This window comes from Bacteroidota bacterium, from assembly GCA_013696965.1.
Taxonomy (GTDB): domain Bacteria; phylum Bacteroidota; class Bacteroidia; order JACCXN01; family JACCXN01; genus JACCXN01.
Genome location: JACCXN010000057.1, coordinates 1 through 57,671 on the forward strand (window position 1 = coordinate 1; position 57,671 = coordinate 57,671).

A 57,671-nucleotide genomic window follows, 5' to 3' on the forward strand; every position below is an offset into this window, starting at 1 on the left:
GAACAGGCCAAGGCAAAAGCGGCAGCTGAAGCAGCCGCAAAAGCAAAGGCGGAAGCAGATGCCAAAGCCTTGGCTGAGGAAGCAGCAAGAAAAAAAGCCGAGGAGGAAGCCCGTTCAAAACAATCTACTGAAGAACAGGCCAAGGCAAAAGCGGCAGCCGAAGCAGCCGCAAAAGCAAAGGCTGAAGCAGATGCCAAAGCCCTAGCTGAGGAGGCAGCAAGAAAAAAAGCCGAGGAGGATGCTTTGTTAAGAAAAACAGCTGAGGAATTAGCAAAAGCAAAAGCAGCTGCAGAAGCTGCATCAAAGGCAAAATTGGAATCTGAAGCTAAAGCTGCTGCTGATGCAGCTGCAAAAAAGAAGTTGGAGGATGAATTAAAAGCAAAGGCTGTAGCTGATGCTGCTGCTAAAGCAAAAGCAGATGCTGAAGCTAAAGCTATAGCAGATGCGGCAGCAAGGAAAAAAGCAGAAGACGATGCTAGAGCCAAAGCAGCCGCTGAAGCCATTGCTAAAGCAAAAACGGAAGCAGATGCTAAAGCCGCCCAAGAGGAAGCTAAACGTAAAGTACTTGAAGAAAAGGAGAAAAAATATAAGGATGTGATACAAAAAGCAGATCAATTGTTTAATTCAAAAGAATACAATGCTGCTAAAGCTCTATATAATGAGGCAATTACATTAAAATCGTTAGAGAAATATCCTAAAGATAAAATTATTGAAATTGAAAAATTAATTGCTGCCTCCAAGCTTGCAAATGTTAAAGACTCACAGCTAGAAAAACCAATCTCAGATTTGGCATCAAAATACCCACAAGGTGTAACCGAAGAGAGTTATTCAGAAGGAGGTAAAAAGGTTATTAGAAGAATTGTAGTCAGAGATTCGGATGCAAATGAATATACAAAAGTTATATACAGTTGGGCTGTTTATTATTTTAAAAATGGAAACCAAGCCATTACAGAACAGGTTTGGAATATTGAAACTAAATAAGAGAGACCACTTGGTAGCCTCTCTTATAAAATTGTTTTTTGTTTTTTTTTAATTAATGATAAACTTTTTCATCCCAAAGTTCTTTCAATTCTTTAGGCATAATAGCTCTTATGTCTTCGATCTCGCCCGGAGAAACAGTTTCTTTAATAACAGAAAACACAGCATGAACAGCATCCAGACAATCTTCATTTGTTGGAAAATCTTCTTCTGCTGTAAGTCCGGCAATATGTTTTAAATCATCACAAAAATGATCTATTGATCTTATCCGTCTTGGTGAACCTGAAACTTTCCAGGCGTCAACATAAATACCCTTAATTACTAAAGGCAATTGGGCTATGAGATGAAGTGATTCTTCAACAGTTAAAATATCGCGTAAAGCATGTAAAACAGCCTTTAATTGTCGACCAGCTTTATCTCTGTTGACATCTCCTAAATATTCGGCTACGTCTTTTACGAATTTATTCCCTTTTGCTGCATGTTTTTCAAAATTTAATGCCATTTTTATCCTCCTTTTAGTTTATAATTAAAGTATATTTTTACTTTAAATTAATAAAAAAAAAGATTTAATCCAAAGCATTTTTTGTAACCCAATACCTGTAGGCAACTAATAATTTATCAGATTTTGATAATTTCCTCAAATCTGTATTAATATAGGATGGCAATAACAGTTTATTTATTTTTGTAAGGATCTGAAAAATATGTTTTTTAATTTTGGACATTTAATGAGCTGTATGAATGACTTTTTTTAGGCTAAATTAAGCTTAAATCTCATTTGGCTAAAGTTTTTATTTTTCTCATACTTTTAATTCTTTCCCTTACTAATTCTGTATGGATTACAACAGCCGCTTTGGCTCCTTCAGCAGCTGCCACAATTACTAATTTCATATCCTGGGATGCATCACCTGCTACAAATAGCCCGGGAATATTGGTATGTTGCATCTTGTCATTTATAATAATGCCACTTTTTGTATAACTACATCCCAACTGTTCTGCTAAAATACTTCTTTGGTTAAAACCTGTACTGAAAAAAACAGAATCCCTATTTATTTTCCTTCCATCTATTAATTCAATATACTTTATACTTCCATTTTCATTGCCAAATCGTTCTATTTTTTGAGTAAATACTTTTATTTTGTGGGCATAAAGCATGTTTTTCATTTTTTCATCAAGATAGTCAGCACTGTCTGTAAAGAGTATAATGTCTTTACTCCAGTTATATAAGTTTAATGCCTGATCATAACCCGCTTTGGTTCGGCTGTAAATGCCTATAGCTTTATCCTTTGCTTCCCACCCATCACAATATGGGCAATGAAATATACTTATTCCATAACATTCATCAAAACCAATAATTTTAGGAATGCTGTCCTGTAAACCAGTTGCTAGAAGGAGTTTTTTGGATAAATAAACATTTCCATGTCTGTCTGTTACTTCAAAACCTTTATCCATTTTTCTGCCATTTTCAATTTCTTCCTCTATAATTTCAATCTGGTACTTTGCAATTTCTAGCCTGCTTAATTTAATAAATTCTTTAGGAGCTATTCCATCGCGTGTTAAATAACCATTTATTTGCGTTGCATACTGATTTCTGTATTTTCCCGAATCAAATAAAACTACTTTTCTTCTGCATCTTCCCAGTATTAATGCTGCACTCAGACCAGCAGGTCCTCCTCCGACAATAATTACATCATATTCAATATTTTGTTTTTTATTTGCTTTCATTTTAGTGTGATTATATTTTTTCAAAACATTGTTCAAGAGATTGGACTTAAAATTATGCCAATAGAATTTTTAGTTAGTTACAGTCTGGTTTTAAACTACAAATACCTGTTTTTGCTTTTTTAGAAATATTCTTGATATTCCTTATCTTTAATAAAAGAAGAAAGATAAATGGGAAATGCATTTTTATTATCAATAGGAACAGCCGTTCCAGTAAATAAAGTTTCACAAAGCCTTCATTTTAAACAACTTATTGAATCTGCTCAGGAAGCCAGGCAAAAACGTTTGTTAAAAATAATTTATGAACGTAGTGGAATTTCTTCCAGGTATTCTGTATTAGATGACTTTTCTATAGCGAATAAGGACAGTGGCATATTTTCCCCAGGAAATAAGGAGAGAAGAGTTCCGGGAATTGGAGAAAGAATGGAGATTTTTGAAGCCCATGCACTCGATTTAGCGGTAAAAGCAGTAGAAGATTCTTTTAATTCTTTGCCTGGTTTTGAAAAATCAACTATAACACACCTTTTGACCTTTAGTTGCACATGTGAGAAGGCCTTGAATTTATCATCTCATGATAATGCTTATTCTTATAAAATACTCAACAATTATGGAAATATGTCATCAGTAACAGTTCTTTTTGTTTTAATGGAAATCCTCCAAAATAGGGATAGTAGGGAAAGTGATAAAAATGTTTTAAGTTTTGCTTTTGGTCCGGGTTTAACAATAGAATCAATGATTTTAAAGATAGTGTAGTCTATGATGGGCTTTTCAAATCGTTCTCGTTTACCTGAATTAATGGACAACCCCTATGTTCCTGATGCCGATGTTAGGATTGCATTAGTAGAAATTGAATTTATTAACCGTTACTTAGGTGGCAATAATTTATTGGTGAATGCATTATCAAAGGTGGGTTTTACTAATGGAACAACCCTTATGGATTTGGGTTGCGGCAGTGGGGATATGTTAAGAATAATTTCAAATTTCGCCTTGAAAAACAAATTATCTTCCTATAAATTATTTGGTGTTGATATAAATCCATCCATGACATCATTTGCTGAATCTCGTTCAAAAGCTTTTCCTGAAATTGAATTCATTAACATTGACATTTGGGATGAAAAATTATTTGGTTTTAAACCAGATATCATAATCAACAGTCTTTTTTGTCACCATTTTGATGATGATCAATTGGTGTTGTTAATAAAAAGAATGTATAACCTGTGTGGGAAAGTCATAATAATTAATGATTTACATCGTCATTGGTTTGCTTATTATGCTATAAAATGCCTTACTTTTTTGTTTTCAAAATCCTATTTAGTTAAGTATGATGGTCCCTTATCTGTGGCCAGGGCTCTTACAAAAGCAGAATGGATGAAACTGTTATTTAGAGCAGAAGTTTATAATTATCAAATTAATTGGAAATGGGCCTGGCGATGGCAAATAATTATCCATAAAAAATGAGTTCCAATAATTTTTTTGATGTAATTATTGGTGGTGGTGGCCTTGCAGGTTTAGTTTCTGCTATCGAATTGAGCAGAGCGGGATTGAAGGTTGCTCTTATTGAAAAAAAACAATATCCTTTTCATCGTGTTTGTGGCGAATATGTAAGCAATGAAGTTAAACCCTACCTGCAAAGATTAGGTGTAAATTTTAACCAGCTGGCCCCATCAACCATTAATAGCTTAAGGGTTTCATCTTTAAATGGTGAATTTAATCTTTTTTCAAAATTACAAATGGGCGGCTTGGTATAAGCAGGTACCAACTTGATTATCATCTTTATGAATTATTGAAACAGGAAAATGTTGAGATTTTTACCAATACAAGGATAAAATCTGTTCTTTATCTTCGAAACTACTTCAATGTGAAACTTGATAATAACAGCATAATTTCTTCTAAAATTGTAATAGGAAGTTATGGAAAACGAGATTTGTTGGACAGGCAGTTAAATCGTGATTTTTTTAAAGCTAAAACCGGATATATGGCAGTAAAATATCATATAAAAACAAGTTATGCTGCAAATGAAATTGGTCTTGATAATTTCAAGGATGGATATTGCGGTATTTCTAAAATTGAAGAGGATAAATATTGCTTGTGCTATCTTACAAAACGGTCAAATATTGCTGGGTTAAATTCTATTAAGCAAATGGAGGAGGAGGTTTTATATAAAAACAGCCGATTAAAGCATATTTTTGAGCATTCTGAATTTTTATTTAGTAAACCAGAAGTGATAAATGAAATTTCTATTTCCCCAAAATCATTGATTGAAAATCATATTCTAATGTGTGGTGATAGTGCTGGAATGATACTACTTTATGTGGAAATGGAATGGCTATGGCAATCCACTCAGCAAAAATAGTTTCGGAATTAATTATAGCAGCAAACATTAATAAAGAAAATGAAATCAGCACTGAAATAAGGAGTTCAATTGAAAAATGCTATGCCAGGCAATGGAAGAGATTATTTGGCCGTAGAATTTATTGGGGAAGAAAGTTGCACTATTTTTCAGGAAAATCAAGGTATACCGATGTGTTTTTAAGGACTGTTCAACATTTGCCAATTCTTAAAGATAACCTGATTAATCTTACTCATGGAAAAACCATATTTTAATTAAACATAATAATCACATTAAAAGAGAGCTTTCCATGTGATTATTATGTCCTTGGTTTTTATAATAGAGTCTGGAATTATTTTACAGCTTCTAAATATCTTTTTTCAACCTCATTCCAATTAACTATATTCCAGAATGCAGAAACATATTCCGGTCTGCGGTTTTGATATTTAAGGTAGTAGGCATGTTCCCAAACATCAATTCCTAAAATTGGAGTTCCTCTTAATTCAGAAACATCCATAAGCGGGTTATCCTGGTTTGGAGTTGAACCTGTTTTTAGATTATTGTTTGAAACAACAAGCCACGCCCACCCAGAGCCGAATCGGTTTATTGTTTCATTTTCAAATTGCTTTTTGAAATCATTAAAAGAACCGAATGATTTATTTATTGCATTAACCAATTCTCCTTTTGGTTCTCCACCACCATCTGGTGAAATGATTTTCCAGAAAAATGAATGGTTAAAGTGACCACCACCATTGTTTCTAACTTTTTTTGTATACCTGGAAATATTTTTACAAATTTCCTCTATAGAAGTAGCTTCAATATTTTCCTCTTCAATGGCTTCATTTAGTTTTGTAACATAGGCATTGTGATGCTTTGTATGATGGATTTCCATTGTTCTTCCGTCAATATGCGGTTCAAGGGCCTCATGAGCATAAGGAAGTTCAGGTAAACTGAAGGTTGTAACTGTTTCTTTTGTTGACATTTTTTTGAGTTTTTTAGATTAATATATCTTTTAATTTACTTTATCTAATATACTCAAAGGAAAAATAAAATACAAGTTGGATTTGATTTGTATTATACAAAATAAATATGGAAATTTAAGTGAAAACATTTATCCATTTGTACTATGAAATTATTTTTTCTTAAAATTCAATATATACTTTTAGCACTTGTCTGTATTGGCTTTTCTTGCAGGCAAGACCCTCCAATTTCAATTGGAAATAAGCCCAGCGGTATTGCTGAAACCTATGTTACCGAAAATGTAATAATAATAGTAATGGATGGTCCCAGATATTCTGAAACTTGGGGTGATCCAAATCATACGCATATACCTGTTATGGCTGAAAAGCTAGCAAAGGAAGGGGCTGTATTTACTAATTTTTATAACAATGGCCCTACTTATACAAATGCGGGACATGCAGCCATTACAACTGGAATTTATCAGGAAATAAACAACAATGGTGAAGAGGTTCCTGATAACCCCTCGTTTTTTCAGTATTGGCATTCACAGAATGCCTATTCAATCTCCCCATGGATTATTGCAAGTAAAGGTAAACTGGAGATTCTGTCCAACTGTAAAAATGATACCTATAAAGATAAATCAAGACCCATGACTAATTGTGGAATAGGAGGAAAAGGCCGCGAGGGTGGATACAGGGATGATTTTCAAACTTTTGAAACTGCAATTTCAATATTAGATAACTATCATCCAAAATTGGTTTTAATAAATTTTATGGAACCAGATTTATCCGGACATAATGCCAATTGGGAAGGATATTTAGCAGGTATCAGACAAACGGATTATTACATTGGGGAAATTTGGAATTTTATCCAAAGGGATTCAATTTATTCGGATAAAACAACGATTTTTGTTACCAATGATCACGGCAGACATTTGGATGGTTGGAAAGATGGTTTTGTTTCCCATGGTGATAACTGTGATGGATGCCGGCATATTAATCTTTATGCCTTTGGTCCTGATTTCAAAAAGAATATGGTAGTTACCTCCTCCCATGAATTAATTGATTTAACAAGGACAACAAATGAGTTGCTGGGCATTAAAAACTTAAGTTCAACAGGAAAAGTTTTATGGGATATTTTTAAAAAGCAAGAGGATTATTAATATTCAGAATTCTAATAAAACCAATTTACCATTTACCTTTTATTATTAAATCGATAGTATTCATCATAAAAAAAACCGGTAATATAAATACCAGCTTTTTTTATGAAATAGTCTTGAACAAATCATTCACAACCAGGAATGAATAAAATGTGACTCCCGTTAAATGGGGATGATAATTAAAAATCAAATGCTTTAGCATTCATGAGTTCTTAAGTGAAATTAAAAAACCAATAAATTATACATAAAAACAAAAAAACAATTAAGCTTTTGCTTTAGCTAATTTCGGGAATTTTAAGGAAGCAAGATAAAAGCCTGTGAACAATACCCCACTATATACCAAATCTCCAAGGATTGTATAATTAAAGAAAGGAATTGCGGAAATGTAACAGGTTATCAAGCCTGATATATCTTGTGAATAGTAAGGACTTCCCAACCAAACAGCAAAATTTGTAACAATAAAGAAAAGTACAGAGGAAACAAGGGAACATCCAATTACCGTTACTATTTTCACCCTTGATGCAAGGCCTAGTCCAATTAATGTAATTAAGATTAAACTTAAATAAACAGCCCACATGGTATCGTGAAATCCAAGAAATAAATCAGCAATAAGCATTGCTACAATCGGAATTAAAAGCGCAAATTTTCTAGAAAGGTATGCTCCTCCAAACAATGCAATTGCAGCAACCGGTGTGAAATTAGGAGGGTGAGGAAGCAAACGGGAAAGCGCAGCAACTAGAATAAGAACTGCAACAAATAGAAATCGTGGGGAAGTAATGGTTTTTATCATTTGTTTATTTTTTAAATTTATTTCTGAGGCAAAAATAACAGATTATTCTTTAATATACTCTTTCTTTAAGATATCAATTTCAGAAATTAGCCGGTTAACATCATTTTTGTCCGTTCCATCATAAAATCCACGTATTCTTTTTTCCTTATCCACCAAAATTAAATTTTCAGTATGGATGAAATCATGTTCGTCTCCATCCCCTTGAGTGGTTACTGCAAAATAGGATTGGCGGGCAAGTGCATAAATATCTTTTTTATCTCCGGTTAAAAAGAGCCATTTTCCAGGTAAAGCACCGTACCTTTGTGCATATTCCTGCAGAACTTCCGGAGTGTCAATTTCAGGCATTACTGAATGTGAAACAAGCATAATATCCTGGTGGTCTTTGAAATTATCGTTTACCCTTTTCATCTGAGCTGACATGGCAGGGCAAATAGAGGGACAGGTGGTGAAAAAAAAGTCGGCTACATAAATTTTATTTTCCAGTACCTTTTCTGTAACTTTTATTCCTTGCTGACTAATAAGTTCAAAGGCTGCAATACGGTGAGTTCCTGTTTTTTTTTCTTTGTTTTCATCAACCATTTTTGGATTGATATCCGAGAGCTTGAAAATCTTAAGCTTTTCTTTGGGTTTTATTATGTTAAAAGCTATTATAGAGCCTGTAAATACAATTATTACAACAGCAATAACAGTTAAAACAGATGATCTCATAATTTTGGATTCAGTTTTTTCTCAAGCATTTCTTCGAGTTGTTCAACACTTATTTTTTTCGCAATGATTTCTTTATTCTCATCTAATAAATAAAGAACAGGAGTACTGTAAATATCATAAACTTTTCTGAAATTAGTTTGGTTGTATGGGTCATATACATTAAGCCATTTAAGTTCTTTTTCCTCAACAAAACTTTTCATTTTTTCTAAATCCACTTCAGTACAAACGGCAAAGGCTCCAACACCCTGGCTTTTGTATTTTTTATATACTTCATAAACTTGGGGGGTTATTTTTTTACAATGCCCACACTCAGGATCCCAAAAATACAATATAGTATACCTGGCTTTAACATTGTGCAGGCTAGAAACTGTATTGTTCATTTCCTTCATCACCAAATTTGGAGTTACTTTGCCAAGCAACAAAGGCTTTAAAGTAATAGCCCGGTTTGATATTTTTTCAAGTTGTTGCTCATCTACCCAAAAGGCTTGATTGGTCATGTAATACTTCTCAGCAAGATAAACAAATACCGCATCCATTCCCATTACATTCGATCTTTCATAGGTATTGGTTATAAACCAAAGTGTATATTTAAACAATTCAGGACTTGCTTTAGCCTTTCCCAATACTGAATCAGCTGATTTGTATATGGAATCTGGTATTTGTACTGTCATGTTTTCAATAAACTTTTTGAGTTTATTGTGATAAATAGGAGTGCGAAGTATTCTATCATCAGAAAAATCAATATTATCAAAATAATGCTGTTTGTAGTACCTAAAAGCAAAGGTGGAGTCTTTAGCCCCGTTTTCAAGAATTGGTGCTTCAGGAATATCGATTTCTCCCATGGCATTAAACATCTTTGCAACAAAGGTCCCTGGATGTTTTTCCTGGAGATTCTTTTTGTAACTTAAAACCTCCTTATCAATAGCAATTAGTTTTTCTTTAATTTCGGCTGCCCCTTTGTCACCTGATTCCTCTAAAGCAGTCATTATAGTTTTAAGAGAATCAACCATCTTACCCCGGGGAGTAATGTAATTCAAGTATTCATAAAAAAGGATGTTTTCGGCTGAACCCTTTATTTTCATGTTTTTCACATAATCAACAGCATCGGTCTCAAGGCTGAAATTTTGTGTTGAATCAATAATTATTTCAAAATAACGGCTACCAGGTAAAATTATCAGGTAAATTCCACCTTCCAGTTTTTCTTTCCCTTCAAATGTAAACCTTCCCTGGGAATCCACTCTTGCCGAATCCTTAAGGTATTGTTTATCCCCATAATAATTCCCAAGCTGAACCACAGTATCTTTTATGCCCGTAACTTTTAGTTTAATTGAATATCCTTCCTTGGAAGCAAATGTTGAGGAGGATATTAGTACAGTAAGTATAAATGAAAACAATATCCGTAATGTCATAATTTTATGATTTTATTTTTTTAATAAAACGAACTGCACAAAAATAAAAAAATTAAAGCAAAGAAGACTTTAAACAATTTTTCAAACGCAGATTAAATTTATTTATTTTTTTTCCTTAACCTGATTTTAAATCTTAATTAGTGAGAAATGTAGGAGGGATATGGCAAAAATTCATTAAACCATTGGTTGTAGTTCGGTTTTTGTTATCGTTTTTTTATGCTTCCATCTTTTATGAGACCAAAGCCAGAATTCAGGGGTTTTTATAATTTCAGCTTCAAGCGCATTCATAAACAAGGATGTTATTTCTCCTGGTTTTTTGGTTGAGGGGTTTTCACAGATCGAATTTACATCTATTTCATAAAAACCTCTTTTAAGTTTTCTAACACTTGCAAACACAACAGGATAGTTAAGCTTAGTGGCAATTTTCTCAACTCCTGTATATACAGGTGTATCCTGGTTTAGAAACGAAATCCAAAGTGCATTGTCAGGTGAAGGGGTTTGATCAGCTATAAAAGCGGTTACAGCAAGCCCTTCTTTTTTATTAAATAATTCTTTAAGGATTAAATTCATTGGCACAAGTACAGCACCAAACCTGGACCGTAAATTAAAAACCATTTGGTCAAAATATTTGTTTTTAAGCGGCTTGTACACGGTTTGAACTCTATACTTAAAGAAGCAATTCATGCTAACACCAGCCATTTCCCAATTACCAAAATGCCCCATTACAATAATTACATCTCTATTAGAATCATAAAGAGTATTAAATAATTCAGTGGCTTGTTGGCTAAAAGCGCAACGTTTTTTTATGTTGCTTTCACTGATGTTAATCAATTTAATTGTTTCCACTACCACATCACATAAATGATGGTAGAATTTCCTTTCTACTTCTATATATTTTTGTTCTGTTAACCCTGGAAATGAATTTAATAAATTGTTCCTAACTACTTGTTTACGGTAGCCCATAACATGGTACACCAAAAAGAAAAGGAAATCTGAAATTAAATAAAGTAAAGGGTATGGCAGAATGGAAAGAAGCCATATAAAGGGGAAAAGCAAAAAATAAATAAATGCATTCATTGAAATTAAGGCTTTGATTGAAATTTACGCAACCTTTTTTCATTTTTCCTGGCCAGTTTTTTCTGGTATTTCAAATCACTTTTTCTCATTTCCCTGCTGGGCTTGTTTTTAGAATAAAAGGTTTTATTGGTGGCACCCTGATTGGATTTACAGGAAACCTGGAAAAATAAAAAAACCGAAAACAGAAGTACTAAGGCCTTGTGCATATCTTACAAATGTAACTATTGGAGACTATTTCCCTTAACTAAATTTTTATTATTTATACTTAACTGCATATTTGTTGAAAAAAGTACAATTAAAAAACAAACACTCATACATAGTGCAGAAATAGTATTAAGTTTCATACTGCGTTCAAAACTTGCATTATCAGCATTATGAATAGAATCCCGCATCCACTTCATAAAATACAAGGTTACGGGAAAAAGAAAAATAAAAAACAAAAAGTAAAAATAATAATTGAAGAATAGAATGTAAAATATCAAAAGCATAACATTCACAGTTGCGAATAAAAACATGCTTAATAAAAAAGTGCCTTTTATTCCCAACATACTGCTAATGGTTTTATCGCCTCTTTTCTTATCCTCAATATGCTGGTAAATTTGTGATAAGGGGTAATAGGCCCCTACAAACATGGATGCAATTGCCATTGCAAATACATTATAGAAATTTAACCATTCAAAAAGAGTTGTTGAGGTGGAAAAATAACTAACCAGGAAATAGGTATACCCTCCTTGAAAAAGCATTACTAGTACCCAGGAGAATATACCGTATTTTTTTAATCGTATTAATGGTAACTTGTGGAGGGTTTTTCAGTCCTCCAATACTTCCTTCATCTTTATCCATATAGCTGTTGTAGGAATTGCTAGCTGGGTATATAAACAAATGTAAAGAGATGAAAATAATGAAGGAATTTAAAAATAGTATTTCTTTAGCAAAAGTTAAGCTGAAAAGAAAGATTGGAAATAGGTAAATTGAAAAAGGGATGCGTAAATGGCTGATAGTGTCCTTATCAAAAATCTTAAATAAATAGATTAAATTCAATTTTTCCTGCATTGTTTAATTCCTTTTTGGTATTTATTCTATCTGAATTAAATATTTTTTTTCATTTCACTCTATGAAAGACTTTTGTTTCTTCTAATTTTGCACTTTGATTTACTTTATGTATAATCTACATCTCTAAAATAAGTAAAAATATTTTATAATAGTTAGAACCCAGGATTAATGCTATATAAAAATTTAATTAAACCACTGTTGTTCTTGCTTGAACCGGAAACAGCTCATTATTTAGTTTCCAGAAGCTTAAAAATAATATTTACTATTCCGGGTGTAAAATCACTGGTGAAAAACAGGTTTGCAATAGAGGATAAAAAACTTGAAATGAAACTCTTTGGAATAACTTTCCCAAATCCAGTTGGTCTTGCTGCAGGTTTTGACAAGGATGGCAAGATGTTTAATGAACTTTCATGTTTGGGTTTTGGTTTTATTGAAATAGGAACAGTAACTCCAAGGCCTCAACCGGGAAATCCCAAACCTAGATTATTCAGGCTGCCAAAGGATGAAGCCCTGCTAAATAGAATGGGATTTAACAATGACGGAGCTGAAAAAGCAGCAGAAAGACTTAGGAAAAAAATGCCAGGAATAATTATTGGCGGAAATATTGGTAAAAATAAAGATACTCCGAACGAACAGGCAGTAAATGATTACTTACAATGTTTTGAAACTCTTTATGATTATGTAGATTATTTTGTAGTGAATGTGAGTTCTCCCAATACCCCAGGTTTAAGAGCTCTTCAGGATAAAGGGCCCTTGACAGAAATATTACTAAAGGTAAAGAAAGCGAGTGATCAAAAAAGACAACCAAAACCTATTCTGCTAAAAATAGCTCCAGATTTAACCAATGAGCAATTGGATGATATAATCGAGATTATAAAAGAAACTAAAACCGATGGTGTAATTGCCACTAATACTACAATAGACAGAAGAAACCTTAAAACTAATGCTGTTTTTGTTGAACAATTGGGTGCCGGTGGCTTAAGCGGTAAGCCGGTAAAAGTTAGGTCAACTGAAGTAATAAGGTATCTTTCTGAAAAATCGGGTAGTGCTTTTCCTATAATTGGAGTTGGAGGAATTCATGATGCACAGGATGCCCTTGAAAAAATAAAAGCAGGAGCAAGCCTTATCCAGTTGTATACTGGATTTATCTATGAAGGGCCGATATTAATTAAAAAGATCAATCAGGCAATTTTAAAATCCTTAGAATCCTAACATTTTTGATTTACAATGCTACTCTATTAAAAAAAAGGATAAGTTTAGCTTTTCACTTTTAAAGCTAAAAAAACAAATTGTTATCACATGAAACTAATAGAATGTCCAAGAGATGCAATGCAAGGCATCAAAGAATTTATTCAAACCGAAAAAAAAGCAGCATATATTAATCAATTGCTTAAAGTAGGTTTTCATACAATTGATTTTGGAAGCTTCGTGTCCTCAAAAGCAATCCCACAGATGCAAGACACGGAAAAAGTTCTTAAAATGTTGGATTTATCCTCCACCAGTTCAAAACTACTTGCTATTGTAGCCAATTTAAGAGGTGCAGAGCAGGCAGCAGATTTTGACGAAATAACTTATCTTGGTTTTCCCTTTTCAATTTCTGAAACCTTTCAGCAAAGGAATACAAATTCTTCTGTTAATGAATCTTTAAAGAGGGTAGAAGAAATACAAAAACTTTGTTTAATGCAAAACAAGAAGCTTGTTATTTATATTTCCATGGCTTTTGGAAACCCTTATGGAGATGAATGGAACAATGAAATAGTAATTCAATGGACCAGAAAAATAGCAAGTATGGGTATTCAAATAATTGCTTTGTCTGATACCATTGGCATAGCTGAACCTTCCAGTATTTCTCATCTTTTTTCTGCAATTATCCCTGAATTTAAAGATATAGAAATAGGCGCTCATCTTCACACCACTCCTTTTACCTGGGAAGAGAAAGTTCAGGCAGCATACAACAATGGATGCAAAAGATTTGATTCAGCCATAAAAGGATACGGAGGCTGTCCTATGGCTAAGGATGATTTAACAGGAAATATGCCAACTGAAAAATTGCTGGGTTTTTTTAAATCACAAAATATAGAAACAGGAATCAATTCAATTGCTTTTGATAAGGCAATGGAAATTGCTGAAATTACTTTTCCTCAATAAAGGAAAAACCCTGCGTTTTTGTTCATGAGGGCTTAAATCCTTTGCATTACTGCAAATAGTTAAAGTCGTAATTATTATTTAACTTTATTATTCAGGTGAATCTTTTTACCTGCAATTTTAAATTAACCTTTAATTATAAAAATTTATGCCTACACGTAAAGCAAGTGCTCAATGGTCAGGTGACCTAAAACAGGGTTCAGGGAAAATAACAACAGGTGGAGTTATTAAAAATGCAGAATATACATTTACATCGCGTTTTGAGGATGGGGTTGGAACAAATCCTGAGGAATTACTAGGATCTGCTCATGCAGCTTGTTTTTCAATGGAACTTGCAAGCAAATTGTCAGCTGATGGTTATTCTGTGGACACCATTAACACATCTGACAGCATACATTTAGAGAAAAATGGAAATGGTTTTTCCATTTCGAAAATTGTTATTAACTGCGAGGCAAAAGTGCAGGGAATTAACAAGGAAGAATTTTTAAAATATGCCGAAAATGCAAAGAATAATTGCATTATCTCAAAAGCATTAACTGGAGTAAACATGGAATTGGAGACTGTATTAAAATAGATTTTAATGTAATGCGTTAAAACTATTTCTTATTCTTGCAGCAAATTTCATCTTACTTGTGAAAAAAGCAGGTCTTGTATCCTTGTTTCTCTTATTGATTTTTTCTGGTTTCAATTATATTGAAAGCCGGAATGATAAAGTAGACAGAAGTCTTCGTTTGTACGATGCTTATTTCCGTACATTAATGGAGAATTACGTAGATGAACTTGATCCCCAAATTGTTATTCGAAAATCAATTGATGCAACAAATGCCTCAATTGATACCTATACACGATTTTTTGATTCCACCGAAACCCTTGACAGGACAAGACAATGGCAGGGGATCCTTTATGGAGGGATAGGAATTGATTTAATTGACAGAAACGGTTCGGTACTTATAACGGGGGTTAAAGAAAATTATCCGGCACAAAAAGCGGCCATATTTCCTGGCAACATTATTTTATCTATTGATAGTAATTCAATTAAAGGGAAACAATTTGCGGAAGTTGTAAATCTAATTCGTGGTGAAGTTGGAACTGAAGTTTCTTTTACCCTGGCAAATTCAACAGATACTGTAATTAAAAAATTAGTTAGGGTGCAGGTCAAAAGTGAACCCGTTCCTTATTCTTTTTTAATTGATGAAAATACTGGCTATATTAAATTCAATCATTTTCTTAAAGGTTCCTCAAATGCTTTTAATGAATCCCTGATCGAGTTAAAAAACAAGATAAAACTAAAAAACCTCATTGTGGATTTAAGGGGAAACTCTGGCGGATTAGTGGATGAGGCAGTTAAATTACTTTCTTTTTTTATCCCTGATGGAAAGGAAGTTTGTTCGCTTAAAGGATTTAATTCAGGCAGCAACTATTCTTATTATACTTCTGGGAATCTTGCAGATACAACTTTATTCCTAATTTTATTGACAGATGAAAATACTATTTCCGCTGCTGAGATTTTTGCCGGAGCAATTCAGGACTATGACAGGGCAGTAATTGTAGGAAGAACAACCTTTGGTAAAGGCCTTGTACAAGGAACGCGTTTTCCCGGAGCAGGAACAAGTCTTTACATTACAGCTGCCAGATATTATACACCTTCCGGAAGAGGTATTCACAGATTTAATAAACCTAATAATTTTGATAGATTGTTTTATTCAAACAATGGAAGGGAGCTTAAAGCAGAAGGAGGAGTTTCCCCTGATGTATTTATGGATGCAAAAAAAGTTCCTCCGATCATTAAATCTTTAGAATTGAGTTTTTTGCTTTTTGATTATGCAAACTATTATAAAAAGTTAAATCCTAAGATAATAAATGGAACAGGGTTTTCTTTTGAGGATAAGGTTTTGAATGATTTTATAAAATTTGTATGGGAAAGACAAGATGAGCTAAAATTACCATCAGATAAAAAACTGGGAGAATTAATTGAAGTTTTAATCACTGAAAACCAAGAAAATCCCACATCAAAGGAGATTGAAAAATTAATGCAAAACATGCGGAATCAAAAAGCACTAATGCTAAAAAAATATAAAAAAGAAATAAAGGTGCTTCTGGAAAGGGAAATTTTAAAAAGATATTATTATTCATCGCTTATAGCTTCACGGGAAGCCCAACAGGATGAATTGATTCAAAAATCGCTTAGTTTATTTAAGGATACTGTTGAATATAAAAAGATATTAAATCTGAATAAGTAAGATTTATATCCCAAGAGAATTGAATAAAAAAAGCCTGAATACAGGGGTTTTTAGGTATGAATCATTTGCAACAATAAAGGATAATTATTGTTTTTTTGCAAGCGATTCGCTAATAATGCTGATCCCCTTTTCTTCCAGTTTAATTATTTTTCCTTTATACAGTTTCCCGATTGCTTTTTTAAAGGCTTTCTTACTCATTCCTGCTGTTTCCTTTATTTCTTCAGGACTGCTGTTATCGGTAAGTGGAAGATAACCATTATGTGATTTTAATATTTTCAGTAATTTCTCACTGTCTGTATCAATTTTTTCTAGGCCTGATTTTTCAAGTGATAGATCTATTTTACTATCCTCCCGCACCTTTTTAACCCATGCCTTTAGCTTATCACCTATAAAAAGTTTTTCAAAAACTTCATTCTTGTATAACAATCCCTGGTAACGATTGTTTACAATTGCTTTAAAGCCTAAATCTGTAACTTCGTATATTATGATATCAGCAGGATCACCATCTTCTAAATAAATGTTCTTTTGCTGCAAATGCTTGTCTATTTTTGCAGATCCAACAATTCGGTTGGTAAGTTCATCCACATAAATTGCAACAACATATTTTCTCCCAAGTTCCATTTTTTTACGCTGCTCATTAAAGGGAACCAAAAGATCTTTTTCAATTCCCCAATCAAGGAAAGCCCCTGAACCGGAAGTATCAACAACTTTAAGGTATGCGAATCCACCAACAGTTGCAGCAGGTTTAAGGGTAGTTGCAATAATCCTGTCTTCAGAATCCCTATAAACAAACACATTAATTAAATCTCCGGGTTTTAATCCCTCTGGAGCATATTTTCCAGGAAGCAAAATCCCTTCTTCTCCATTATCCAAATAAAATCCGAAATCAACTTGTCGGAGCACCTCCAACTCGTTAAATTTACCTAGTTCAACCATTTGGCAAAGATATAGTTTAATCAGCAGATATAAAAATATACACTTTCTTCCAAATTCTATTTTTACTTTTAACTTTATCAACTATTATGAGCAAGGAAACAATAGAGTCTTTATTGAAACTGCAAAACTTGCTATTGGTTGAAAAGGAAGAGGATTTTCGCCAATACCAGGATAAATTTTTAAGAAGCAGCTTAAGCCAGAGAAGGGAAAATGGATTTACCTGGTATCCAATTCGAATTACTTCTTCTGATATTGGTTTGGGGGAATATTTAATTGTTGAGGTAGAAAGAACCTCAGGCATGGATGAGGCTCATCAAATGCAGGTAGGAAAAAATGCCGAGCTCTTTACCTCAAACGATGCCTATTCAAAGGAATCAGTTAGTGGAATTATAAAAAATGTTAGCAAAAACAGGCTCAAAATTGCCCTTACAATTGATGATTTGCCCGACTGGGCAACTGAAGGAAAATTGGGAATCAATCTTTTGTTTGATGAAAACAGTTACCGGGAAATGAATATTGCTCTTAAAAAGGTTATTCTTGCTGAGGATAGCAGACTGGCTGAATTAAGAGAAATTCTTTATGGTACTAAAAATGCAACTTTCAATAAGGAAGATGATGCTATAAAAATTAATGCCTTAAATGATTCACAAAACAAGGCCGTAAGAAAAATAGTTGCAGCAAAGGATTTAGCAATCGTACATGGTCCTCCGGGAACAGGTAAAACTACTACAATGGTAGAAGCAATAATTCAGGTTTTGAAAACAGAAAAGCAAGTATTGGTATGCAGTCCCAGCAATCTTGCCGTTGACCTTATGACTGAAAAATTAGCAGAAAAAGGCATTAATGTTTTACGGTTGGGAAACCCCGTTAGAGTGTCGGAAAATTTGTTGAAAAACACACTTGATGCAAAGGTTGCAGCCGATCCTTCCTTTAAGGAAATTAAACAATACCGCAAGCAGGCCGATGAATACCGAAATATGGCATCAAAGTATAAACGAAGTTTTGGTAAGGCTGAAAGAGACCAGCGCAGAATGCTGCGCCAAGAGGCAAAGGAAATTCTAAAACAAGCAAGGACCATTGAAGAATACATAGTAACACTGCAGTTTGATAAAGCACAAGTTATAGCCTGCACACCAGTAGTTTCTTCAGGAAGATATTTAAGGGACAAGATTTTTGACACTGTTTTTATTGATGAGGCCGCACAAGCACTGGAACCGGCATGTTGGATTCCAATTTCAAGATCAAACCGAGTGATTTTTGCAGGTGATCATTTTCAATTGCCACCAACAGTAAAATCAAAAGCTGCTGAAGCTGGTGGATTAAGTAAAACCTTGTTTGAAAAATCAATTTCTTCTCCTGGTGTTTCTGTTATGTTAGAAATTCAGTACAGGATGCATGAACACATTATGGGATTTTCCAATGAGAAATTCTATGGTGGAAAACTTCTGGCTGATGATTCAGTAAAAAATAATCTTTTGAATTATGACACTTCAGAGCCATTACTTTCTATGGCACTTGAATTTATTGATACTGCTGGATGTGGGTATTCAGAAGAATTAAATCCGGAATCCTTAAGTTTTTCTAATCCTGAAGAAGCCCGTTTACTCATCAAACATCTTTCTATGGTACTGGAAAAGTATTATTCCAAAAATAGTGAGCCTGTTTCAATTGGTATTGTTTCCCCTTACAAGGAGCAGGTTCAATTTATCAATGATGAACTTGCAAATCATGAGTATTTAAATCAGCACCTTGCTAGTATTGCAGTTAAAACAGTAGATGGATTTCAGGGGAGAGAGCGTGATATCATATACATTAGCATGGTAAGAAGCAACGATACTGGTGAAATAGGCTTTTTAAATGATATTCGAAGAATGAATGTTGCTCTTACACGTGCAAGAAAAAAACTTGTAGTTATTGGCGATAGCGCAACACTTGCTTACAACAATTTTTACAAGGATTTTTTAACCTATGTAGAATCAATAAACAGTTATAAAAGTGGCTGGGAGTATATGGATTGATAAATTAGTTTTATAAAACCCAACCTTAGTCTGAAAACATAAAAAACAATGAATGGATAAAGGGTAAAACCTAGACATTTCTATTATAAATGAAAGATCAAGTTGCTTAAATAATGCAATTCAGATTATATTTATGCCACTTTCATTTAACCATAAAAAATTTTATTAATTAATTAAGACAGACCTCATAAAAAAAACACAGAGAAAATAGCAAATGCTTTTTTTTATTCTTTGTGTTTTTAAGAAAGCATTTCTTATTTTTGAAAAAAATACACAATGCATCTTTTTTATACTCCTGATATTAATTCAGATCTTTACATTTTATCAGAAGAAGAATCAAAGCATGGGGTGAAAGTTCTACGGCTTAAAAACGGGGACCAAGTAGAATTGATTGATGGTAAAGGAGGTTGGTACAGGGCTGAAATAACAGATGCACATCCAAAAAGGACCCTTGTAAAAGTGCTTAATAAAAAAGAAGAATTTAAAAAACGAAGTTATAAACTGCATATAGCACTTGCCCCAACAAAGAATTCGGTGAGAACCGAATGGTTTTTGGAAAAAGCAACAGAAATAGGAATTGATAGTGTAAGCTTTATTCATTGCAGAAATTCAGAAAGAGTGGTTGTGAAGACTGATCGTTTAAATAAAATAGTAACTTCAGCGGTCAAGCAATCCCTAAAAGCATATCATCCTTTGCTTAATGAACTTGTTTCCTTTAATGAAATGCTTAATGAGGCAGAAAACTTTAAGGGTCAAAAATTTATTGCTCATTGTAGGGAGGAACAAAAGGATCATCTATGCAAATTGTATAAAGCAGGAAAAGATGCATTGATACTTATTGGTCCGGAAGGAGACTTTACAAGAGAGGAAGTAAACATGGCGATGACAAGTGGTTTTGAACAAATAAGTTTAGGGAATAGCCGTTTAAGAACTGAAACGGCAGCCCTGGTTGCTTGCCATACAGTGAGCCTTATAAATGAAAAATGCAGTTAAGATTTATCATTTAAATCATAATTAAAATAGGTGTTAGATATTTAGAATAGACTGAATGAGGAAAATACTTTTTATACTTTGCATAATTGCTTGTGAGCCTGTTTTGGCTCAAAATAAATATGCTTTTCAAATTGCCGTTCTAAAATACGGTGGAGGTGGAGATTGGTATTCCAACCTTGCTACCTCCTTACCAAACCTGATTAAATTTTGCAATAAAAACCTCAACACAAACATCAACCCCGAACAGGCCATAGTAGAGGTAGGCAGCGTAGAAATTTTCAATTATCCTTTTGTTCACATGACCGGACATGGCAATGTGGTTTTTTCAAACAGCGATGCTGAAAACCTGCGCAGGTATCTTTTGGCAGGAGGCTTCCTGCATATTGATGACAATTATGGAATGGATAAATTTATCCGCCCGCAAATGAAAAAAGTTTTTCCTGAACTTGATTTCGTTGAACTTCCTTTTGCTCATCCAGTTTATCATCAAAAATATATTTTTAAAAATGGTTTGCCCAAAATACATGAACATGACCAAAAACCTTCCCAGGGTTTTGGATTGATTTATAAGGGAAGGTTAATATGCTATTATTCTTTTGAAACTGATCTTGGTGATGGATGGGAAGATGCTGAAGTACATAACAATACTGAAGAAACCCGCAGCAAAGCACTGCAGATGGGGGCCAATCTTTTGCAATATGTTCTTTTGAATAATCCATAATTCCATTGAACTTACAGAGCTTACTTGATCCGGAAATTCAAAAATTTATTATTGAACACCAATATGATGATTTAAGGTTATTGGCTCTTAAACTATCATCGGATAAAAATCCTTTTGGAAAGGAAATTTTAAACCAGGTTCAAGGAAGACAAAAAGCAAAAAATAAAATTCCGGATTGGCTTCAAATTCCAAATGTTTTATTTCCAACAGGAATTTCAATTGAACAATCCTCTTCTGAGGCTACTGCAAAATATAAAGCCTCCTTGTTTTCAGGTAAAAAATTAATAGATCTTTCATCCGGTTTAGGAGTTGATTCTTTTTATTTATCCAAAGTATTTGATCAGGTGGTTTTGGTAGAGCCAAATGAACAACTGCTGGAGATTGTAAAACACAATTTCCAAAGTGCAGGCATTAAAAATGCATCATTTTATAACAATACTGCCGAATATTTTATTCACCACAATTCTCCCAAAGCAGACTTAATTTACATAGATCCTTCCAGACGATCGAATACAAATAAGAAACTATTTAGGTTAGAGGATTGCCAACCTAATGTTGCTGAATTAGTGCCAGAACTGTTTTTAATTGCCCCTAAAATAGTAATAAAAACAGCTCCGCTACTTGATATTCAAGCTGCCATTGCTACACTAAGTGCAGTGAAAAAAGTATTTGTTTTAGCACAGAATAATGAATGCAAGGAAGTGTTATACCTGCTTGAAAAAGGTTTTGCCAATGAACCTGAAATAGAAACGATAAATTTAATAAAAGGCAAGAAACAGGTTTTTAATTTTCTGTTTTCTCAGGAAAAACAAGCTATATCAGACTTCTCTATCCCACTAAAATTTTTATATGAACCAAATGCCTCAGTTATGAAGTCTGGGGCATTTAAACTTATTGCTACACGATTTAATATACAAAAGCTTAGTCCAAACAGCCATTTATATACTTCTCAAACATTAATTAATGATTTCCCGGGCCGTTCTTTTCATATACAGGCAGTTTGCAAATACAATAAAAAAGAGGTGCATCACCATTTAAAAGACAAAAAAGCAAATGTTACTTCGCGGAATTTTAAGGATAATGTAAGTGAAATCGTAAAAAAAACTGGAATTATCCAGGGAGGCGATAAGTATCTGTTTGCAACCACAAATACCGATAAAAAAGCTGTAATTATTATTTGTAATCGAATTTAACTTAATTAATGCTGTTTTTTCCAGTAATTATTTTTTCTTTGTACTTATATTAATTGCTTTCCAATGATTATAAAAAATTTATCTGCTGCATTGCTGGCAATAATTGGCACAGTTTGTTTTGCCCAGGACTTCAATAATTATAGGCCGCTTGTATCTTCAGGGAATATTCCGAAGGATTTTACAACCTTATCCATTGATAAATTTAAGCAGGATATAACAGAGGTTAAAAGCGATAAAAGATCAGAACGTAAAACAAAGGAAAAATTTCTTCTTGAAAGCAATTACCTAATTGATGAGTTATTACTAAGCGGTAGAGTATTGTTTAATGACCCTATTAGCAATTATGTTGAAAGGGTTGCCTCTAATCTTCTAAAGGATCAGCCAGAATTAAAAAGCCAACTTAGGTTTTATGTAATCAAATCAACTGCTGTAAATGCTTTGGCCACAAACAATGGTATTATACTCGTTACAATGGGTTTAATTGCACAGCTCGAAAATGAGGCCCAGTTGGCTTATATTCTCTCTCATGAAATTATACATTATACACATAAGCACAACATCAACAGTTATGTTGAAACCTCCAGGATATTAAAAGGAAAGGATTCATACAGAGGATCAAGTGTGGATGATAAAATATTGGCGCGAAGTAATTATTCCAAAGAACTTGAAACGGAGGCCGATAAAAAAGGGCTTACAGAATTCTTTGAAAAATCTCCTTATGCATCAAGTGCTATTAATGGTGTTTTTGATGTCCTTCAGTATGCATACCTGCCTATTGATGATGTTGAATTTAATAAATCATACTTTGAAAAAGGTGATTTTATTTTCCCCGATACTTATTTTATGGAGGAAATAAGCAAAATAAAAACAAATGAAGATTATGATGATTCCAAAAGCACGCATCCCAGCACAGCAAAAAGAAGAGAAGCTATAGCACGAATGACAAAGGATCTTAAAAATGAAAATAAAAGTATGTTTATTCTCCCTAAAACAGATTTTGATCAGGTCAAAAATATTTCAAGGTTTGAATTAACAAGGCTTTACCTTATAAGAAGGGACTATGGAAATGCCTTGTACAACAGTTTTTTGTTGCTAAGAGATTTTCCCAATAATGCATACCTTGAAAAATCTATTGCTACCTCCTTATATGCCGTAAGTAAATACAAAAATGAAGGCCTTGCCTCACAGGTGCTTCACCCATTTAAGAATATTGAAGGACATTCTCAACAGGTTTTTCACCTGCTTTTTAAAATGTCAAAAAAAGAATCCACTATTCTTGCATTGAAGTATTCATGGGAAATAAATAAAAAGCATCCGGGTGATAATACACTTGAAAAAATAGTTGATGAATTGTTTTACGATCTTGTTTATGTACAAAAAAATCAACCCAAAGACTTTTTTGATAAATCTAAAAATGACCTTATTCATGCACATTTAAGAGATAGCCTGGCTGAGCAAAAGCCTGCTGAAGAATTAAGTAAATACGAAAAAATTAAAAGAAAGAAAACAGAAACATTAGGCGGTGATGAAGATTTTTGGAGATTTGCTTTCGTGGATATATCAAAGGAAAAAGAATTTAGCACTAAATTTAATGAACTCGTTGAACAAAGAATATCAGAGGAAGATGAAAGGGACAGAATTAAAACCCGGGAGGAGAGAAAAACACTCGCAAATAAAATTAAGAAAGATAAAAAATTCACAAAAAAATACGGTTATGCACTGGGTATAAATAAAATTGTTCTGGTAAATCCTGTTTATGTAAAAGTAGATCAAAGAAAAAAAGATAATGTAAAATACATTGATTCGGAAATCAGCCAATTGGATTTTGTAAAAAAAATCAATGAAAACGCAAATATTTCAGGTGTAGAGGTGAACATACTTGATGCTAAAACCTTCAAAGAAAACGATGTGGAGGCTTTCAATGATTATTCCCTTATGAGGGATTGGATGAATGAACGTTTTAATCACGACAGCCAGATGAAAATTGTTAGTTCCGAAACAAATAATATACATGAAATATCAAAAAAACACAATACCAAGTATTTTAATTGGATGGGAGCAGTAGCCTACCGACAAAAAAAGAATGATATTGGATATTACCTTTGTTTATCTGCAGTTGGAATCTATACTCTGCCTTTAGGAATTATATATGCACTTACTCCTGGCTATTATACATATTATTACAATATTCTTTTTGATGTTGAAACAGGAAAAATGGAAATGTTAATCTCAGTGGGTACAAATAGAAAAGACAGAGATTCTCTTTTAAATTCCAAAATTTACGATACTTTTATTCAAATGAAAAACAAACCCAGAAATAAATAAATTCAAACTCAATGAAAAGCACAGGTATTGTTTTTTTATTCCAATTCATGATTCTGCTCTGCTTTGGACAGGAAGTTCCCGGATATCAAGGAAAAAGGTTTTCTGCCAATTACGATGGTTTTATTTTTCCCGCTTTATTTCATCCAACAGGAGAGTTTTACGAAACAAGTAGTTTAGCCTTTAACAAAAGGCATAGTTTAGGAATAGATTATGTTATTTCAAGGTCTAGTTCCATGGGAATGGATTTGCAAACCTTTAAAACAGGTTTTTCTTTTAAAAATTATGGAAATACCAGGGGTTCTATTGCAGCAAAAAATATAGGCATATATTTTAAAAATTTTCATAAAAACGATATTGCTCCCCTGGGTCTTTATTCTAAATATGAACTGTTATTCCTAAGTTATAACGTATCTTATTCCGCTGAAAGGGTATTTAAGAATTTACATGAAAGTGAACAATATCCTAGTTATACAAATTTAGGGCCTTATACAGCCCTAATGTTTGCATACTCAATTGGAAAACAAGCTGTGTATTTTGACAGATTAATTTTAAATGGAAGTTTTCAATCTGCATTTAGTCCTAAAATGTTTGGAAAATTTTTCGCTCAGGGTATAGGGGATAACCCTTCTGAAAAGAAATATATTGAACAAATAACCCAATCCAGGTTGTTTGGTGCTTATTTTATCAATTTTAATTTAGGAATTGGTTACCTGATTTTTTAGGGAATAATTTTAACTGCTTTCCCAGGTCTTTTGAGGTAAAGTCATAGTTTGTGGATCATTTAATTTTTTACCCTTAGTTTTCTTTTAATTTCAAATATTCCTTGTTCATGGTTTAAAGATAAATTCCACTATTATTCCATAGTTAACAAATAAACTAGGGTATAAAAGGAAAATTTATTCAGAGTTAAAACGTTAATTTATAAGGATCAATATTAGTTTTAATCACCATTTAATGAATTACAGTATTATTTATTTTAAAAAGAATGACACAAGATAGGATAAACAAAAGTGAAGAGGAATGGAAAAAAGAACTTACAGAGGAGCAATTTAACGTATTAAGAAAAAAGGGTACGGATGCTCCATTTAAAGGGAAATTCACCTATCATAAAGAAAAAGGAATTTATGTTTGTGCCGCTTGTGGAAATGAATTATTCGGTTCCGAAACAAAATTTGATTCAGGGTGTGGATGGCCAAGTTTTTATGATTCCCTGGATAAATCTAAAATTAAAGAGATAAGAGACCTTAGTCATGGTATGGTAAGAACTGAAATTCTCTGTGCCAAATGCGGAGGTCATTTAGGACATGTGTTTGATGATGGCCCTGCCCCTACAAAGCTCCGTTTTTGTGTTAATAGTGCATCTCTCGATTTTAAGAAATCAGAATAATTTTAAATGATAAAATTAATACGAACATTTTGTTTTTTTATTTAAAATCATTTCCTGATTGTTTTAAATAAAAAAGGAACAGAAAAATAAAAGTTATATCAAAAAATAAACCATTGGCAGCAATACAACCCCTTGCGGAAAGATTAAGACCTTCATCACTGGATAATTATATTGGGCAAAAACATCTGGTAGGGGATAATGCTATTTTAAGAAGCGTAATTCAGTCAGGAAATATTCCATCTATGATTCTTTGGGGTCCTCCTGGAGTTGGTAAAACTACATTGGCCAATATCATTTCCAGGGAACTCAAAAGACCTTTCTACTCCTTGAGTGCAATTAATTCCGGGGTTAAAGACATTCGGGAAGTGATTGAAAAGGCTCAAAAACAATCCCTTTTTGCAAGTGGAAATCCTGTTCTTTTTATTGATGAAATTCACCGTTTCAGTAAATCTCAGCAGGATTCATTGTTGGGTGCCGTTGAAAAAGGGGTTATTACATTGATTGGGGCAACTACTGAAAATCCATCTTTTGAGGTTATTTCAGCACTTTTATCCAGATGTCAGGTATATGTACTTAAATCCCTTGATAAAGAAGATCTTTTAGAATTGCTGGATATTGCTATAAAAACCGACACTGAACTTAAAAGAAAAAAAATTGAAATTCAAGAATACGAAGCCTTACTTAGGTTATCAGGAGGTGATGCACGCAAACTGCTTAATATTTTCGAGTTGGTTGTAAGTTCATTTGAATCATCGGATGTGCTAATAACAAATGAACTTGTAATGGACAGGGTTCAGCAGAATATTGCTATTTATGACAAAGCTGGAGAGCAGCATTACGATATTATTTCAGCTTATATTAAATCAATCAGGGGGAGTGATCCCAATGCGGCAGTATACTGGCTTGCCAGAATGATTCAAGGAGGGGAGGATCCATCTTTTATTGCAAGAAGGTTATTGATTTTAGCATCGGAGGATATTGGAATTGCTAATCCAACTGCACTTGTTATTGCAAATAATTGTTTTCAGGCAGTAAATGTAATTGGATGGCCGGAATCAAGAATTATTCTTTCCCAGGCAACTATTTATCTTGCTTCTTCCCCAAAAAGCAATTCAGCTTATATGGCAATTAATGAAGCCCAGCAACTGGTTAATGAAACTGGAGATCTTCCCGTTCCTTTGCATATTCGAAATGCCCCTACAAAGCTTATGAAAGAACTTGGGTATGGAAAAGCGTACGAATATTCCCATAGTTATGAAAATAATTTTTCCGCTCAGGAATATTTACCTGAAAAAATAAAGGAAACTATTTTTTACAATCCAGGGAATAACGACAAGGAAAAGCAAATCAGGGAAAATTTAAAAACACTTTGGAAAAAATACAAATATTAATTTTGCAATAAAGCACTTTGTATTTTCATAAGAGTTAGGAATGGCTCTCAATTTTCATCTCCTGGATAGGTGATTTTTGAATAAAAAAAGTGTTCACTTAATTGAAAAGAATTTCCCTTTGCTCAATATAATGGTAAACATAAGCAATTGCCATTCCTGCTGCGCCTTGTTCAATAAGCTGCCATATTAGATCCAGAGTTGCATGAAGAGAATTGATTTGGCCAACCTTAAAGGAAGAGCCTAGCACAAAAATAATCAGGAAAATTATAAATCCAGCAGCTACTCCCAGGAGAATACCTCGAAGAAAAACATGTTTTTTATCAGCCACAAGAGAATAACAAAAGGCAAGTAAGCCTCCAATAATAATATATAAAAGAGATAGAAAAGAAAGAAAAATTTTTGGAGAATAGGATATTTTATCAAAATCGTTCAACACTACTCCATGCCAAAGATAAGACAAGCCGAACATTAAAATAGAACCTGCAATCCAGGAATATATAATTTTTTTACTAAGCATTTACTTGATTTCTCATGTTAGGCAAATTTAATCATCAATTTTTTAGTAAACAACTATAAATGTTAATGATCATGGGAAAAGAGTAATTTCTTTTTAACTCTCTAAAGCAATTTTATGAGTATATTTGGCAGGTAAAATTATTGGTAATGCTCTTCCCTAGCAATAATACACCCAGATGGGTGATTTTTTTTATTGATACATTTATTTGTATCTTTTCCATTGTACTTGCTTATTTGCTGAGGTTTAATTTTTCAATTCCTGAAAATCTAACTTACCTTCTTACTATAAACCTTCTTTATTTAAACCTGGCTTTAATTATTTCTGTAAGAATAATTAGTTTTCTGTTTGCCCGAACTTATGCCGGAATTATTAGATATACCAGTAGTAAAGATGCAACCAGGATTTTTATTGTAGTGAGTCTTGGAAGTTTGTTTTTTGTGATTTCAAATTTGATAAGTTATTTTTTTGTTTCCGAGTTCATAATTCCTTTTTCCATAGTAATTATTGATTACATGACCACTGTTTTCCTTATGATAACCTTTAGGGTGCTGGTTAAAATGGTTTATTTCGAAATTAAAAATCCATCCAGAGATAAAAGGAATATTATTATTTATGGGGCAGGCGATGCAGGAATAATAGCAAAAAGAACGCTTGATAGAGATGCTGGTGCAAAATATAAAGTTTTGGCATTTATTGACGACAATAAAACCAAAGCAAATAAAAAACTTGAAGGTGTTGCAATATATGAATCATCTAAACTGGTTGACCTGGTTAGCAAGTATGATGTTGCTCACCTCATAATTTCCATACAGAACCTGCCATCTGTCAGAAAAAAAGAAATTGTAGATACTTGTCTTGCGTATAAAACAAAAGTGCTTAACGTTCCTCCAGTGAGTACCTGGATTAATGGTTCATTGAGTTTTAAACAGATTAAAAAAGTAAGGATCGAGGATTTGCTTGGTCGTGAGCCTATTAAATTGGATGAAGAAAAAATAAATAAACAAATCTCTGGCAAAGTTATTCTTGTTACAGGTGCTGCCGGTTCAATAGGAAGTGAAATTGTTAGGCAAATTGCCCCCTATAAACCAAAAAAGATTATTATGCTCGACCAGGCTGAATCTGCCTTGTATGACCTGGAAATAGAATTGGGTGAAAAATATCCAAAATCCCTTTTTGAACCCGTAATTGGAAACATCAGAGTAAATGAGAGAATGGAAAATGTTTTTCGTTCCTTCAGGCCCGAATTGGTTTACCATGCTGCTGCATACAAACACGTACCAATGATGGAAAATAATCCATCAGAGGCCATATTTACAAATGTGCTGGGAACTAAAACAATTGCTGATCTTTCAGTTAAATACCTTGTAAAGAATTTTGTAATGGTATCTACGGATAAAGCAGTAAATCCGAGTAATGTAATGGGTGCCTCAAAAAGAATTGCCGAAATGTATATACAGGCCCTTAACAATAAAGCAGATGTTACCAGTTTTGTGACTACGCGTTTTGGGAATGTTTTAGGCTCAAATGGTTCGGTGATTCCATTATTTAAGAAACAAATAGAAAAGGGGGGGCCAATAACAATTACTCATCCTGATATTACCCGTTATTTTATGACAATACCCGAGGCTTGTCAACTTGTTCTGGAAGCAGGAGCTATTGGTAATGGTGGTGAAATTTTGATATTTGACATGGGCAAATCCATTAAAATTGTAGAACTTGCCAAAAAGATGATTAAATTATCTGGCCTTGAATTAGGAAAAGATATTCAAATAACCTACACAGGACTAAGACCCGGTGAAAAATTATATGAAGAGTTACTAAATAACAAAGAAAATACAATAGCAACACACCATCCACAAATAATGAAAGCACATGTTGCTGAGTATGATTTTGAAACCATTTCAATACGCATTAATGAACTTATCGGGCTTTTTGAAAATCAAAACAATGTTGCTATTGTTTCCAAAATGAAAGAAATTGTTCCTGAATTCATTAGTAACAATTCTGTTTTTTCTGAATTAGATAAACCCAAAGCAACTGCTTAAAACATGCCCCTTACGTCAACAATTGAAATACGATTTGCTGATATTGACAAGTTAGGACACGTAAACAATGCCATTTACCTGAGTTATTTTGAACAAGCGCGTTTGAAATATTTTAACCAGGTGCTAGGTATGGGGATAGACTGGTCAGAAACAGGAATTATTCTGGCACGGGCTGAAGTTGATTTTATTTTACCCATACATTTGGAAGATAATCCCTTTATTGAAATATCCTGCACTAGAATAGGAACAAAGAGTTTTGATTTGAATTATCAAATTTTTATTGCAGGAAATTCCAATAAGACACTTGCAACAAAAGGAAAATCAGTAATGGTATGTTATAATTATAAAACCGCCAAAACCATACAAATGCCTGAAATCTGGATTGAGAAGATTATGGCTTTTGAAAATAAATTAGTATAATATTTTTTAAGCTTGTAATCAAATGCTGATTCCAATATGAATTAAGGCATCACCTCTATTAATTACAGGAAGGTTATTTATCCCTATTATATAGCCTGAGGCTGAGGCAATAATTTCTGTTTCAAATTCTCCATAAGGATCAGTTACAGTTCCCAATAGCTCATTTTTCTTGACAAAAGCCCCGTTTTTTTTCACAGGATGAAAAAGACCTGAGTTTTTCGCCCTTACCCAAGTAGTTTTTTGAATCAATTTGGTTATTCCTGGTTTTGTTTTTGCCTCAATCATTTTTAAATGGACAAAAAGTCTTTTGCAACCATCAATTCCTTCTTTTATGGCCAATTGGTCAAATCGTGATGATTCTCCACCTTCATATACAAGTATGGTTTTGCCAATGTTTGCTGCTTCCTTTCTTAATGTTTTATCCCTGAGTCCTGAATTAATAATAAAAGGAGAGCCGAATTGCTCTGCCAGTTCAAGGTTTTGCAATGCACCAAAAGAACAGCGGATTTGTGGAAAATTGCTTTTACTTGCCCCCCCGGTATGAAAATCTACACCAAAACTAATTTGAGGAATAATCTCGCTCATAAGATCATGGGCTATTCTACTTCCAAGGGAACCACCAATGCTACCTGGAAAACACCTGTTAAGATCCCTTCCATCAGGCAGGCTCCTTGTTCCATAAACAAAAGACACAATATTAATTACCGGAATTGCTATAACTGTGCCTTTGTGAAGCTTTGAAAAAGTATTGTTTACAATAAGACTTCTTATTATTTCTACCCCATTTATTTCATCCCCGTGCATGCCTGCCAACAGCAAGACTACTGGCCCATCTTCTAAGGACCTGTAAACGAAAACCGGAATATCAATTACTGTTCTTGTAGGTAAACGATAAGTATTAAGACTAACTTGGGCAGATTCACCTGGTCTTACTGTTACGCCATTTATCGTGATGTCTTTTGTCATTTAATATCCTAAATATACTATTGGAGTTGTGAAAATAAATTACCTAAAAGCTTAAAAAAAATAAATTTCAACACTAAAACATCTGGAAAAAAATAAAAAGAGGCTTTGAGAATTTACACACCTATTTTATCTTTTGAACCTTTTCCTTTTGCATTTCGTTCCACAAATTCAATGATTTTGCCGGCAATATTAATTCCTGTAGCATGCTCAATACCTTCAAGTCCGGGAGATGAATTTACCTCAAGTATAAGAGGCCCTCTTGAAGATTGAAGCATATCAACACCTGCAATTGCAAGTCCGAGTGTTTTTGCTGCTTTAAGTGCAACTGCTTTTTCTTCTCTTGTTAATTTTATTAAACTGGCACTTCCTCCCCTGTGAAGGTTTGAACGGAATTCTCCGTCTTTACCCTGTCTTTTCATTGCACCCACCACAATACCATCAACAACAAATGCTCTAATATCCGCTGCCTTTGCTTCTTTTATGAATTCCTGTACAATAATTCTGGTTTTAAGCCCATAAAAAGCCTCAATTACTGATTCTGCGGCTTTTTTAGTTTCTGCCAGCACCACACCAAGGCCTTGTGTTCCTTCAAGCAATTTAATTACAAGGGGTGCTCCACCAACCTTATCAATAACCTGCATAACTTCTTTGGAGTGATTTGTGAAAACAGTTTTAGGCATTCCCAATCCAGCACGTGATAAAATCTGAAGGCTTCTTAATTTATCCCGTGACCTAACAATGGCTTGAGATTCAACGGCAGTAAACACCTTCATCATCTCAAACTGCCTTACAACTGCAGTTCCGTAAAAAGTAATCGAAGCCCCGATACGAGGAATTACTGCATCTACATTAGTTAATTTTTCACCCTTGTAATGTATTGCTGGATCTCCCTTTTCTATGACCAAATCGCATTGCGAATGATCAATTACTCTTACCTCATGCCCCCGCTCTTTCGCTGCTTCCACCAATCTTTTCGTTGAATAAAGTCTATTGTTTCTGGATAAAATAATGATGTTCATATAATATAAATCAATGGTTAATTAGTATAGTTGGTTTTGAGCTTCGGCTTATTTTTTTTCAATTTTTGATGTCAAATTTACCTTTGTAACATCAATAATAAATCCTTTGGATAGCACTTTTCTTCCTATCAAAACAGGATACTTCAGATTTGCCCGATCCGAAAGAGAAACTTCTGTCATTATTTCCTTACCTGCAATAATTAATTTTGTTTTTATCACAAATCGTTTTTCAAATTGCCCAAAAGAACTTTTGATTTTTTTTCGGGTATAAGTTTTAAATTGCATCTCCTTATTACTAAATAAAGGATGTGAGGGATCAAGTATTTTAAAACATAATATCTTTTCCTTACCTTCTCTTAATTCATAAACATCATTACAATGAAAGGCAGTACTATATGCACCTGTATCAATTTTGGCCTGAATGGAGAAAACACCCAAATCAGGAAGATCAATAAGTTCCTTTCTACCAATTATGATTTTCTCTACCTTTTTTCCTTTCTTCTTATCATTTGGCTTTATCATGAAGCAAAAATATATTTTTTTAAATGCTTTCAAACATAATTAACATTCTTTTTTTAATAAACTTATTTTATCATGGACCCTTTACATTGTATAAGCAAGTATATTTGGCCCATGCTGATAAATAAATATTTTTCTTTCCCAGTGATAGTAGGCCTTCTTTTGTCTTTCACATTCACAGCTTGTCATACAAAGAAAACAACCATGGAAAGAGGGGGGGCAAAAAAACACTCTTTGGAAAAGGCTACTGCAAAAAAAAACAATCCAACCAATTCGAAAACAGCAACAAAAGAAGGTACAAAGGCTGAAAAAACTGTTGAAGCCGACAAAACCTCTAAAGAAATTAATAGGGAAATAAAAATCAAATACTCAGAAATACTTGAGGTAAAACCCAATGATATTAGTGATGTAAAATTATATGAATTTATTGATAAATGGCTTGGGGTGCCCTACAAGTATGGTGGGCGATGCACCACGGGGGTTGATTGTTCAAACCTTGCAACCTTAATTTATGCAGAGGTTTACGATAAATCCTTTTCAGGATCCTCAGCAAGTTTGTTTAATCTTTGCAAAGAAGTTAGTAAAGAGGAGCTACAAGAGGGCGATCTTGTGTTTTTTAAAATAGAACAAACAAAGATATCCCATATTGGAGTTTATTTGCACAACAATAAATTCGTGCATTCCACCACAAAAAGAGGAGTAATGATTAGTGACCTTAATGAGGCCTATTATAAAAAGTATTTTTTTAAAGCAGGCAGGATTCGATGAATTAATGTTGGAATAAGCTGCATTGTTTTTAAGGCATTGAATAATTTTTTGCAAACATTATTTTCCTAGCCTCGTTTTTTTCAGCTTCTGTAATATTATGCAAACTAAAGAATAATTAGTAAATTCAATGAATAAAAAACTATACGCTTTGAAATTAAAACTAGCAGATTTTGATCAGGAAAAGCGTGTAGGAGCAATAAAATTCATATTGCTTGCAGCTCTTTTTATTGGAATAATGCTTTCTTATAATTTATGGCTTACAGAGTCAATATATTTTCCATTAACCCCATTGTTTGATTTTTTTCCCGGTTTAATCCAGCCATTCGATCATATACTGCTGTATATTATCATTCTGCTTATTGCTGTTGGTTTTGTTTACCCATTTAATTTCCTACTGAACATTTCCCTTTTTATCCTGTTGCTGATTCTTGCATTCTTGGATATTAACAGGTTTCAACCCTGGGTTTACCAATACCTGCTTATGCTTTTGGCATTTTCTTCTATGACAAAGAAACAAGGCCCGGCTTTTCTAATACCTGCTTTGCAGTTGTTACTGTGTGGCATATTTTTCTGGAGTGGAATTTTTAAATTCAACCACCTGTACTTTTCCCAGGTAGTGAATCGGTTTTCGGAGTCCATGGGAAATAATGTTATTGTTTATGGTATTGGTTTGTTAATTCCTGTATTAGAACTGTTTACAGCTATTGGATTATTAGTTAGGAAAAGCAGGAAAATTGCAATTTTCACAGCATTTTTCATACATTTTTTTTATTTATTAGTTACAGGGCCTCTTGGGAGTAATACTAACACGGTTCTTTGGCCCTGGAATACCGCAATGCCATTGTTTGTGTTTTTTCTTTTTACCGGGGAACATTTATATTTTTCACAAAACCTGAAAGGTTTTTTTCAGTTGAATATAACAAGGGCCATTCTTCTGCTGGCTTGGATAATTCCCATATTTAATCTGTTTAACCTGTGGCCTGCCTATACTTCTTTTAACCTATACTCTGGAAATACAAACAATGGAAGCATTTATATAAGTGATCAAACAAAATCAATGTTACCAGAAAAAATTGGAAAACTGGTTAAAAATAATGCACTTGAAATTAAAGAATGGTCAATGGAAGAAATGAACGTTCCAGCATTTCCTGAGAAAAAAGTTTTTCTCTCAGCCAGAAATTTTATTTATAATTATGCTGCCGATAGCACAGAGGTAGTTTTATATTACCGGCCAAAAACTCATCTGATTGGAAATCCACAAGCTGAATTTTATTGATTTCTTCCAGCTTTTTTTAAAATAAAACCTTCCTCTTAAAGGTTGCCTTTCTTTGCTTCAAAAATTTTATTTGCAATTGAAAACCGATTTGGTTTAATAGGAGGAAATGATTGTTTGTTATTGCCTTACTGAAATTTACTGGAGCCTATTTTCCCAAAACTTCAATTATTACAGTCTATAAATGCTTTAATAGTATAAAATTCAAGCCTGGCACAGCAATTTTATATTCTATTGAAAAGGAAATAAAGATTTTCACTGAGATAAGTGAAAGTAATTTTGGATGGATAAAAAGATTGCTGGTTTTATTTGTTCATGTACCTGAAAAAGTTCAATTTAATTTTTATATACCTTTTCTCTTTTCAAAAAAGAACAATTGTGCTCTTGCTACATTATAATTTGCAGGATTGGCATTTATAATCACAAGGTAACAAGCCAAAGAAGTAAAATGCCATTCAGCATTTAAGGTTTGATGATGATGGCCACTATAAATTCTTTTAAAATGTTGATTAAGTGAAATAGACAATGATTGGCAAGTTTTTAATGCCCTGTTTACTGCTTCATTGAATTCAAATACATCCGCACATTTTAGTTTTTCCATTAATTCATTTGAAGTGCATATAAATACGGGATTTGCTTCCGCATAATTCATACTATCTTCCTGAATAATATCCAAATTACTAAACTGTTCCTGCATGTTTTTTAGCATTTTTAATTGCATTAAGTTGTCTGATTAATTCCAATTCTTGTTCAGAAAAATCTTTTGGTATTTGAACATTAATTTTGCCATATAAATCTCCGAAAGTACCCGGGTTTTTATATAGGGGCATACCTAAGCCCTTTAACCGTAACACTTTTCCATTTTCAGTACCGGCAGGAATGTTTATTTTTACACTCCCGCTTAGGGTTCTTATTAACGTGGAACCTCCTAAAATCAGCTTATACAAATGCATTGGCACATTCACATAAAGATCATTTTCTTTTCTTTCAAAATGGGGATGACTAGCAACATGGATAGTAAGGTACAAATCTCCTGCAGGGCCAGTGCCTATACTTTGTGCACCTTTTCCTTTAACCCTTAATTTTTGATTGTCTGCAACACCTGGACTTATTTTGATTTTGATTTTCTGATCATTTAGATTCAATATTTTTTCTGTACCATGAAAAGCCTCCTCTAATGAGATTTCAATTTCAGCCTGGTAATCCTGACCTTTAAATGCATTCGAACCTTGCCTTTCCCCGCTATTGGATCTCCTTTTGGAAAAACCACCACCAAATAGAGTTTCGAAAAAATCAGAAAAACCTCCATCTCCAAAAGCATCCCCAAAATCACCAGTAAAGGTTTCATATCCTCTTCCTGAGCTTTGCTTTGCTCCAGACCATTGGGACCAATCGTAGGGCTTAGATGTTCCAGCTTGCTGGTAATGCCTCCAATCCTTGCCGAATTTTTCGTATTTGCTTCTTTTCTCAGGATCACTTAATACTTGGTATGCTTCGTTTACCTCTTTGAATTTTTCTTCTGCAGCTTTATTTCCTTGATTTTTATCAGGGTGATATTTTAAGGCAAGCTTCCTGTAAGCCTTTTTAATATCTGCTTCAGATGCATCTTTTGATAGTCCTAAAATCTTATAATAATCTTTATAGTTCACAAGTTCATGTTTAATGGTTCTATTACAATAATAAACCCTTGAGATAAAATCATTTCCATTAATTAACAGGGACTGGTTCAAGTGTATCTGTGGTTTTTCTTTTGCCAATTAATCTTTCAAAATCAGCTACGTATATAATTTCTTTGTCAAGAAGCTCTTGTGCTATTAATTCCATTTCCTTTCTTTTTCCTCTTAGTAATTTTAATGTTCGTTCATAACTGTTAGCAACAAGTTTTCGTGCTTCATTATCTATCATACGGGCTGTTTCATCTGAATACAATTGTTTATAGGTATATTCTCCTGTTGTATCTATATAAGAGAAATGACCTATGTTAGGATTCATCCCGTATTGGGTAATCATGGAATAAACAAGTTTTGTTACCCTTTCCAGGTCATTTTGTGCGCCTGTAGATATTTGTCCAAAAACAATTTCTTCTGCAGCCCTTCCACCTAGGGTCATACAAATACTATCAATGAGTTGATCGGAAGTATACAGGTACTGTTCCTTTGGCAGGTATTGTGCATAACCCAGAGCTGCTAGTCCTCTGGGAACAATTGAGACCTTGACAAGGGGATGGGCATATTTTAAAAACCAACCGCAAATGGCATGTCCTGCTTCATGGTAAGCAACTATCTTTTTTTCTTCATTTGATATAATTTTATTTTTCTTTTCAAGTCCACCTATTACCCTGTCAATTGCATCATTAAAATCAATGAGTTCAACCTCTGATTTGTTTTTTCTGGCAGCAATCAGTGCGGCTTCATTGCAGATATTGGCTATTTCTGCTCCAGCAAAACCAGGAGTCATTGCTGCCAGCTTTTTTTCTTCTACATCCTTTGATAATTTTATTTTTCTTAAATGAACCTTGAAAATTTGTTCTCGTCCTATCAAATCAGGTTTGTCAATGAGTATTTGCCGGTCAAAACGACCTGGCCTTAATAAGGCTGAATCCAGCAAATCGGGCCGGTTTGTTGCTGCCAGTATAATTACAGCCTTTTCACTGTTAAAACCATCCATTTCAACAAGCAATTGATTGAGGGTGTTTTCTCGCTCATCATTGCTTTGCATCATGTTTTTCCCTCTGGCACGACCAATAGCTTCAATTTCGTCTATGAAAATTATACAGGGTGCTTTTTCCCTTGCTTGTTTAAACAAATCCCTTACTCTTGCGGCTCCAACACCTACGAACATTTCAACAAAATCAGAACCTGAAATACTATAAAATGGTACATTAGCCTCTCCTGCCATTGCTTTTGCCATTAATGTCTTACCTGTTCCGGGAGGCCCTGTAAGTAATACTCCTTTTGGAATTTTAGCTCCCAATGCTGTATATTTTCCTGGGTTTTTTAAAAGATCTACAATTTCCATTACTTCTACTTTTGCCTCATCAAGACCAGCTACATCATTAAATGTTACGTTGGTTTTCGAACCTTTTTCAAACAATAAAGCTTTTGATTTACCTACACTGAAAATTCCTCCACCTCCACCTGCTCCACCACCCATTCCTCCTTTACTTATCCGGTTAATCAGGAAAATCCAAATGGCAACAAAAATTGCAATAGGAATAAGCCAGGCTAGAGCATCTAAACCCCAGTTTTTACGTTTCTCAAATCTTGGACTAATACGGTCCTCTATAGGTATTTGGCTTTGAGCCTGGTCCAATTGTTCTTGAAAATATTCAACTGAACCAATGGTGAAAAAATAATGAGGCCCTTCATTTGGCTTTCCGAAACTTGTTTGTGCAACTTCCTTATACTCATCCTTAGTTAGGCTTTCTGGTTTTAAGTAAACTTCCACAAGTTCATTATTTACAACAACAATACGAGATACATCATTTGTAAGAAGCATCCCCTGTTCAAATTTTTTCCATTCAATTTCTTTTGAAGTGCTGCGGGAAGTGAAAAAATAAAGACCGATAAAAATTAATGCAATAATAAAATAGAATTTATAAAGATTAAGAGGTGAATTCTTTAGAAATTTTCCTGTATCATTATCTTTTTCATTTTCTTTTTCTTCGCTCATATTTATTGCTTTTAACTGTCTATTAAATTTAAGAAAAAAAAATGAATTCTCATTTACCTGATTTTAGAGGAAAAAGAACAAAAGAGGAAAGTTTTTAATTAAATTTGACTTATATTAATAGCTGTGTTTAATATAATAAATAAAAAAAAGCAGGTAATGAAAACTGAAATTAAATATGGATTAATTACTGGGGTTTTAGGGGCAGCTTGGCTTTATATTGAATATGTTATTGGATTGCATGATACATACATTGATTATCATCCTAAGGTAACTATGTTTGCCCTTTTTATCCCTGTTGTTACAATTGTTTTGGCAATCAGAGAAAAAAGGAACAAAAGCCAGGAGGGGATGATTACTTTTTGGCAAGGTGTGTTAACCGGGTTTGGAGTATCCTTGATTGCTGCAATTATTAATGTAGGCGCACAGTGGCTATATTTAACAGTAATAAACCCTGAATGGACAAGTTTTATGGTGGAAATGACAAGGATTAAAGCTTCTGAAAAATTAGCTGATCCCATACAAATAGAAAATCAGGTAAAGGAGGCAGAACAATATTTTACAAAAGGAAATTACCTACAACAGTCTTTTTATGCCCCATTTATTTTGGGAATTGTTATTTCTTTGATTGCCTCAGGGATTCTTAGGAAGAAAATCACCAATTAATAAAAGAGGGATCTGTAAAAAACATTCCTCAATGCTTTTGCTATAGTTTTCCTTATTACTTAAAAAGTTAATTAGATCAGGGTTTAAAATTAACTTTTATCAAATCTTCCAGAAATATCCGTTTTCCATTGTAGATTGCAGTAACAAAAGAATCAGTGGTTAAGCCACCTTTGGCTATTATTTTCATTTTAAGCATATCCGCCTCTTTTAGTGTGCTAAAATTACCAAGAGTGAATCTTTCTATTTTATCTTCAAGCATTAGGGTTTCAACTTTTCCAAATTCAACAAGATGTTTATACACGAAATTCTCAGGCATTCTGTAAGCTCCTATCTGAACCTTATATATTAACCCATCTGTAACAATGTTGCCGTATTTTTCAAGGATTTGATCAAATGTCATTACTTCACTATTCACAATGGCTATGGTTTCCGTTTCAACAATTTGTTTTGTTTCTGTTTCCACTTCTGTTATTGTTTCTATTATTGTTTCTGTGTCACTTACAGGTAATTTAGCAACAAAATCTTCTGTGTAAAATTTAACATCTATTACTTTTTCAATAAAAGAATCCAGATATGTTGTATTGATTGTTTCAGACTTTGGTTCAAATCCTTCAACTTTATAGGTAATAGTATATATAAGTCCTGCCGGAAGGTTTACCAAATATTTTCCGCTTATTTCATTTGAATGGTATGTTCCTTTCTCCTTCATTCCTGATGCAACCATTATTTCTGCATACATTGGTTCATCATCAATTGTTACATTACCCTTAACTAACATTAGCACTGTCTTTTTTAAAAGCAGGCCTGGCTCCACAACATAAATATCTTTTTTGCCCATTCCTCCGGGTTTTCCCGATGCATAATAGCCCCTTTTTCCATCTGCTGTTAAAACGTAAAAAATATCGTCATCTGCAGTATTTATTGGATAACCAAGATTTTGTGGTTTTGACCATCTTTGTTCCTTATTAATTTCTGAAACGAAAATATCAAAACCTCCCATACTGTTATGTCCCTTTGAACTAAAATGTAGAATTGTTCCATCAGGATGGATAAAGGGAGCATCTTCATCAAAAGATGTGTTAATTGTAGGTCCCATGTTTTTGATATTATCCCATGTTCCTTTTTTGGAGATTTCGGCAGTATATAAATCCTTTCCTCCATATCCACCCGGCCTTTCACTGGAGAAATAAATTAATTTTTCATCAGAGGATAAAGAAGCACTTCCTTCCCAATCTTTAGAATTAATGTTTCCTTTTAACCTTTCTGGCTCAGACCAAACTTCTCCCACTAAGTTACTTACAAAAAGATCGCCCTTGTCTTTTTTAGTATGTCTGTAAATAAATAATTTTTGACCATCATTTGAAATAGCTATACTGGCATCATGGTTGGTACCATTGATATTTGTTCCGATAGAAACAGGTTCGCTCCAAATCTCCTCCACTTTATGAGAAATAAAAACGTCTTCAAAATATTGCCCGAATTGAAAATCACTATTCAATGATTCATCCATTAAACCACCTGTTGATTTATTTCCTCTATAGGTGAAAATCAAAACTGATTCATCCGAAGAAATTACAGGTACATATTCATCCTCATTAGTGTTTACAGGAAGCCCAAGGTTGTATATTTTTGCTTCAATAGGATTTTCCATTAATTCTTTTCCATTGTTGCAGTTTTCAATAAGTCTCACAACTTGTTTTTTTCTTTCATTGCTTGGACTTTCCTTAAGGTGTTGGTTCAAAAATAAGATAGCTTCATCAAATTTTAAATTATAATGTAGGGCTGATCCAAGATAAAAAGAAAGGTCTGTAGTGTTTGGCCGGGTTTCATAAACCTGTTTTAAATAATTTTCTGCATTAGCATATTCATCACTTTGTTTTAAATAACAAATGCCAATTTTGTATTTAAGCAATAACTCATCAGGGTATTTTTCCAGTAATTTTTGATATGCATACAAGGCACTGGTATGAGACCCGAATTTAAAAGAATTATCTGCTTCCAATAAAAGACTTTTGTCTTCCTTGCCCTTTATGTTTTTATTTTTTATCGGTGTATTTCCTCCGGCAAAACAAATAACCGAAATTAAAATTAGAGAGCACGAAAGCAATATTCTTAATCTGTTCATTGACTAATATTTAGCTATCAAAGATAATTATATTTTATAAAGTACAAAAAAAATAAATAGTCATTTACCCTGACTTTGCTACAATTGAAAGAATTCCTAAGAATTTTCTCCTAAAATTTATTTGTTTCCAAGCAGTATATTATTGTTTTTAATCGTTTCCAATAAAGCCGGTGCTGGAATAATAAATGCAACTATTTTTCCATGGTGCAATTTAGTTGTTATTTTTGTAAACCTTAATGGATCGAAAAAATGAAAGAAGAAAAAGTAAGGTTTGTTCGTAGTTTGTTTTTTCCAGCTTTTTTTGTGACTTTAATGTGGATGGTAAAAACAATCGAGCATTTAACAGAATTTAGTTTTATGCACCTGGGTATATTTCCAAGAACTGCAAAGGGTTTAGTAGGTGTTTTATTTTCACCCTTCATTCATGGGGATTGGATGCATCTTTTTAATAATTCACTTCCCATTATTATTTTGGGCACTGTTCTTTTTTACTTTTACAGGCCAATTGCCTACAAAGTTTTTTTTCTTATTTTTTTTATTGCCAATATCTGGCTATGGGCTTTAGGCCGTCCGGCTTATCATATTGGAGCTAGTGGAATTGTTTATGGTTTAGCTGCCTTTGTTTTCTTTAGCGGTATTATTAGATGGCATATTCCATTAATGGTATTGTCACTTTTAGTGACTTTTTTATACGGGAGTTTAGTATGGGGAATTTTTCCAATTAGCCATAGAGTTTCTTTTGAAGGACATCTAACTGGCAGTATTGCTGGAATGATTCTGGCTTATATTTACCGAAAAGAAGGCCCTCAAAGAAAAAAATACGAGTGGCAACAAGAAAATGATGAAGAAGATGATATCCCTGATGATGAAAATGCATATTGGCGCAAAATACAGCCTGAAGAGCATAAAAATGAAAACAATACTTCTCCTGGTCAGTCACAGGGTGATGTACATTATCACTATAAACCTTTGGAATAAAAGATTCATTAAATCAAGTTTGAACAATACTTGAACTAAGGAGTGAATTCGAAAGCTCCGAGATCTGGATTTCCACTTCGGATATTGCCATTAATATCAGTAATTAAAACACCAGTTACAAAGGTGGGGGAACCTTTTTCAATTGCAAAAGAATTGGGTTTAAGGCTGAAATCACCTTTGGTAATATCTGTGAATTGTGGATCTTCATTTTTATAAACAAGTGATCCTGAAAGCTCTTTTGCAGTTCTAACCAGTGTGTAATTAAAGCCATAGTTAAAATCAACTCCCTGGCCTATGTCATCAACCAATACTTCATCCTCTAAACTTCCATAAATAATACTGTTGTTAAAATCAGCCTTATATAAAGGTGAGGCATAAACCTGTTGGTTCTGGTCTTTATAATAATTCAATACCATTACGGAAGGTGTTTTTCTTGTTCCTTGATTCCAGTAATTTGCAAAAGTACAATGGTTAAATTCATAATATCCGCCCATTGTAAGCTCTGCTGCATACAATCCACAATTAGATATTACAGTGTTTCCAGCTTGTATTTTATAAAAACGACTAAATATTCCGCTCCTTGACATGTTCTTGATTATTGAATTATTCAGAGTCAATTGATTGCCCATAAAACCTTCGAGAGTCTCGGCCTGAATGCCGATTAATCCGTTTTTAATAATGGCATAATTGAATTCATTGTCAATGCTTCCTTCATTCAACCAAATCCTGTCCCATTGACCTGGAATTTCCTTATAATAAGGTTCAAGCCTGTCTCCTTGAAATACAACGGGTAAATCCTGAGTTCCATTTACCTTTATAGAACCTCCTTTATAAACCCACAATCCTGAATTATTGTGAAAGTGGATTTGGGTACCCTGCTCAATTGTTAGTTTGCATAAAGAGTCTATTACAGCATATCCATAAATTACATGTGGAATATTATTGGTCCAGGTAGTATCGCATACAATTGAAAATGGGGGTAAACCTTGCAAATATGTATCAGGTCTTATATAATGTGCATTTTGTCCCCAAGCTACAAGGTTTACATCCTGTTGGTTTCCATTTGTTTCAAAAAGTATGGAATCAGTAACAATTAATGGACTGTTACTATTTAAAGGATCAACAGTAACTTCAACAAAAAGAAAAATGCTATCCTTGGCTAATATTTCCAGATCTTTAACTGAGGGGCCAGGTATTCCGTCCACGTTAAATCTGTAAGGGGATGCATTTCCATGCCCAAGTCGAATGTTTGAAACAATAACTTTGCTATTGTTGTTGTTATATATTTTCAATTGTTTTGTTGAAGATCCAATGCTGGTGAAAACTGTATCAAAAAGTACAGTATCCATTGAAAAACTTAACTTTGCTGACGGGTCAGTCAATGTTTTATCCCTGCGGCAGGAGCATGTAAACATCACAAGGAGAAACAAAAATAATAAGTATGGGATGATTGATCTCATGAGAATTTAATGGGGCAAAGATAATGTTCGATGTAATACGTTTTTATTGAATTATTATTATAGATGGAATAAATGATAAAAAACTCTTTGTAATAGTAAAAAAATAATTATATATTTGCAGCCCTTTAAAAAAATAATAGGCACAATCCTTTAAAGACAAAATATTAAAATGAAAAAAGGTATACACCCGGAATCATACCGCTTAGTGGTATTCAAAGATTTATCAAACGAATATACGTTTATTACTAAATCAACAGCAATTACAAATGACACCATTACCATGGAAGATGGTAATGAATATCCTTTAATTAAACTGGAAATTTCTCACACTTCCCACCCTTATTATACCGGTAAAATGAAATTGGTTGATACTGCAGGACGTGTTGATAAATTCCGTAGCAGGTATAAAAAATATAAAGAAGAAGAAGGCGAGAAATAATTTCTTGTTTCATTTTAAATCTTTAAATAGCTGCTTCTTTAGGCAGCTATTTTTGTTTACTTTCGGAAAATTATATGCTCTCTTTTAACATGTAATCAATCTATTTTATAAAATAAATTCAGGTTAATGAATATAATTTTATTTGATGACAAATCAGCAGATGATTTGCTCCCATTAACATATACAAGACCTGTTGCAGATATTCGCATAGGAATTCTTACTATCCGCGAAAAATGGGAATTTCTTTTTAATTCCAAAACATCAACAATTACAAGAGATTACCTGCAAAAAAAATTTCCAATGATTATTGGAAAGCAAAATCTGTTAATCAACGCTTCAATAGGTCCTTTACCTGAACATTTTGAAGAAATATTAAAATTGGAAGCATCACAACAACTTATTTATGATGATTGTGTAATTGCTATTCGATTAACAGATGAAGAATTAAGAACCCTTCTTGAGAATGTGAATAAGCCATTTAAAGAATTAATTGAATTGACAGGTTTTCTTAAAATTCGATCTAATTATAAACCCATTAGAATTCAAAATCCCTGGGATATTTTCACTCAAAATGGCCACGCCTTGTATTTGGATTTCCAGGCACTGACAAAAGGGCGTGTATCACAAGTTATTTCTAAAGACAACCAAATTATTGGAGAAGAAAATGTTTTTGTTGAGGAGGGAGCTAAAATTTCTTGTTCAGTTATTAATGCATTATCAGGTCCCGTGTATATTGGGAAAAATGCCGAAATAATGGAAGGAAGTTTGATTCGTGGGCCATTTGCCCTTTGTGAGGAATCAACTTTAAAAATGGGGGCTAAAATTTATGGTCCAACAACCATAGGGCCTCATTCAAAGATAGGAGGAGAGGTTAATAATTCTGTTGTTTTAGGATATTCTAATAAAGCTCACGATGGTTTTCTTGGAAATTCGGTAGTTGGGGAATGGTGCAATCTAGGTGCAGATACCAATACATCCAATCTGAAAAACAATTACAGCCAGGTTCAGGTTTGGAGTCACTCTAAGGAATCAAATATTCACACGGGGCTTCAGTTTTGTGGCTTGTTAATGGGCGATCATTCTAAAACAGGTATTAATACAATGCTTAATACAGGGACTGTGGTAGGAGTGAATGCAAATGTTTTCGGAGCTGATTTCCCCCCTAAATTCATTCCTTCATTTTCATGGGGAGGTGCAAACGGATTAACTGAATTTTCCATTGAAAAGGCCCAGGAAGTGGCCGCAAGGGTTTATGAGAGAAGAAAAATCACTTTTGATATTAATGAACAGGAGATTTTGACCGAAATCTTCAACATTACAAGAGAGCAAAGGAAACTGCACACTTGACATTTTAACATAGTTTTATTCTTGGTACAAGAATTGAAACCCATAGGCTTGTATTTTAATAGCAAGATTTACCATAATTTTTACTCCGGTTTTTACTATAAATGCTGGAAATAAATCATTGATACTGACAAATTGACTGATATGAACGAGTTCGATAATATATTTCATTTTACAAATATGATAGAAGAAGATGCAGAATATATCCCTTTATTAAGTTCGGAGGATGAAGAGCAGATGAATTCGGAAGAAACTCCAGAAACACTTCCTATACTTCCCCTGAGAAACACCGTTTTGTTTCCTGGAGTGGTAATACCTATAACTGTTGCAAGAGATAAATCAATTAAATTGATTAAGGATGCATATAAAGGCGATAGAACCATAGGAGTTGTATCGCAAAAAGACGACACAGTTGAGAATCCATTATTTGAAGATTTAAATTCTGTTGGAACCATTGCAAAAATCATTAAAACTTTACGGATGCCCGATGGTAGTACTACTGCTATTATCCAGGGCAAAAAAAGATTTTTTTTGCAAGAATCCATACAAACTGATCCTTATTTAAAAGCTAAGGTTTCACCTTTTGAAAAAAAGCTTCCCATTCCTAAAGATAAAGAGTTTACTGCCCTTTTCGCCACATTAAAAGATACTGCTTTACAAATAATAAAGCAATCACCTCATATTCCTTCTGATGCAGGTTTTGCACTCAAAAATATTGACAGTCCTTCTTTTTTGATCAATTTCATTTCCTCTAATATGAATGCAATTGTTGCCAATAAGCAAAAAATGCTTGAGGTAGTTGATTTGAGAGAAAGGGCAACAATGGTGCTGAAGTATCTTACTGATGAATTGCAAATGCTTGAATTAAAAAATCAAATACAGTCTAAGGTAAAAGTTGATATTGATAAGCAACAAAGGGAATATTTTCTTCATCAACAAATTAAAACTATCCAGGAAGAATTAGGAGGCAACGGACTTGATGAGGAAATAGATGAAATGCGCAAGATTGCTTCCAAAAAGAAGTGGAGTAAGGAAGTTGCACTAACCTTTAATAAAGAAATTGATAAGCTCCAAAGAATGAATCCTGCTTCTGCAGAATATTCTGTTCAGATCAATTACCTTGAAACTTTACTTGATTTACCCTGGAATGAATTTACTAAGGATAAATTCGATTTGAAAAGAGCAAAAAAAATACTTGATCAGGATCATTATGGCCTGGAAAAAGTGAAGGAAAGAATTCTTGAATACCTTGCTGTTTTGAAATTAAAAGGAGATATGAAATCTCCTATTTTGTGTTTTTATGGTCCTCCTGGAGTGGGTAAAACTTCGCTGGGAAAATCAATTGCTAAAGCACTTGGAAGAAAATATTTGCGCATGTCACTTGGAGGACTTAGGGATGAGGCTGAAATAAGAGGGCATAGGAAAACATACATTGGCGCTATGCCCGGGAGGATAATTCAAAATCTAAAAAAAGTAAAAACTTCCAATCCTGTTTTCGTTCTTGATGAAGTAGATAAAGTAGGAAGAGATTCTCATTCCGATCCTTCCTCTGCCTTGCTAGAGGTGTTGGATCCTGAACAAAACAATAATTTTCATGATAATTTTTTAGAACTGGATTATGACTTATCCAGGATAATGTTTATTGCAACTGCAAATTCACTATCATCTATTCAGCCTGCCCTGCGCGACAGAATGGAAATTATCGAAATTTCAGGTTATTCAACGGAAGAAAAAATTGAAATTGCAAAAAAACACCTTCTCCCTAAACAACTCGAGGAGCATGGTCTTAAAAAAGGTGACCTTGTATTGAGCCTCAACAATTTACAGTTACTTATTGAAGATTATACTGCAGAATCTGGAGTTAGGTTACTGGATAAGGTAATTGCCAAAGTAGTGAGAAACATAGCAAAACATGTTGCTATGGGTGAGAAACCAGCCAATAAGCTAACTGAACTACAACTTAAAAAAATATTAGGCCCTGCTCACTCAAAGGATAAATATGCAGGTAATGATGTAGCAGGGGTTGTTACAGGCCTTGCCTGGACATCAGTTGGTGGCGATATTTTGTTTATTGAAACCAGTTTAAGCAAAGGAAAAGGGAAGCTAACCCTTACAGGAAACCTGGGTGATGTTATGAAGGAATCAGCAATTATTGCTTTGGAATATTTAAAATCACATGCTGCTAAAATCGGTATAAACCAGGATGTGTTTGATAAATGGAATGTTCACATTCACGTTCCTGAAGGAGCTACCCCTAAAGATGGTCCTTCTGCTGGAATTACTATGTTAACTGCATTGGCTTCTGCTTTTACACAAAGAAAAGTAAAGAAAAATTTAGCTATGACAGGTGAAATAACCCTCAGAGGAATTGTTTTGCCCGTAGGTGGAATAAAAGAAAAAATTCTTGCGGCAAAAAGAGCTGGAATTAAAGAAATAATTCTCTCAGAAGCAAATAAAAAAGATATAGAAGAAATTAATCCGAATTACCTTACTGGATTGAAATTTATTTATGTAAAAGAAATGATTGAAGTTGTTCAAAAATCCTTACTTAAAGAAAAAGTAAGAGATGCAGTTTTGATTGAATAGTTATTGTTCCATTACAGGTATTATTTCAAATCAATATAAAACAACCTTAACACTTAAATTATCCTGCATGGAAATAGGTATAACCTATTATTCTGAAATAATTTTCCATTTGAAATTGTTAAATTTCAGATATTTATTTAATTTCACTGAATACTAACCTCAAAAAACACCATGAAAACTAGCTTTCAATTTTTTATAATAACTTCATTAATCATTGCAGGATTCATGAGTAATACAGCTTTTTCTCAAGAATTACGTAATTCAAGTGGAAGTAAAACAGGAAAAATAGAATCAGATGGAACTGTTCGTAATGACAGTGGTTCTAAAATAGGCAAAATCGATTCAGATGGCTCTATTCGTAATTCAAGTGGGAGCAAAATAGGAAAATTAGATTCTGATGGAACTATACGTAATGGAAGTGGTAGTAAAATTGGCAAATTGGATTCAGACGGGACTGTTCGTAATGATAGCGGATCAAAAATAGGATCCATTGAATCAGATGGTACACTTAGAAACGCAAGTGGCAGCAAAATTGGAAGTGCAGGAGGTGTGAAAAAAGAATGGGCAGCAGTTACCTTCTTCTTTTATTAATACTAAATTATTTTTTTTGTTTAAACGATTATTTGTCTAAAACATTAATCCATTATTGCCATTAAATGTGCAAAACAGCTGTTCCCACTTAATTTTGAGAATTAGAGTTTGCACATTTGATGGCTTTTTCTTTTCCTCCTATTCACTATCCTGAATCATTTTACCAGAGTCTAAAGCAATAATTAAGATTATAATAAAAAGGAATGAAATAAATTATAAATCTATAATTATATTCCATAGAAAGGTTTAGTGCAGCTTAAGTTTTAATTTAGATGTAATTCTGCCTTGTTTTTTTAAATCCACAAGTGTTATTTAAGTTTTGAAAACAATATTCAAAGTGAATAAAAAATAGAAAAATTGAAAATACAAACATTACAAAATAGCGAAATAGGTTTACTAAAGGGCCTACAACCAGATGGATGGCAAGATATAATTCCAATTTTTGATTTTTATACCCAGACAGATTTTTGTTTTCCAGTGAAGGTAACTATAAACAATAAAATTGTAGGTATAGGAGCAGGCATTGTTCATAATAATATTGCTTGGTTGGGGCATATTATTGTTCATTCAGATAATAGAAACAAGGGTATTGGAAAACTAATAACCCAATCTTTGATTGAGCTTATGAAAACAAAGCACTGTGAACCAATTTATTTAATAGCCACTGACCTTGGCGCTTCTTTATATGAAAGAATTGGTTTTGAAACAGAAACTGAATATATGTTTTTTAAGGATATTAATAAGAAACCAAATTGGCTGGTATCAAAAAATATCAAACCAATTACCAAGGATTTTCATGAACAAATTTACTTTATAGACAAAATAAATTCAGGGGAAGACAGGATTTTTCATATTCAGAAATACTTTTCCAGGGGCTTTGTATATCTTCATGAAAAGGTTGTTGAAGGTTACTATTTGCCAACTTTTGGAGAAGGTTTAATTATTGCAAATAGACCCACTGCAGGACTTGAACTTATGAAAATGCGATTATTAACAAAAGATAATGCTGCTTTCCCAATTGATAATTTAAATGCAATTGAATTCATGCATCAGCATAATTACCAGGAATTTAAGAGAGCGAAAAGGATGAGATTTGGGTCCAAACAAAATTGGTTCCCTGAAAATATTTACAATAGGATTGCTGGAAATCTTGGTTAATTATTAATGTTAAACCTTAGCCAGTGATTTTCATTAATTAATGTACATCTATTAAATGTATATCAAAAATCAATACACTTGAAGCAGGTATTCCATTTCTTGCCTGATTACCATACCCTAATGCTGATGGTATTAGCAATCTGCCTTTGCCTCCTTTTCTGAAATATGGAACTCCCTCTGTCCATCCCAATATTACCTGGCTTAGATTGAATTTTATTCCTGAGGAATTACTTTGATCAAACACTTTTTCATCAACAAAATATCCTTTATATGCTACTGTAACAGTTGAAGAAGAACTAGGAGAGATTCCTGTACCAATGGAATCAATTATGTAATAAAGTCCACTTTCTGTTTTTGTAGCATTTAAACTGTTTTTTTCCAAATAAGCAATTATTTTTTCATCATCCACTTGAGCTTGTGTTTTTACATTCTTTTTGCAGGCGCAAAAAACAAAAAGGGTCAAAAGAAGAAGTATTATCCGGGCCATGGGTTGATTTTTAATCTGTAATATTGCAAATATAGTTTTTTACAAATTATCCTAACATTCAGATGGTACTATTTATAACAGTATATCAATTAATTTGCAGTTATTATTGAATTTAATTCGCGAGTTGAATAATATACAAAGGGAATAAAAGTAGATTTTGTCTGAGTTCCTTTAATTATTGTTTTTATTGGAAAGTATAAGCAAACTGTCTGTTTTTTCTATGTATTCTTTTTCATAATAAAAAATAGCGCGGCAATGTTCCCCATTTATTTTCCATAATTCTTTTGGTTCAACTGCATCTTCAAATAATTGTTCACTCATTGACATTAAACAAACCTGATCTTCATAACTATGTATTATTAATTTCTGCATATTTTTTATTTCCTTTATTGCTTCAAGAGCGCTATAGGGTGCACGAACAAGCAATTTTGCGAGTGGTTTAATCTTATCTGGAACAAATCTTATTGCAATATTTTTATGCGAAGAAAAGGCTCCTTCAATTATTAGGACATCAATTTTATCCTGGTTTCTTTTGGCTATTTCTACGGCTAAATTCCCTCCCATTGAATGGCCCATAAGTACTATTTTCAAATTTTCAGTTTTGTTGTTATTTACTAAATAATCCAAAAACAATTGACTGTCCTTTAATAAATTCTTGTGCGAAGGTTTTCCTTCAGATTTACCATATCCCTCATAGTCAAAGAGCAGAACATTGTAGCCGTGATCTGCAAATGGTTTAACCCTGTGGATCCAGGTACTAACATTGCCGCCATTGCCATGAAGAAATATGATATTAGCCTTTGCAATCCTTTTAGATGGCCTTAATATTATTCCGTGGAGTTTTTTATTTTTATGGTTTGTTATTTCTACCTCCTCATAATTTATTCCTTGAATTTCAACATAAGGAGTACTTGTAAAATAAAAGAAATGATTGAAAGAGCATGATGAGAGAACAAAGCACCCAATTATTATCAAAAGTATTTTTTTCATAACATTACCGATCTCGTTTACCAAATCAATTCACTTTATATGCCAAGCAGAATATTTTAAATAATATATAGTGATTGCAGAATCCTCAAAAACATTAAAAATGAATGGTTCGCCTGTACTATGAATTAATAAACAATAGAGAATATACTGGATTTATTAAATCAGTTTAATTAGGAATGATACTAAGTATAGAAATTAATGGATATATTGTGGATTCGTTTTCTCAAATAACTTATTGTATTCAACATTTAGTTAAATTTTTCTTGATGTAAACACAATTTTCATTGATTTTTACATATTAATCAAATGGAAATGAACGTTGTTCTTGTTTTGAATGAATAAAAAATCTATTTTAGCCCCTTTTTTAAATTCAAAAACTAAAGTATGAGGTAGTTAAGCCAATAAGATTACTTCGTTTTTTATATTATTCAACAGTACATAAAAGAGATAATAATTTCCAATGATTTCTATAGGTGAACAACAACTGACTATAAGCGATATTTATGCTATTCTTTTTGAAGAACAAAAGATTAAATTGTCGGAAAAAGCATTAAAAAAAGTCAATGAGAGTTATTTGTTTTTAAACGAATTTTCAAAAGGGAAGCTTATTTACGGCATAAACACTGGTTTTGGGCCTATGGCTCAATATAAAATAGCCGACAAGGATTTAAGACAATTACAATATAATCTTATTCGTAGTCACTGCTCTGGTTCTGGAAATTTATTATCTGATGATGATTTAAAATCCACCATGATTGTTCGCCTTGTTTCATTAATGCGTGGATATTCAGGAGTAAATAAGGAATTGGTAGAGCTGCTTCGTGAGCTAATAAACAAAGGAATTTTACCCTGTATATATGAACATGGTGGGGTAGGAGCAAGTGGGGATTTGGTACAACTTGCGCATTTAGCACTTACATTAATTGGGGAGGGAGAAGTAGTATACAATGGGAAAGTTTCTGATGCTGCAAGCGTATACAAAAAAGAAAAGCTTAAACCACTTACAATTCATAAAAGAGAGGGTATAGCGGTTCTTAATGGAACTTCTGCTATGTCTGGAATTGGTGCGATAAATTTAATATATGCCAGAAAATTACTGAATTGGTCAGTTGCCTTTTCAACCATTATAAATGAAATTGTTGAAGCCTTTGATGATCATTTTTCAACAGAACTGAATGGGGTAAAGCATCATGTTGGCCAACAAAAAGTGGCTGCGGCAATGCGTAAGATTGTTGGAAAGAGTAAATTAATTAAAAAACGATCTGATACTTTATATCAAAGTAAAAATATAGAACAGCAGGATATTGTAAAGGAAAAAGTGCAGGAGTATTATTCCCTTAGATGCGTACCTCAAATACTCGGACCTGTTTATGATTCAATTGTTTATGCCGAACAAGTGGTAATGAATGAGGTTAATTCTGTAAATGACAACCCCATAATTGATTGTGAAAATCAGGATGTTTTTCATGGAGGAAATTTTCATGGTGATTATGTTGCCCTTGAAATGGATAAATTAAAGATTGCTGTTACAAAACTTGCGATGCTTTCCGAACGCCAGTTAAATTACTTGCTTAATGATAAACTCAATCAAAAACTACCTCCATTTCTTAATCTTGGTAAACTTGGTTTAAATTATGGTATACAAGGCATGCAGTTTACTGCAACATCTACCACTGCAGAGTGTCAAACACTTTCTATGCCTGCATATATTCACAGTATCCCTAATAATAATGACAACCAGGATGTTGTAAGCATGGGTACCAATGCAGCTTTAATTACCAGGAAGGTAATAGAAAACACTTTTGAGGTTCTTTCCATACACGCTATTGCTGTTGTTCAGGCTGTAGATGGATTAGAATGTTCCAACCGACTTTCCCCTTTTTCAAAGAAAATCTACAATGAAATAAGAAAAATATGCCCTGTAATTCTTGAAGACAGACCAATGTACAAGGACATTAAAAAAGTCAGGGAGTATTTGAAAAAGGAAAAAATCAATATAGTATAAATTCAAATTTACAAAAGTGAAATACGCATTAGTTACAGGAGGATCAAGAGGAATAGGCAGGGCAGTATGTATAAGACTTGCTCAAATGCAATTCAATATTTTATTGAATTATAAAAGCAACGACACCGAGGCTGAAAAAACAAAACAAATGATTGAGTCACAAGGTGTGGTGTGCGAACTGCTGAAATTTGATGTTTCCAGTAAGCAACAAGCAGATGATGTGCTTGCAGGATGGATTGAAAACAATAAGGATAAGATTATTGAAGTTCTTGTTAACAATGCTGGAGTAAGAGAAGATAATTTACTGATGTGGATGACAGAAGCTCAGTGGAAGAATGTGATTTCTACCAGCCTTGACTCATTTTTTTATGTTACAAGACATGTGGTAAATCAAATGCTCGTGAAAAAATATGGCAGAATAATTAATATGGTCTCGCTTTCCGGATTAAAAGGATTGCCAGGACAAACAAATTATTCAGCTGCTAAAGCAGGTTTAATTGGGGCTACCAAAGCCCTTGCACAAGAAGTGGCCAGAAGGGGAGTTACTGTAAATGCACTTGCACCAGGTTTTATTGAAACTGAAATGACTGCAGATCTGGATGAAAAACAGTTATCAGCCTTGGTTCCTATGAAAAGATTTGGTAAGGCTGAGGAAGTAGCAGAGGCAGTTGCCTTTTTCGCATCTCCTGGTTCATCCTACATTACAGGTGAGGTATTAAATATTAATGGTGGCCTTTATTCATAATTAATTTAAACAAGAGATAAAAAAGTAAATTTAATTGTCATGAAAAGAGTAGTGATAACAGGTATGGGAATATATTCCTGCATCGGAAAAGATATGGAGCAGGTAAGAGATTCCTTATTTAATGGAAAATCTGGGATTATACTTGATCAATCCAGAAAGGAATTTGGTTATCGTTCAGGACTTACTGGCCTTGTTGAAAGGCCTCCTCTAAAGGGAGTATTGGACAGAAGAGCCAGGATAATGTTACCAGAACAAGGAGAATTTGCATATATAGCTACCTTGGAGGCATTAAAAAACGCAGGTTTAGATCAAACATATCTTGATGAGAATGAGGTTGGAATCATTTATGGGAATGATAGTTCCGCAAAGCCTGTTATGGAAGCCATTGATATAATACGGGAAAAAAAAGACACTATGCTTGTTGGTAGTGGTTCTGTTTTTCAAACGATGAATTCAACCGTAACAATGAATCTTTCTACAATATTCAGGCTTAGGGGGATTAATTACACTATTAGCGCTGCTTGCGCAAGCGGCTCTCATGCCATTGGTACGGGTTATAATTTTATTCGTACAGGCCAGCAGGATATGATTGTTTGTGGGGGTGCTCAGGAAGTAAATATTTATTCAATGGGAAATTTTGATGCCCTGTCTGCTTTTTCCATAAGAGAACATGAACCTACAAAAGCTTCTCGTCCTTTTGATAGAGCAAGAGATGGTTTAGTTCCTAGCGGAGGTGCTGCTACTGTTATTTTGGAAAGCCTTGAATCGGCTCTTAAAAGAGGGGCAAACATATTAGGAGAAGTAATAGGCTATGGATTTTCATCTAATGGCGGGCATATTTCCAATCCTACTGTAGATGGGCCTGTGAAAGCTTTGGCAATGTCCATGAAGGATTCTGGTATTACTGCTGATCAAATAGATTATATTAATGCCCATGCAACATCAACCCCTGTGGGTGATTCGAGTGAAGCAAAAGCAATTGATGCAGTATTTAATCAATCAAGACCTCCAGTAAGTTCTACAAAATCAATGACCGGGCATGAATGCTGGATGGCAGGGGCAAGCGAAATTGTTTACTCAATGATTATGATGAAAGAAGGTTTCATTGCTCCTAATATCAATTTTGAAAATCCTGATGAAGATTCTGCGCGTTTAAATATTATTGATAAAACTTTGGATAAAAATATTAATGTATTTTTGTCCAATTCGTTCGGATTTGGCGGGACAAACTCCTCGCTTATTATTAAAAAATGGGAAAAGATATAAAAAATGGAAAAAAAAGAAATCATAGAAAAAATCAATAGTTTTTTGGTTGAAGAATTTGAAGTAGAGTATGAAAAAATTAGTCCAGAGGCAAACTTACGGGAGACCCTTGAACTGGATAGCCTGGATTATATCGATTTAGTTGTTGTTATTGAAAGTAACTTTGGATTTAAAGTACAAGCAGAAGATTTTACAGGCATTCAGACCTTTGAAAATTTCTACGATTATGTGTTATCCAAAGTTGAGCAAAAAGAATCAATATAATGCCTCAATGGCAGGGGAAATCCAAGGGAGGATCTGCTGGATACAAATTTTTTGTATTCCTGATTAAAACATTTGGAATAAGTTTTTCTTATTTTTTTCTGCGCTTTGTAACACTTTATTATTTTTTCTTTTCGGCAGAAACTTCAAGGCATATACTTGATTTTTACCAAAACAAATTGAAGTTTAGCTGGTTCAGATCGAGGATTAAGCTTTATCAGAATTATTACATGCTTGGTCAAACCTTAATTGATAAAATAGCGGTGATGGCCAAAATCCCAACCAATTTTAGTTTTGATTTTGATGGCGAGCATAACCTGCGCGAGATGGTTTCTTTGAAAAAAGGAGGATTGTTACTTAGCGGGCATGCAGGAAATTGGGAGGCCGCAGGCCACTTATTACAAAGGCTCAATACCAGAATTAACATTGTAATGTATGATGGGGAGGACGCCCAAATCAAAAAATATATGGATGAGGTTACCGGCCAAAAAACATTCCAGATTATTTTTGTAAAAGAGGACCTTTCCCATATTTATAAAATCAATCAGGCCTTGGCCTCCAATGAACTTGTATGTATTCATGCTGACAGGTTTTTGCCGGAGAATAAAACCCTCTCCACCGAATTTTTTGGGAGTTTAGCTCGTTTTCCCGAAGGTCCCTTCCTTTTAGCCCTTAAACTTAAGGTGCCTATTGTTTATGTTTATGCTTTTAAGGAAAGTAATTCTCATTATCATTTTTATTCTACAAAAATAAAGTATTTTTACCAGCACAATGGCGATTCAATTCAAAGCGTATTGAATGATTTTGCCTTAGATTTTCAGGGAATGGTAAAAAAGTATCCTGAACAATGGTTTAACTATTATGACTTTTGGCAACAATAAATATGCTGGCTTCTGGTATTGAAATTTTAGAATTTATCCCCCAACGTTCACCTATGGTAATGATAGATAAACTGTTGTTTTCTAATAATGAAAAAACAGTTTCAGGACTTTCCATTGATGAGGATTGTATTTTCTGCGAAAACGGTCATTTATCTGAAAGCGGATTGGTTGAAAATATTGCTCAAACCGCTGCTGCTGGCGTTGGTTATCTTTGCAAAATGGAGAATAAAAAAGTTCCAATTGGCTTTATAGCTTCCATAAAAAATTTAAATGTTTTCCATCTCCCACATGCAAAAGATGAATTAAGAACAGAGGTTACAATTATTAACGAAGTAATGGATGTTACAATCATTAATGGTACAGTACATTGTAAGGAAATACTAATGGCTGAATGTGAAATGAGGATATTTATTAAACCTGATTGAAAAAATAGTATGATGAATTTTTTTCCATGTAACTTTTTTATCCTTGTACTTTTTGCTACGTTTTCAAATTCATTGGAGGCGCAAACCATCAAGGATATATTTTTACCTGAAACCCCAATAACATACCATGGAATAGATTTTTCAGAAACAAGGTATTTTGGTGAAGCAGGAACTGTTAGTAGTAGTGAAATGAAGATACTGACCAATAAAATCAATTTGTTGATTGTTTCCGAACCTGCAAAATTTAACCTTCTGAAAACTTTTTCTAAAAACAGGATTAACAATAATCTTACCTTAACGATTAAAATTAATGAGGAGCTTGATGAGGACAAAATTATCACCTATAATTACGCTGATTGTTCAAGACTAACACCACAGATTATTCAGTCCATGGTTTACAAATACAACTTTGATAATCCCACTGGCGTTGGTCTGGTTTTTATTATGGAAGGAATGAATAAAAGCATAGAACAAGCTTCAATTTGGGTTACTTTTTTTAACATGTTTGACAATACTGTGCTGTTAACTCAAAGGGTAAGC

General features: G+C 33.5%; 58 protein-coding genes (1 of these 58 running past the window's edge). 38 read left to right on the top strand and 20 right to left on the bottom strand.

What is annotated here, in order from left to right; translation table 11 throughout:
* The coding region (locus H0V01_08610; GenBank protein ID MBA2583427.1) for a hypothetical protein at window positions 1-981 on the top strand (981 nt) is incomplete at its 5' end.
* A 52-nt stretch (window positions 982-1,033) separates the two neighbouring features.
* On the opposite strand, the gene H0V01_08615 is transcribed toward H0V01_08610, so the two are convergent.
* Together H0V01_08615 and H0V01_08620 are read right to left on the bottom strand one after the other, a co-directional pair.
* Window positions 1,034-1,480: a DUF2267 domain-containing protein gene (locus H0V01_08615; GenBank protein MBA2583428.1), complete on the bottom strand. Its 447-nt coding sequence runs from the start codon at window positions 1,478-1,480 to the stop codon at window positions 1,034-1,036.
* A gap of 269 nt (window positions 1,481-1,749) precedes the next feature.
* Window positions 1,750-2,700 (bottom strand): NAD(P)/FAD-dependent oxidoreductase, encoded by a 951-nt coding sequence (locus H0V01_08620; GenBank protein MBA2583429.1) that lies wholly within the window; start codon window positions 2,698-2,700, stop codon window positions 1,750-1,752.
* 168 nt (window positions 2,701-2,868) lie between these two features.
* Between H0V01_08620 and H0V01_08625 the strand changes: the two genes are divergently transcribed.
* From H0V01_08625 to H0V01_08645, 5 genes are read left to right on the top strand one after another with little or no spacing between them, the layout of a single operon-like run.
* Window positions 2,869-3,450, top strand: coding sequence for a hypothetical protein (locus H0V01_08625; protein MBA2583430.1), 582 nt, complete (start codon window positions 2,869-2,871; stop codon window positions 3,448-3,450).
* A 3-nt stretch (window positions 3,451-3,453) separates the two neighbouring features.
* The gene (locus H0V01_08630) at window positions 3,454-4,155 is read left to right on the top strand and encodes a methyltransferase domain-containing protein (GenBank protein ID MBA2583431.1); all 702 of its coding nucleotides are present in this window, start codon (window positions 3,454-3,456) and stop codon (window positions 4,153-4,155) included.
* Entirely contained in the window at window positions 4,152-4,445 is a 294-nt protein-coding gene (locus H0V01_08635; GenBank protein ID MBA2583432.1) for an FAD-binding protein, read from the top strand. Before H0V01_08630 ends, H0V01_08635 begins: the two co-directional genes overlap by 4 nt.
* Before the next feature lie 35 nt (window positions 4,446-4,480).
* Window positions 4,481-5,050, top strand: a complete 570-nt coding sequence (locus H0V01_08640; protein MBA2583433.1) for a hypothetical protein — start codon at window positions 4,481-4,483, stop codon at window positions 5,048-5,050.
* Window positions 5,026-5,301 (top strand): hypothetical protein, encoded by a 276-nt coding sequence (locus H0V01_08645; GenBank protein ID MBA2583434.1) that lies wholly within the window; start codon window positions 5,026-5,028, stop codon window positions 5,299-5,301. Before H0V01_08640 ends, H0V01_08645 begins: the two co-directional genes overlap by 25 nt.
* Window positions 5,302-5,378: 77 nt before the next feature.
* On the opposite strand, the gene H0V01_08650 is transcribed toward H0V01_08645, so the two are convergent.
* Window positions 5,379-6,008 (bottom strand): superoxide dismutase, encoded by a 630-nt coding sequence (locus tag H0V01_08650; GenBank protein MBA2583435.1) that lies wholly within the window; start codon window positions 6,006-6,008, stop codon window positions 5,379-5,381.
* 144 nt (window positions 6,009-6,152) lie between these two features.
* Here H0V01_08650 and H0V01_08655 point away from each other — a divergent pair, with 144 nt between their 5' ends.
* Window positions 6,153-7,148 (top strand): alkaline phosphatase family protein, encoded by a 996-nt coding sequence (locus H0V01_08655; protein ID MBA2583436.1) that lies wholly within the window; start codon window positions 6,153-6,155, stop codon window positions 7,146-7,148.
* 259 nt (window positions 7,149-7,407) lie between these two features.
* Here the strand turns inward: H0V01_08655 and H0V01_08660 are convergent, their stop codons facing one another.
* The 4 genes from H0V01_08660 to H0V01_08675 form a co-directional block, all read right to left on the bottom strand.
* Window positions 7,408-7,935, bottom strand: a complete 528-nt coding sequence (locus tag H0V01_08660) for a hypothetical protein (GenBank protein ID MBA2583437.1) — start codon at window positions 7,933-7,935, stop codon at window positions 7,408-7,410.
* Between the two features lie 42 nt (window positions 7,936-7,977).
* A complete protein-coding gene (locus H0V01_08665; GenBank protein ID MBA2583438.1) occupies window positions 7,978-8,643 on the bottom strand; it encodes an SCO family protein in 666 nt (221 codons plus the stop codon).
* A complete protein-coding gene (locus H0V01_08670; GenBank protein ID MBA2583439.1) occupies window positions 8,640-10,052 on the bottom strand; it encodes a DUF5106 domain-containing protein in 1,413 nt (470 codons plus the stop codon). The genes H0V01_08665 and H0V01_08670 overlap by 4 nt, the downstream gene beginning before the upstream one ends.
* A gap of 174 nt (window positions 10,053-10,226) precedes the next feature.
* Window positions 10,227-11,129 carry a lysophospholipid acyltransferase family protein gene (locus tag H0V01_08675; GenBank protein ID MBA2583440.1) on the bottom strand — a complete coding sequence of 301 codons (903 nt, stop codon included), beginning with the start codon at window positions 11,127-11,129 and terminating at the stop codon, window positions 10,227-10,229.
* Window positions 11,130-11,146: 17 nt separating this feature from the next.
* Here H0V01_08675 and H0V01_08680 point away from each other — a divergent pair, with 17 nt between their 5' ends.
* Complete coding sequence (locus tag H0V01_08680) at window positions 11,147-11,299, top strand: hypothetical protein (GenBank protein MBA2583441.1); 153 nt, start codon at window positions 11,147-11,149, stop codon at window positions 11,297-11,299.
* 51 nt (window positions 11,300-11,350) lie between these two features.
* Here the strand turns inward: H0V01_08680 and H0V01_08685 are convergent, their stop codons facing one another.
* Window positions 11,351-11,872 (bottom strand): hypothetical protein, encoded by a 522-nt coding sequence (locus tag H0V01_08685; GenBank protein ID MBA2583442.1) that lies wholly within the window; start codon window positions 11,870-11,872, stop codon window positions 11,351-11,353.
* A gap of 478 nt (window positions 11,873-12,350) precedes the next feature.
* Between H0V01_08685 and H0V01_08690 the strand changes: the two genes are divergently transcribed.
* The 4 genes from H0V01_08690 to H0V01_08705 all read left to right on the top strand — a co-directional run bounded on the left by H0V01_08690 (window position 12,351) and on the right by H0V01_08705 (window position 16,567).
* The gene (locus H0V01_08690; GenBank protein ID MBA2583443.1) at window positions 12,351-13,394 is read left to right on the top strand and encodes a quinone-dependent dihydroorotate dehydrogenase; all 1,044 of its coding nucleotides are present in this window, start codon (window positions 12,351-12,353) and stop codon (window positions 13,392-13,394) included.
* Between the two features lie 117 nt (window positions 13,395-13,511).
* Complete coding sequence (locus H0V01_08695) at window positions 13,512-14,330, top strand: hydroxymethylglutaryl-CoA lyase (protein MBA2583444.1); 819 nt, start codon at window positions 13,512-13,514, stop codon at window positions 14,328-14,330.
* A gap of 145 nt (window positions 14,331-14,475) precedes the next feature.
* Complete coding sequence (locus tag H0V01_08700; GenBank protein MBA2583445.1) at window positions 14,476-14,901, top strand: OsmC family peroxiredoxin; 426 nt, start codon at window positions 14,476-14,478, stop codon at window positions 14,899-14,901.
* A 58-nt stretch (window positions 14,902-14,959) separates the two neighbouring features.
* Window positions 14,960-16,567, top strand: coding sequence for a PDZ domain-containing protein (locus tag H0V01_08705; protein ID MBA2583446.1), 1,608 nt, complete (start codon window positions 14,960-14,962; stop codon window positions 16,565-16,567).
* 84 nt (window positions 16,568-16,651) lie between these two features.
* Here H0V01_08705 and H0V01_08710 read toward each other — a convergent pair whose 3' ends face one another.
* Entirely contained in the window at window positions 16,652-17,503 is an 852-nt protein-coding gene (locus H0V01_08710; GenBank protein ID MBA2583447.1) for a GntR family transcriptional regulator, read from the bottom strand.
* Window positions 17,504-17,589: 86 nt separating this feature from the next.
* Between H0V01_08710 and H0V01_08715 the strand changes: the two genes are divergently transcribed.
* The 8 genes from H0V01_08715 to H0V01_08750 all read left to right on the top strand — a co-directional run bounded on the left by H0V01_08715 (window position 17,590) and on the right by H0V01_08750 (window position 27,531).
* Window positions 17,590-19,521: an AAA family ATPase gene (locus H0V01_08715; protein ID MBA2583448.1), complete on the top strand. Its 1,932-nt coding sequence runs from the start codon at window positions 17,590-17,592 to the stop codon at window positions 19,519-19,521.
* 276 nt (window positions 19,522-19,797) lie between these two features.
* Window positions 19,798-20,514, top strand: a complete 717-nt coding sequence (locus H0V01_08720; GenBank protein ID MBA2583449.1) for a 16S rRNA (uracil(1498)-N(3))-methyltransferase — start codon at window positions 19,798-19,800, stop codon at window positions 20,512-20,514.
* Between the two features lie 55 nt (window positions 20,515-20,569).
* Window positions 20,570-21,235 carry a DUF4159 domain-containing protein gene (locus H0V01_08725; GenBank protein ID MBA2583450.1) on the top strand — a complete coding sequence of 222 codons (666 nt, stop codon included), beginning with the start codon at window positions 20,570-20,572 and terminating at the stop codon, window positions 21,233-21,235.
* Between the two features lie 5 nt (window positions 21,236-21,240).
* Window positions 21,241-22,428 (top strand): RsmD family RNA methyltransferase, encoded by a 1,188-nt coding sequence (locus H0V01_08730; protein ID MBA2583451.1) that lies wholly within the window; start codon window positions 21,241-21,243, stop codon window positions 22,426-22,428.
* A 63-nt stretch (window positions 22,429-22,491) separates the two neighbouring features.
* On the top strand, window positions 22,492-24,753 hold the full coding sequence (locus tag H0V01_08735; protein MBA2583452.1) for a M48 family metalloprotease: 2,262 nt from the start codon (window positions 22,492-22,494) through the stop codon (window positions 24,751-24,753).
* A gap of 11 nt (window positions 24,754-24,764) precedes the next feature.
* Window positions 24,765-25,475 carry a hypothetical protein gene (locus H0V01_08740; protein MBA2583453.1) on the top strand — a complete coding sequence of 237 codons (711 nt, stop codon included), beginning with the start codon at window positions 24,765-24,767 and terminating at the stop codon, window positions 25,473-25,475.
* 263 nt (window positions 25,476-25,738) lie between these two features.
* The gene (msrB, locus tag H0V01_08745; GenBank protein ID MBA2583454.1) at window positions 25,739-26,140 is read left to right on the top strand and encodes a peptide-methionine (R)-S-oxide reductase MsrB; all 402 of its coding nucleotides are present in this window, start codon (window positions 25,739-25,741) and stop codon (window positions 26,138-26,140) included.
* Between the two features lie 113 nt (window positions 26,141-26,253).
* Window positions 26,254-27,531, top strand: coding sequence for a replication-associated recombination protein A (locus H0V01_08750; GenBank protein MBA2583455.1), 1,278 nt, complete (start codon window positions 26,254-26,256; stop codon window positions 27,529-27,531).
* A 97-nt stretch (window positions 27,532-27,628) separates the two neighbouring features.
* On the opposite strand, the gene H0V01_08755 is transcribed toward H0V01_08750, so the two are convergent.
* Window positions 27,629-28,048 carry a hypothetical protein gene (locus tag H0V01_08755; GenBank protein MBA2583456.1) on the bottom strand — a complete coding sequence of 140 codons (420 nt, stop codon included), beginning with the start codon at window positions 28,046-28,048 and terminating at the stop codon, window positions 27,629-27,631.
* Between the two features lie 146 nt (window positions 28,049-28,194).
* Between H0V01_08755 and H0V01_08760 the strand changes: the two genes are divergently transcribed.
* Together H0V01_08760 and H0V01_08765 are read left to right on the top strand one after the other, a co-directional pair.
* A complete protein-coding gene (locus H0V01_08760) occupies window positions 28,195-30,093 on the top strand; it encodes a polysaccharide biosynthesis protein (protein MBA2583457.1) in 1,899 nt (632 codons plus the stop codon).
* Between the two features lie 3 nt (window positions 30,094-30,096).
* Window positions 30,097-30,513, top strand: a complete 417-nt coding sequence (locus H0V01_08765) for an acyl-CoA thioesterase (protein MBA2583458.1) — start codon at window positions 30,097-30,099, stop codon at window positions 30,511-30,513.
* An 18-nt stretch (window positions 30,514-30,531) separates the two neighbouring features.
* Here the strand turns inward: H0V01_08765 and H0V01_08770 are convergent, their stop codons facing one another.
* The 3 genes from H0V01_08770 to H0V01_08780 all read right to left on the bottom strand — a co-directional run bounded on the left by H0V01_08770 (window position 30,532) and on the right by H0V01_08780 (window position 33,020).
* Window positions 30,532-31,479, bottom strand: a complete 948-nt coding sequence (locus H0V01_08770; GenBank protein ID MBA2583459.1) for a succinylglutamate desuccinylase/aspartoacylase family protein — start codon at window positions 31,477-31,479, stop codon at window positions 30,532-30,534.
* A 113-nt stretch (window positions 31,480-31,592) separates the two neighbouring features.
* Window positions 31,593-32,498, bottom strand: coding sequence for a 30S ribosomal protein S6--L-glutamate ligase (gene rimK / locus H0V01_08775; GenBank protein ID MBA2583460.1), 906 nt, complete (start codon window positions 32,496-32,498; stop codon window positions 31,593-31,595).
* A 48-nt stretch (window positions 32,499-32,546) separates the two neighbouring features.
* Complete coding sequence (locus H0V01_08780; protein MBA2583461.1) at window positions 32,547-33,020, bottom strand: ATP-dependent zinc protease; 474 nt, start codon at window positions 33,018-33,020, stop codon at window positions 32,547-32,549.
* Between the two features lie 201 nt (window positions 33,021-33,221).
* Here H0V01_08780 and H0V01_08785 point away from each other — a divergent pair, with 201 nt between their 5' ends.
* Entirely contained in the window at window positions 33,222-33,785 is a 564-nt protein-coding gene (locus H0V01_08785; protein MBA2583462.1) for a C40 family peptidase, read from the top strand.
* Between the two features lie 127 nt (window positions 33,786-33,912).
* Window positions 33,913-35,061, top strand: coding sequence for a hypothetical protein (locus H0V01_08790; GenBank protein MBA2583463.1), 1,149 nt, complete (start codon window positions 33,913-33,915; stop codon window positions 35,059-35,061).
* Window positions 35,062-35,401: 340 nt separating this feature from the next.
* Here H0V01_08790 and H0V01_08795 read toward each other — a convergent pair whose 3' ends face one another.
* Genes H0V01_08795 through H0V01_08805 form a run of 3 tightly spaced genes read right to left on the bottom strand, consistent with a single transcriptional unit; the run spans window position 35,402 to window position 38,730 of the window.
* Window positions 35,402-35,767 carry a hypothetical protein gene (locus H0V01_08795; protein MBA2583464.1) on the bottom strand — a complete coding sequence of 122 codons (366 nt, stop codon included), beginning with the start codon at window positions 35,765-35,767 and terminating at the stop codon, window positions 35,402-35,404.
* Window positions 35,739-36,707, bottom strand: a complete 969-nt coding sequence (locus H0V01_08800) for a DnaJ domain-containing protein (protein ID MBA2583465.1) — start codon at window positions 36,705-36,707, stop codon at window positions 35,739-35,741. Before H0V01_08800 ends, H0V01_08795 begins: the two co-directional genes overlap by 29 nt.
* A gap of 58 nt (window positions 36,708-36,765) precedes the next feature.
* Window positions 36,766-38,730 carry an ATP-dependent metallopeptidase FtsH/Yme1/Tma family protein gene (locus H0V01_08805; protein ID MBA2583466.1) on the bottom strand — a complete coding sequence of 655 codons (1,965 nt, stop codon included), beginning with the start codon at window positions 38,728-38,730 and terminating at the stop codon, window positions 36,766-36,768.
* A gap of 156 nt (window positions 38,731-38,886) precedes the next feature.
* Between H0V01_08805 and H0V01_08810 the strand changes: the two genes are divergently transcribed.
* A complete protein-coding gene (locus H0V01_08810) occupies window positions 38,887-39,393 on the top strand; it encodes a DUF4199 domain-containing protein (GenBank protein ID MBA2583467.1) in 507 nt (168 codons plus the stop codon).
* A 76-nt stretch (window positions 39,394-39,469) separates the two neighbouring features.
* On the opposite strand, the gene H0V01_08815 is transcribed toward H0V01_08810, so the two are convergent.
* Window positions 39,470-41,518 carry a PD40 domain-containing protein gene (locus H0V01_08815; protein ID MBA2583468.1) on the bottom strand — a complete coding sequence of 683 codons (2,049 nt, stop codon included), beginning with the start codon at window positions 41,516-41,518 and terminating at the stop codon, window positions 39,470-39,472.
* Between the two features lie 249 nt (window positions 41,519-41,767).
* Here H0V01_08815 and H0V01_08820 point away from each other — a divergent pair, with 249 nt between their 5' ends.
* A complete protein-coding gene (locus H0V01_08820) occupies window positions 41,768-42,496 on the top strand; it encodes a rhomboid family intramembrane serine protease (GenBank protein MBA2583469.1) in 729 nt (242 codons plus the stop codon).
* A 35-nt stretch (window positions 42,497-42,531) separates the two neighbouring features.
* Here the strand turns inward: H0V01_08820 and H0V01_08825 are convergent, their stop codons facing one another.
* Window positions 42,532-43,956, bottom strand: a complete 1,425-nt coding sequence (locus H0V01_08825; protein MBA2583470.1) for a hypothetical protein — start codon at window positions 43,954-43,956, stop codon at window positions 42,532-42,534.
* A 169-nt stretch (window positions 43,957-44,125) separates the two neighbouring features.
* On the opposite strand from H0V01_08825, the gene H0V01_08830 reads away from it, so the two are divergent.
* From H0V01_08830 to H0V01_08850, 5 genes are all read left to right on the top strand, one after another.
* Complete coding sequence (locus H0V01_08830; protein MBA2583471.1) at window positions 44,126-44,395, top strand: type B 50S ribosomal protein L31; 270 nt, start codon at window positions 44,126-44,128, stop codon at window positions 44,393-44,395.
* Between the two features lie 126 nt (window positions 44,396-44,521).
* Window positions 44,522-45,742, top strand: a complete 1,221-nt coding sequence (locus H0V01_08835) for a GlmU family protein (protein ID MBA2583472.1) — start codon at window positions 44,522-44,524, stop codon at window positions 45,740-45,742.
* 141 nt (window positions 45,743-45,883) lie between these two features.
* A complete protein-coding gene (gene lon / locus H0V01_08840; protein MBA2583473.1) occupies window positions 45,884-48,325 on the top strand; it encodes an endopeptidase La in 2,442 nt (813 codons plus the stop codon).
* Between the two features lie 225 nt (window positions 48,326-48,550).
* Complete coding sequence (locus tag H0V01_08845) at window positions 48,551-48,916, top strand: hypothetical protein (GenBank protein ID MBA2583474.1); 366 nt, start codon at window positions 48,551-48,553, stop codon at window positions 48,914-48,916.
* A gap of 357 nt (window positions 48,917-49,273) precedes the next feature.
* On the top strand, window positions 49,274-50,074 hold the full coding sequence (locus tag H0V01_08850) for a GNAT family N-acetyltransferase (protein ID MBA2583475.1): 801 nt from the start codon (window positions 49,274-49,276) through the stop codon (window positions 50,072-50,074).
* A gap of 37 nt (window positions 50,075-50,111) precedes the next feature.
* On the opposite strand, the gene H0V01_08855 is transcribed toward H0V01_08850, so the two are convergent.
* Both H0V01_08855 and H0V01_08860 read right to left on the bottom strand, forming a co-directional pair.
* Window positions 50,112-50,561 carry an FKBP-type peptidyl-prolyl cis-trans isomerase gene (locus H0V01_08855; protein ID MBA2583476.1) on the bottom strand — a complete coding sequence of 150 codons (450 nt, stop codon included), beginning with the start codon at window positions 50,559-50,561 and terminating at the stop codon, window positions 50,112-50,114.
* 171 nt (window positions 50,562-50,732) lie between these two features.
* On the bottom strand, window positions 50,733-51,551 hold the full coding sequence (locus H0V01_08860; protein MBA2583477.1) for an alpha/beta fold hydrolase: 819 nt from the start codon (window positions 51,549-51,551) through the stop codon (window positions 50,733-50,735).
* A 460-nt stretch (window positions 51,552-52,011) separates the two neighbouring features.
* On the opposite strand from H0V01_08860, the gene H0V01_08865 reads away from it, so the two are divergent.
* The 7 genes in view from H0V01_08865 to H0V01_08895 are tightly spaced (at most 39 nt apart) and all read left to right on the top strand, a layout consistent with a single transcriptional unit that may run on beyond the window.
* On the top strand, window positions 52,012-53,556 hold the full coding sequence (locus H0V01_08865) for an aromatic amino acid lyase (protein MBA2583478.1): 1,545 nt from the start codon (window positions 52,012-52,014) through the stop codon (window positions 53,554-53,556).
* 16 nt (window positions 53,557-53,572) lie between these two features.
* Window positions 53,573-54,301 (top strand): 3-oxoacyl-ACP reductase FabG, encoded by a 729-nt coding sequence (fabG, locus tag H0V01_08870; protein ID MBA2583479.1) that lies wholly within the window; start codon window positions 53,573-53,575, stop codon window positions 54,299-54,301.
* Window positions 54,302-54,340: 39 nt separating this feature from the next.
* Window positions 54,341-55,567 carry a beta-ketoacyl-[acyl-carrier-protein] synthase family protein gene (locus H0V01_08875; protein ID MBA2583480.1) on the top strand — a complete coding sequence of 409 codons (1,227 nt, stop codon included), beginning with the start codon at window positions 54,341-54,343 and terminating at the stop codon, window positions 55,565-55,567.
* A gap of 3 nt (window positions 55,568-55,570) precedes the next feature.
* Entirely contained in the window at window positions 55,571-55,828 is a 258-nt protein-coding gene (locus tag H0V01_08880) for an acyl carrier protein (protein ID MBA2583481.1), read from the top strand.
* Window positions 55,828-56,706 carry a lysophospholipid acyltransferase family protein gene (locus H0V01_08885; protein MBA2583482.1) on the top strand — a complete coding sequence of 293 codons (879 nt, stop codon included), beginning with the start codon at window positions 55,828-55,830 and terminating at the stop codon, window positions 56,704-56,706. The genes H0V01_08880 and H0V01_08885 overlap by 1 nt, the downstream gene beginning before the upstream one ends.
* Window positions 56,694-57,131: a 3-hydroxyacyl-ACP dehydratase gene (locus tag H0V01_08890; protein MBA2583483.1), complete on the top strand. Its 438-nt coding sequence runs from the start codon at window positions 56,694-56,696 to the stop codon at window positions 57,129-57,131. Before H0V01_08885 ends, H0V01_08890 begins: the two co-directional genes overlap by 13 nt.
* Window positions 57,132-57,140: 9 nt before the next feature.
* Window positions 57,141-57,671 carry the 5' portion of a hypothetical protein gene (locus tag H0V01_08895; protein MBA2583484.1) on the top strand. 123 nt of this gene lie beyond the right edge of the window, so 531 of the gene's 654 nt are visible here — the first part of the coding sequence; the start codon lies at window positions 57,141-57,143; its stop codon lies off the right edge, out of view.

What these genes read in the sequence shown, in the direction of transcription:
- H0V01_08790 (MBA2583463.1), top strand. Translation starts at nt 33,913, where the DNA reads ATGAATAAAAAACTATACGCTTTGAAATTAAAACTAGCAGATTTTGAT.
- H0V01_08670 (MBA2583439.1), bottom strand. Translation starts at nt 10,052, where the DNA reads ATGACATTACGGATATTGTTTTCATTTATACTTACTGTACTAATATCC.
- H0V01_08815 (MBA2583468.1), bottom strand. Translation starts at nt 41,518, where the DNA reads ATGAACAGATTAAGAATATTGCTTTCGTGCTCTCTAATTTTAATTTCG.
- H0V01_08755 (MBA2583456.1), bottom strand. Translation starts at nt 28,048, where the DNA reads ATGCTTAGTAAAAAAATTATATATTCCTGGATTGCAGGTTCTATTTTA.
- H0V01_08875 (MBA2583480.1), top strand. Translation starts at nt 54,341, where the DNA reads ATGAAAAGAGTAGTGATAACAGGTATGGGAATATATTCCTGCATCGGA.
- rimK (MBA2583460.1), bottom strand. Translation starts at nt 32,498, where the DNA reads ATGAACATCATTATTTTATCCAGAAACAATAGACTTTATTCAACGAAA.
- H0V01_08735 (MBA2583452.1), top strand. Translation starts at nt 22,492, where the DNA reads ATGATTATAAAAAATTTATCTGCTGCATTGCTGGCAATAATTGGCACA.
- H0V01_08690 (MBA2583443.1), top strand. Translation starts at nt 12,351, where the DNA reads ATGCTATATAAAAATTTAATTAAACCACTGTTGTTCTTGCTTGAACCG.
- H0V01_08760 (MBA2583457.1), top strand. Translation starts at nt 28,195, where the DNA reads ATGCTCTTCCCTAGCAATAATACACCCAGATGGGTGATTTTTTTTATT.
- H0V01_08635 (MBA2583432.1), top strand. Translation starts at nt 4,152, where the DNA reads ATGAGTTCCAATAATTTTTTTGATGTAATTATTGGTGGTGGTGGCCTT.
- H0V01_08880 (MBA2583481.1), top strand. Translation starts at nt 55,571, where the DNA reads ATGGAAAAAAAAGAAATCATAGAAAAAATCAATAGTTTTTTGGTTGAA.
- H0V01_08655 (MBA2583436.1), top strand. Translation starts at nt 6,153, where the DNA reads ATGAAATTATTTTTTCTTAAAATTCAATATATACTTTTAGCACTTGTC.
- H0V01_08830 (MBA2583471.1), top strand. Translation starts at nt 44,126, where the DNA reads ATGAAAAAAGGTATACACCCGGAATCATACCGCTTAGTGGTATTCAAA.
- H0V01_08645 (MBA2583434.1), top strand. Translation starts at nt 5,026, where the DNA reads ATGGCAATCCACTCAGCAAAAATAGTTTCGGAATTAATTATAGCAGCA.
- H0V01_08650 (MBA2583435.1), bottom strand. Translation starts at nt 6,008, where the DNA reads ATGTCAACAAAAGAAACAGTTACAACCTTCAGTTTACCTGAACTTCCT.
- H0V01_08710 (MBA2583447.1), bottom strand. Translation starts at nt 17,503, where the DNA reads ATGGTTGAACTAGGTAAATTTAACGAGTTGGAGGTGCTCCGACAAGTT.
- H0V01_08725 (MBA2583450.1), top strand. Translation starts at nt 20,570, where the DNA reads ATGAGGAAAATACTTTTTATACTTTGCATAATTGCTTGTGAGCCTGTT.
- H0V01_08620 (MBA2583429.1), bottom strand. Translation starts at nt 2,700, where the DNA reads ATGAAAGCAAATAAAAAACAAAATATTGAATATGATGTAATTATTGTC.
- H0V01_08810 (MBA2583467.1), top strand. Translation starts at nt 38,887, where the DNA reads ATGAAAACTGAAATTAAATATGGATTAATTACTGGGGTTTTAGGGGCA.
- H0V01_08780 (MBA2583461.1), bottom strand. Translation starts at nt 33,020, where the DNA reads ATGATAAAGCCAAATGATAAGAAGAAAGGAAAAAAGGTAGAGAAAATC.
- H0V01_08765 (MBA2583458.1), top strand. Translation starts at nt 30,097, where the DNA reads ATGCCCCTTACGTCAACAATTGAAATACGATTTGCTGATATTGACAAG.
- H0V01_08785 (MBA2583462.1), top strand. Translation starts at nt 33,222, where the DNA reads ATGGAAAGAGGGGGGGCAAAAAAACACTCTTTGGAAAAGGCTACTGCA.
- msrB (MBA2583454.1), top strand. Translation starts at nt 25,739, where the DNA reads ATGACACAAGATAGGATAAACAAAAGTGAAGAGGAATGGAAAAAAGAA.
- H0V01_08795 (MBA2583464.1), bottom strand. Translation starts at nt 35,767, where the DNA reads ATGCTAAAAAACATGCAGGAACAGTTTAGTAATTTGGATATTATTCAG.
- H0V01_08855 (MBA2583476.1), bottom strand. Translation starts at nt 50,561, where the DNA reads ATGGCCCGGATAATACTTCTTCTTTTGACCCTTTTTGTTTTTTGCGCC.
- H0V01_08845 (MBA2583474.1), top strand. Translation starts at nt 48,551, where the DNA reads ATGAGTAATACAGCTTTTTCTCAAGAATTACGTAATTCAAGTGGAAGT.
- H0V01_08740 (MBA2583453.1), top strand. Translation starts at nt 24,765, where the DNA reads ATGAAAAGCACAGGTATTGTTTTTTTATTCCAATTCATGATTCTGCTC.
- H0V01_08820 (MBA2583469.1), top strand. Translation starts at nt 41,768, where the DNA reads ATGAAAGAAGAAAAAGTAAGGTTTGTTCGTAGTTTGTTTTTTCCAGCT.
- H0V01_08805 (MBA2583466.1), bottom strand. Translation starts at nt 38,730, where the DNA reads ATGAGCGAAGAAAAAGAAAATGAAAAAGATAATGATACAGGAAAATTT.
- lon (MBA2583473.1), top strand. Translation starts at nt 45,884, where the DNA reads ATGAACGAGTTCGATAATATATTTCATTTTACAAATATGATAGAAGAA.
- H0V01_08675 (MBA2583440.1), bottom strand. Translation starts at nt 11,129, where the DNA reads ATGAATGCATTTATTTATTTTTTGCTTTTCCCCTTTATATGGCTTCTT.
- H0V01_08625 (MBA2583430.1), top strand. Translation starts at nt 2,869, where the DNA reads ATGGGAAATGCATTTTTATTATCAATAGGAACAGCCGTTCCAGTAAAT.
- H0V01_08720 (MBA2583449.1), top strand. Translation starts at nt 19,798, where the DNA reads ATGCATCTTTTTTATACTCCTGATATTAATTCAGATCTTTACATTTTA.
- H0V01_08660 (MBA2583437.1), bottom strand. Translation starts at nt 7,935, where the DNA reads ATGATAAAAACCATTACTTCCCCACGATTTCTATTTGTTGCAGTTCTT.
- H0V01_08685 (MBA2583442.1), bottom strand. Translation starts at nt 11,872, where the DNA reads ATGCTTTTTCAAGGAGGGTATACCTATTTCCTGGTTAGTTATTTTTCC.
- H0V01_08835 (MBA2583472.1), top strand. Translation starts at nt 44,522, where the DNA reads ATGAATATAATTTTATTTGATGACAAATCAGCAGATGATTTGCTCCCA.
- H0V01_08770 (MBA2583459.1), bottom strand. Translation starts at nt 31,479, where the DNA reads ATGACAAAAGACATCACGATAAATGGCGTAACAGTAAGACCAGGTGAA.
- H0V01_08615 (MBA2583428.1), bottom strand. Translation starts at nt 1,480, where the DNA reads ATGGCATTAAATTTTGAAAAACATGCAGCAAAAGGGAATAAATTCGTA.
- H0V01_08885 (MBA2583482.1), top strand. Translation starts at nt 55,828, where the DNA reads ATGCCTCAATGGCAGGGGAAATCCAAGGGAGGATCTGCTGGATACAAA.
- H0V01_08695 (MBA2583444.1), top strand. Translation starts at nt 13,512, where the DNA reads ATGCAAGGCATCAAAGAATTTATTCAAACCGAAAAAAAAGCAGCATAT.
- H0V01_08825 (MBA2583470.1), bottom strand. Translation starts at nt 43,956, where the DNA reads ATGAGATCAATCATCCCATACTTATTATTTTTGTTTCTCCTTGTGATG.
- H0V01_08700 (MBA2583445.1), top strand. Translation starts at nt 14,476, where the DNA reads ATGCCTACACGTAAAGCAAGTGCTCAATGGTCAGGTGACCTAAAACAG.
- H0V01_08865 (MBA2583478.1), top strand. Translation starts at nt 52,012, where the DNA reads ATGATTTCTATAGGTGAACAACAACTGACTATAAGCGATATTTATGCT.
- H0V01_08860 (MBA2583477.1), bottom strand. Translation starts at nt 51,551, where the DNA reads ATGAAAAAAATACTTTTGATAATAATTGGGTGCTTTGTTCTCTCATCA.
- H0V01_08715 (MBA2583448.1), top strand. Translation starts at nt 17,590, where the DNA reads ATGAGCAAGGAAACAATAGAGTCTTTATTGAAACTGCAAAACTTGCTA.
- H0V01_08630 (MBA2583431.1), top strand. Translation starts at nt 3,454, where the DNA reads ATGATGGGCTTTTCAAATCGTTCTCGTTTACCTGAATTAATGGACAAC.
- H0V01_08665 (MBA2583438.1), bottom strand. Translation starts at nt 8,643, where the DNA reads ATGAGATCATCTGTTTTAACTGTTATTGCTGTTGTAATAATTGTATTT.